Annotated in this window: 24 protein-coding genes, 1 pseudogene and 1 riboswitch (1 of these 26 only partly in view); of the genes and pseudogenes, 14 read left to right on the plus strand and 11 right to left on the minus strand. The window is 68.5% G+C overall.

The window, feature by feature from the left end; genetic code table 11:
* The 4 genes from hypF to hypE all read left to right on the plus strand — a co-directional run.
* On the plus strand, positions 1-1,292 hold the 3' portion of the coding sequence (gene hypF / locus ACH4EW_RS26170; protein ID WP_398260860.1) for a carbamoyltransferase HypF. Its footprint begins 1,147 nt before the window's first position; 1,292 of the gene's 2,439 nt are visible here — the last part of the coding sequence; its start codon lies off the left edge, out of view; the stop codon is at positions 1,290-1,292.
* Between the two features lie 53 nt (positions 1,293-1,345).
* Positions 1,346-1,666, plus strand: coding sequence for a HypC/HybG/HupF family hydrogenase formation chaperone (locus ACH4EW_RS26175; protein ID WP_398260862.1), 321 nt, complete (start codon positions 1,346-1,348; stop codon positions 1,664-1,666).
* Entirely contained in the window at positions 1,663-2,790 is a 1,128-nt protein-coding gene (gene hypD / locus ACH4EW_RS26180) for a hydrogenase formation protein HypD (protein WP_398260864.1), read from the plus strand. Before ACH4EW_RS26175 ends, hypD begins: the two co-directional genes overlap by 4 nt.
* A 100-nt stretch (positions 2,791-2,890) precedes the next feature.
* A complete protein-coding gene (gene hypE / locus ACH4EW_RS26185; protein WP_398260910.1) occupies positions 2,891-3,904 on the plus strand; it encodes a hydrogenase expression/formation protein HypE in 1,014 nt (337 codons plus the stop codon).
* A gap of 54 nt (positions 3,905-3,958) precedes the next feature.
* Here hypE and ACH4EW_RS26190 read toward each other — a convergent pair whose 3' ends face one another.
* The 3 genes and pseudogenes from ACH4EW_RS26190 to ACH4EW_RS26200 form a co-directional block, all read right to left on the minus strand.
* Positions 3,959-4,804, minus strand: a complete 846-nt coding sequence (locus ACH4EW_RS26190) for an MIP/aquaporin family protein (RefSeq protein WP_398260866.1) — start codon at positions 4,802-4,804, stop codon at positions 3,959-3,961.
* Positions 4,805-5,150: 346 nt separating this feature from the next.
* A pseudogene (locus ACH4EW_RS26195) lies at positions 5,151-5,312 on the minus strand (transcriptional regulator); the annotation flags it as partial.
* A 106-nt stretch (positions 5,313-5,418) separates the two neighbouring features.
* Positions 5,419-6,690, minus strand: coding sequence for an APC family permease (locus tag ACH4EW_RS26200; RefSeq protein ID WP_398260868.1), 1,272 nt, complete (start codon positions 6,688-6,690; stop codon positions 5,419-5,421).
* A 488-nt stretch (positions 6,691-7,178) separates the two neighbouring features.
* Positions 7,179-7,363: riboswitch (cyclic di-AMP (ydaO/yuaA leader) on the plus strand.
* A gap of 4 nt (positions 7,364-7,367) precedes the next feature.
* On the opposite strand from ACH4EW_RS26200, the gene ACH4EW_RS26205 reads away from it, so the two are divergent.
* Entirely contained in the window at positions 7,368-8,114 is a 747-nt protein-coding gene (locus ACH4EW_RS26205) for a transglycosylase SLT domain-containing protein (protein ID WP_398260870.1), read from the plus strand.
* Between the two features lie 181 nt (positions 8,115-8,295).
* Here ACH4EW_RS26205 and ACH4EW_RS26210 read toward each other — a convergent pair whose 3' ends face one another.
* Entirely contained in the window at positions 8,296-8,613 is a 318-nt protein-coding gene (locus ACH4EW_RS26210; protein ID WP_398260872.1) for a hypothetical protein, read from the minus strand.
* Between the two features lie 229 nt (positions 8,614-8,842).
* Between ACH4EW_RS26210 and ACH4EW_RS26215 the strand changes: the two genes are divergently transcribed.
* The 7 genes from ACH4EW_RS26215 (at position 8,843) to ACH4EW_RS26245 (ending at position 26,896) form a co-directional block, all read left to right on the plus strand.
* The gene (locus tag ACH4EW_RS26215; RefSeq protein ID WP_398260874.1) at positions 8,843-9,922 is read left to right on the plus strand and encodes an NAD(+)/NADH kinase; all 1,080 of its coding nucleotides are present in this window, start codon (positions 8,843-8,845) and stop codon (positions 9,920-9,922) included.
* 738 nt (positions 9,923-10,660) lie between these two features.
* A complete protein-coding gene (locus ACH4EW_RS26220; protein ID WP_398260912.1) occupies positions 10,661-11,602 on the plus strand; it encodes a sterol desaturase family protein in 942 nt (313 codons plus the stop codon).
* 132 nt (positions 11,603-11,734) lie between these two features.
* On the plus strand, positions 11,735-21,118 hold the full coding sequence (locus ACH4EW_RS26225) for an amino acid adenylation domain-containing protein (RefSeq protein WP_398260914.1): 9,384 nt from the start codon (positions 11,735-11,737) through the stop codon (positions 21,116-21,118).
* Complete coding sequence (locus tag ACH4EW_RS26230; protein WP_398260876.1) at positions 21,108-22,790, plus strand: phytoene desaturase family protein; 1,683 nt, start codon at positions 21,108-21,110, stop codon at positions 22,788-22,790. Before ACH4EW_RS26225 ends, ACH4EW_RS26230 begins: the two co-directional genes overlap by 11 nt.
* Before the next feature lie 20 nt (positions 22,791-22,810).
* Positions 22,811-24,535: a phytoene desaturase family protein gene (locus tag ACH4EW_RS26235; protein ID WP_398260878.1), complete on the plus strand. Its 1,725-nt coding sequence runs from the start codon at positions 22,811-22,813 to the stop codon at positions 24,533-24,535.
* Entirely contained in the window at positions 24,532-25,587 is a 1,056-nt protein-coding gene (locus ACH4EW_RS26240; RefSeq protein ID WP_398260880.1) for an MDR family NADP-dependent oxidoreductase, read from the plus strand. Before ACH4EW_RS26235 ends, ACH4EW_RS26240 begins: the two co-directional genes overlap by 4 nt.
* 106 nt (positions 25,588-25,693) lie before the next feature.
* A complete protein-coding gene (locus tag ACH4EW_RS26245) occupies positions 25,694-26,896 on the plus strand; it encodes a cytochrome P450 (RefSeq protein ID WP_398260882.1) in 1,203 nt (400 codons plus the stop codon).
* A gap of 215 nt (positions 26,897-27,111) precedes the next feature.
* Here ACH4EW_RS26245 and ACH4EW_RS26250 read toward each other — a convergent pair whose 3' ends face one another.
* Positions 27,112-28,401, minus strand: coding sequence for a cytochrome P450 (locus ACH4EW_RS26250; protein ID WP_398260884.1), 1,290 nt, complete (start codon positions 28,399-28,401; stop codon positions 27,112-27,114).
* A 623-nt stretch (positions 28,402-29,024) separates the two neighbouring features.
* On the opposite strand from ACH4EW_RS26250, the gene ACH4EW_RS26255 reads away from it, so the two are divergent.
* Positions 29,025-30,221, plus strand: coding sequence for a cytochrome P450 (locus ACH4EW_RS26255; protein ID WP_398260886.1), 1,197 nt, complete (start codon positions 29,025-29,027; stop codon positions 30,219-30,221).
* Between the two features lie 33 nt (positions 30,222-30,254).
* Positions 30,255-30,443: a ferredoxin gene (locus tag ACH4EW_RS26260; RefSeq protein ID WP_398260888.1), complete on the plus strand. Its 189-nt coding sequence runs from the start codon at positions 30,255-30,257 to the stop codon at positions 30,441-30,443.
* A 46-nt stretch (positions 30,444-30,489) separates the two neighbouring features.
* On the opposite strand, the gene ACH4EW_RS26265 is transcribed toward ACH4EW_RS26260, so the two are convergent.
* From ACH4EW_RS26265 to ACH4EW_RS26290, 6 genes are all read right to left on the minus strand, one after another.
* Entirely contained in the window at positions 30,490-31,776 is a 1,287-nt protein-coding gene (locus ACH4EW_RS26265; RefSeq protein WP_398260890.1) for an MFS transporter, read from the minus strand.
* 90 nt (positions 31,777-31,866) lie between these two features.
* Complete coding sequence (locus ACH4EW_RS26270; RefSeq protein WP_398260892.1) at positions 31,867-32,073, minus strand: MbtH family protein; 207 nt, start codon at positions 32,071-32,073, stop codon at positions 31,867-31,869.
* 87 nt (positions 32,074-32,160) lie between these two features.
* Positions 32,161-33,657 (minus strand): amino acid adenylation domain-containing protein, encoded by a 1,497-nt coding sequence (locus ACH4EW_RS26275; protein ID WP_398260894.1) that lies wholly within the window; start codon positions 33,655-33,657, stop codon positions 32,161-32,163.
* Positions 33,654-37,001 (minus strand): amino acid adenylation domain-containing protein, encoded by a 3,348-nt coding sequence (locus ACH4EW_RS26280; protein WP_398260896.1) that lies wholly within the window; start codon positions 36,999-37,001, stop codon positions 33,654-33,656. Before ACH4EW_RS26280 ends, ACH4EW_RS26275 begins: the two co-directional genes overlap by 4 nt.
* Positions 36,994-38,793, minus strand: a complete 1,800-nt coding sequence (locus ACH4EW_RS26285) for a carbamoyltransferase (protein WP_398260898.1) — start codon at positions 38,791-38,793, stop codon at positions 36,994-36,996. The genes ACH4EW_RS26280 and ACH4EW_RS26285 overlap by 8 nt, the downstream gene beginning before the upstream one ends.
* Before the next feature lie 50 nt (positions 38,794-38,843).
* The coding region (locus ACH4EW_RS26290) for an amino acid adenylation domain-containing protein (RefSeq protein ID WP_398260900.1) at positions 38,844-42,938 on the minus strand (4,095 nt) is incomplete at its 5' end.

A 42,938-nucleotide genomic window follows, 5' to 3' on the forward strand; every position in this document is an offset into this window, starting at 1 on the left:
CCTGGCTGACCCACGACCGGCCGATCCATGTACCGTGCGACGACTCCGTCGTACGCGTCTGTGACGGGGAACTGCTGACCGTACGCCGCTCACGCGGATACGCTCCCCGGCCCGTCGAACTGCCTCTCCCGGTACCGGCGATCCTTGCCGCGGGCGGCGACCTCAAGAACAGCCTGTGCCTGGCAAAGGGGCGCAGAGCATGGCTGTCCGCCCACATCGGTGACATGGACGACCTCGCCACACAGCGTGCTTTCGAGCACGCCGGAAAGCAGCTGGAGACCATCACAGGGGTGCGACCCGAGGTCCTGGCCATCGACAGACATCCCGGATACCGATCGGGACAGTTGACACGCCGTCTGGCCGGTGAACGGCAGGTCGTGCGCGTACAGCACCATCACGCACACATCGCCTCCGCCATGGCCGAACACGGCCTGGACGGCAGCCGGCGGGTGATCGGCGTCGCGTTCGACGGCACCGGCTACGGCGACGACGGAGCTGTGTGGGGCGGAGAGTTCCTCCTCGCGGACTACGACGGATACCACCGGTTCGGGCATCTCGCGTACGTTCCTCTGCCGGGCGGTGACGCCGCCGTACGGCGTCCCTACCGCATGGCCCTGGCACATCTGCACGCGGCAGGAATCGGCTGGGCGCCGGACCTGCCGTGCAGAGCGGCCTGTCCGGACGAAGAACTGGGCGTACTTCTACGGCAGTTGGAACAGAACCTCAACTGCGCGCCCACCTCCAGCATGGGCCGGCTGTTCGACGCCGTCGCCTCTCTCACCGGCATCTGTCACCGGGCCGGATACGAGGCCCAGGCCGCCGTCGAACTCGAAACCGCCGCGCTCCGGGCGGCCGAGGACGACTGCGCGGGATACGGCTTCGCGCTGCGCCCTGCCGCTCGGGTCAGTGGGAGCGCACTGATCGCCGACCCTGCGCCCGTGCTGTCGGCGGTGGTCGAGGACGTGTGCGCGGGTACTGCGCCGGGAGTCATCGCGGCGCGCTTCCATGAGTCGGTAGCCGCCCTGGTCCGCAGAACCTGCGTGCTGGCGCGTGAGCAGTACGGTCTGGACACCGTGGTCCTGACCGGCGGAGTGTTCGCCAACACCCGGCTCTCCTCGTCCTGTGTCCGGATGCTTCGCGGCCACGACTTCACCGTCCTGCGACACCACCAGGTCCCCCCGAACGACGGAGGGCTGGCGCTGGGGCAGGTGATGATCGCTGCCCGAACCCGCGGCATCCGCACACTCAACGGCCGCAGCGGCGCGGCGCGGGGGAGTGCAGCAACCCACTGATGGCGTGTCCCGGCAGGACCGGGCAGGCGGATCAATCACAGCAAGGAGAAGCCATGTGCCTGGCGGTGCCCGGCAGAGTACTGGAAATCGAGGAACGGGACGGCACACGCATGGCCACCGTCGATTTCGGCGGAGTGGTCAAGGAAGCGTGTCTGGAGTATCTGCCGGACCTTCAGGTCGGCGAGTACGCCATCGTGCACGTCGGGTTCGCCCTGCAGAAGCTGGACGAGGATTCGGCCCGGCAGACGTTGGAGCTGTTCGCCCAACTCGGCTTGCTTCAAGAAGAGTTCGGCGACCCGTGGGAAACGGCGGCAGAGGCGGGCGGACTGCCGCTGCCCGGCGTCGGTGAAGCACCGCAGGAGGCGCAGCAGTGAAGTACATCGACGAATTCCGAGACCCTCAACTGGCCCGGCGGCTGGTCGAAGAGATCCGCTCCACCGTGACCAGGCCGTGGGCGCTGATGGAGGTCTGTGGTGGCCAGACCCACACCATCATCCGGCACGGCATCGATCAACTGCTCCCGGAGCAGGTGGAACTGATCCATGGACCGGGCTGCCCGGTGTGCGTCACCCCTCTGGAAGTCATCGACAAGGCGCTGGAGATCGCTTCCCGCCCGGAGGTGATCTTCTGTTCCTTCGGCGACATGCTCCGCGTCCCCGGTTCCGGCCGGGACCTGTTCCGGGTCCGAAGCGAGGGCGGCGACGTACGGGTCGTCTACTCTCCGCTCGACGCGCTGAAGATCGCCCAGCAGAACCCGGAACGGGAGGTCGTTTTCTTCGGAATCGGATTCGAAACCACCGCGCCCCCCAATGCGATGACGGTCTATCAAGCACGTCGGCTCGGTATCCGCAACTTCAGTCTGCTGGTGTCCCACGTCCGGGTTCCGCCGGCAATCGAGGCGATCATGCAGTCGCCGGACTGTCGGGTGCAGGCATTCCTCGCCGCAGGACATGTGTGCAGCGTGATGGGCGTGGGTGAGTATCCCGAGCTGGCCGAACGGTTCGGCGTACCGATCGTGGTGACAGGATTCGAACCGCTGGACATCCTGGAAGGCGTGCGCCGGACCGTGGCCCAGCTGGAACGTGGTGAACACATGGTGGACAACGCCTACCCGCGCGCAGTGCGTCCCGAGGGAAACCCTGCCGCTCTGGCCATGCTGGAGGACGTCTTCGAGGTGGCCGACCGGACCTGGCGCGGTATCGGTGTCATCCCCGGCAGCGGCTGGCGGCTCTCCCCGCGCTATCGGGACTACGACGCCGAATACCGCTTCTCGGTGACCGGTATCGATACCCGTGAACCCGCTCAGTGCCGCAGTGGAGAGGTACTGCAGGGCTTGCTGAAGCCCCACGAATGCGAGGTATTCGGTACTACCTGCACTCCTCGCACCCCGCTCGGAGCCACCATGGTCTCCAGCGAGGGCGCCTGCGCCGCGTACTACCTCTACCGGCGGCTGGATATGAAGAAGAGCGCGCCTGTGGAGGTGAGTTCCGTTGGCTGAGACCGTCGAGCCCCCCGCACGCGGTGACGCAACCGCTTCGCCAACGCCTCCCTCCGGTGCCCCGCCGCTCGATCCCACGGCATGGACGTGCCCGTCCCCGCTGCGGGATCACCCGCGCATCGTGATGGGCCACGGCGGGGGCGGCGCGCTCTCCGCCGAACTGGTCCGGCACATCTTCGCCCCCGCTTTCGGAGGTGAGGCGCTCGCGCAGATGGGTGATTCGGCATCCGTGTCGCTGGGCGAAGCCCGTCTGGCCTTCTCCACCGACTCCTTCGTGGTGCGGCCGCTGTTCTTCCCTGGTGGCAGTATCGGCGACCTCGCGGTCAACGGCACTGTCAATGACCTGGCCATGAGCGGTGCGCGTGCCGCCTATCTGTCCTGCGGATTCATCCTGGAAGAGGGCGTCGAGCTCTCCGTCGTCGCGCGCGTGGCCGACGCCTTCGGCGCCGCCGCGCGCAACGCGGGCGTCGAGGTGGTGACGGGGGACACCAAGGTGGTCGAAGCCGGTCACGGAGACGGCATCTTCATCAACACCGCAGGCATCGGCCTCATCCAGGCCGGCATCGATCTGCGTCCGCAGCGTGTCGTCCCGGGTGACGTCGTGATCGTCAGCGGGGCGATCGGTGTCCACGGCGTGGCGATCATGAGCGTGCGTGAAGGCCTCGAGTTCGGGGTCGAGATCGAGAGCGACTGCGCGGCCCTGGGAGGCCTGGTGGAGACCATGCTCGCGGTCACCCCGGACCTGCACGTACTGCGCGACCCCACCCGTGGGGGGCTCGCCGCATCCCTCAACGAGATCGCAGCGGCGTCGGGCACCGGCGTCGTGATCCAGGAGCGGCACGTCCCTGTCCCTGCGCCGGTGGCCAATGCCTGCGCCATTCTGGGGCTCGACCCGATGTACGTTGCCAACGAGGGGAAGCTGGTGGCGTTTGTACCGCGTGAACACGCCGATGCGGTCATGGACGCGATGCGCTCACACCCTCTGGGCCGGGAGGCGGCAGTGATCGGTGAGGTGGTGAACTCCCACCCCGGCATGGTGGTGGCCCGCACCGGGCTCGGCGGTACACGGGTGGTCGACCTGCCGGTCGGGGAACAACTGCCGCGGATCTGCTGACGGCCCGCCGCCGTGCACCGTCCGGCGACTGAACCACCGGTGAAGAACCGGGCGTCACTTCTCCTGTGGCACGGGGATGCTGCCCTCCGGCTCCGCTTCCGCGGTGGGCAGGAAACGGTCGATGAGGGTTTTGTAGAGGAACGCACCGATCAGGCCACCCACGAGTGGGCCCACAATGGGCACCCAGTAGTAGAAGTTCCCGTACTGGTCCCGCCACGCTCCTTCGTACCCGGTGAGGAAACTCGCGAGCCGGGGCCCGAAGTCACGCGCCGGATTGATTGCGTATCCGGCATTGGTGCCCCACGCCATACCGATGGCCACGACGATGAGGCCCACGATGAACGGGCCGAGATTGGCGCCCGGTGGCTTATTGAGAAGATCCGTGACCGCGAAGATCAGCAGCACAAGAATGGCGGTTCCGATGACCTGGTCCCGCAGTGCTCCCCATTCGCTGACCGGAAGTGCTGGGTTCCCGTTGGCGGGCAGCGTCGAGAACACGATTTGCGTCTTGAGCGTGTGCCCCGGGTCCGCCCTCGCCAGGGCCTCGGCGTAATTCCATCGCACCACCAGTGCCGCGACGAAGGCTCCCGCGACTTGCGCGAGTGCGTAGGGTGCCACTTTCCGCCAGGGGAAATCCTTGAAAGCGGCGAGCGCAAGAGTCACGGCGGGATTGAGGTGCGCACCGCTCAGCCTGCCCGCCACATAGACTCCCAGAGTGACTCCGAGGCCCCATGCCCAAGCGATGCTGTCGTGATTGCCGAGGCCCCCTGCCGGGTCGGTGAGTGCTCCGCCGGCTACAACCTGGGCCACCACACCACAGCCGAAGAGAATGAGAACCAACGTGCCGAGGAACTCCGCCGAGAGTTCCTCGGCGATTCCCGACATCTTGAGCCGCTCCATAGGATCTCGCTTCCTGTCGAGTCACGACCGTTGGCGGCCTGAGAGCTGTCCCGTAATCCCTGGTGTGCGCCACGGATTACGGGACAGCCCTTGGATCCACGTATGAGCGTAGACGCAGAGAATTGGATCCGCATTTGGTGGCGGAACCCCTGCCGACGGCGCCGGGCTCACGTGGTGAAGGGGCGGGAAATCGTGCGTACGGCCGGGGCCGATTCAGTCCACGTCGACGTTGTCGAAGAGCTCAAGCATTCTGCTGAGCACCCGTACGCAGGCCCTCATGTCGGCGTCCGTCACGTTCCCGTCCACCTGACGCAGGGCGGGGTGATCGTAGCGGCCGCCTCCGGCTTCAGTGGACGGGGGCGGCCGCCACCGCGCCGCCGGCTTCCTCCGTGGGGGTGTCGTGCAGTCCGAGGCGCAGGTGCTCGACGTGGAAGAGGGCCTGGTCGAGAAGTTCGGCGACGTGGTTGTCGTACAGCGCGCAGATCACCGAGCGGCCCCGGCGCTCACCGTACGCGTCGGCCTCAACGGCCTGCACCTGCTGCGCGACGCCGCCTGGACACGAGCCCGGAGTGCCGAGTGAGCCGCTGAAAGCCCATGTTTCCGGCAAGAAGGCACTACGGCGTGTTTCGGCCGAGAACCCTGCGTACGCCATAGGCCACAGCCCCGGCCGCGATCACCACCGTGCCGGAGATGACCGAAGCCGACGGCAGGGCGAAGGCGAGGAGCAGACAGCCCGCGAGGCCGGCGACGGGCACGATGCGGGGCGCGCGGCCTTCGTCCGGGGTGAGGGTCCAGGCGGCGGCGTTGGCGATGGCGTAGTAGGCGAGGACACCGAAGGAGGAGAACCCGATCGCCCCTCGGACGTCGGTCGTGGCGGCAAGGACCGCGACCACTGCGCCGACGGCGACCTCCGCACGGTGAGGAACCTCGAAGCGCGGGTGCACCGCGGCCAGGACATGCGGCAGGTGGCGGTCGCGGGCCATGGCCAGGGTGGTGCGTGAGACACCGAGGATGAGCGCGAGCAGGGAGCCGAGCGCGGCGACGGCCGCACCTCCCTGCACCACCGGCGCGAGGCCGGGGACGCCCGCCGCGCGTGCGGCCTCGGCCAGCGGGGCCGTGGCATGGGCGAGGCGGTCGGGGCCCAGGACGGCCAGCACCGTGACGGCGACGGCCGCGTAGACGAGCAGCGTGATGCCCAGCGCGAGCGCGATCGCTCGGGGGATGGTGCGCTGCGGGTCGCGTACCTCTTCGCCGAGGGTGGCGATCCGCGCGTACCCGGCGAACGCGAAGAACAGCAGACCGGCCGCCTGCAGCACTCCGCCGGCAGTGGCGTCCGCGCCGATGGTCAGACGCCCTGCATCGGCAGTGCCGCCGGTGAGACAGGCGGTGATCACGGCTGCGAGGACCGCCAGGACGAATGCGACGATCACTCGGGTCAGCCAGGCGGACTTGTGCAGACCGGTGTAGTTGAGCGCGGTCAGCGCCACCACCGCCGCGACAGCCACCGTGTGCGTCTGGCCGGGCCACACATAGGAGCCCACGGTCAACGCCATGGCCGCGCAGGAAGCAGTCTTGCCGACGACGAATCCCCAGCCTGCGAGATAGCCCCAGAAGTCGCCCAGGCGTTCACGGCCGTACACATAGGTGCCACCCGACTGCGGGTAGCGACCTGCCAGCCGGGCTGAGGACGTCGCGTTGCAGTACGCGACCACCGCAGCCAGCCCCAGGCCGAGCAGCAGCCCCGACCCGGCGGCCGCGGCGGCAGGCGCCGGTGCGACGAAGATGCCGGCACCCAGCATTGAACCCAGGCCGATGACCACGGCGTCGAACACGCTCAGACGGCGCTTCAACTCGCCCGCTCCCGCCGACGCCGTCGACGTGTTCATCGCTCTCTCCCAGCTGGGCGCCCCGCACCGGCAGGTCCCCGCAGTCCGTACGTGTACAGAGTTTCGGGGGCACGGTAGCCGAGCAAGGTGTCCGGACGATGCGGGCTGTGAAGGCTCGGGGGCGACCGGCTGCTGCTGCTCATGGCGCTGGGCCGGCTTCACACGAGGCACCCGGATCGCCATGCAAATGTCCAAGTATGGGCGATTTGCTTAGAAATAGCCTCTTGGTTAATAAAAAGACATTTGAAGAGAATTGCAACCTTTGCTTGTTGACCGAATTGCCCCTTTTTGGAAATCTCGTGGTGTGAGTCACGTTCGCAGCTCAAGATGCCGCAGCGTTCAGCGCGGTTCCCTTCTGTGCAAGGAATTTTGACTTCGCGGTGTGAGGTGGATTACTGCCGATTCCGCGATTCGATCTTGCAAATGAAATGTGATCCAAAATGGGGGCTTGTTCCTTTCGGTGTTTCTCGCCTACGGTCACCGTCAATCCGGACGGAACGCCGAATCCTGCCGCCGTCCGGCAATCCGACCACTCACGTCCGGCAGGAGCGGGGGACCCAGGTAAGTTGCCGGTCCGGTATCCGGAACGGCTCGGGGTGAAGCCGCATTGCGTGCGGCCGGACATCTCCAGTCCGAACCCGACAGCTCACCTCGTAGGCGACGGAGAGGAATTCGCCATGTCCGCAATCGGTAACTACCGTCGTCGTAAGTCCACTTCGCTGACCCGCGGTCTCGTAGCCGCGACCACGGGCGGAGCCGCTCTCGTGCTTCCGCTGATCGGTGCCGGCTTCGCCTCGGCCGCGCCGGCGCAGTCCGTCACCGCCGAAAAGGCCGCGTCGACCGTCGCCGCCGTCGGGGAAGAGTCCGCACAGAAGGACGCGCCCGTCATCTATTCCGTGATCGCGGGCGACACCCTTTCCAAGATCGCGCAGGGGAATTCCCTCAGCGGCGGCTGGCAGAAGCTGTACGAGGACAATCGAGAGATCGTCGGTGAAAACCCCGCACTGCTTCTCCCGGGCATGAAGCTGACAATCGGCGCCCAGGCCGATTCCGAGACTTCCGCAACTGCCACCGCCGCACCGGCCGCGCCGCCCGCGACGTACACGAACGATCTGGACGGCTGGATCAAGGAGTCGCTGGCTGTCATGGCCCAGCACGGCATCCCCGGCAGCTATGAGGGAATCCACCGCAACATCCTGCGCGAATCCTCTGGCAACCCCCTGGCCATCAACAACTGGGACTCGAACGCCGCCGCCGGAACGCCCTCCAAGGGCCTCCTCCAGATCATCGACCCGACGTTCCGTGCCTACCATGTGCCCGGTACGTCGACGGACAGCTACGACCCGGTCGCCAACATCACCGCTGCGTGCAACTACGCCGCCGACAAGTACGGCTCCATCGACAACGTGTTCGGGGCCTACTGAGTCGCAGCAGCGCCGACGGCGGTTCAGGGCCGACGGGTGGCGAGGGGCCGGACAAGCCCCTCGGAAAGGACCACACCCGCCGGTCAGGGACCGCCTTTCGGCTGCTCACCCGGCGTGGAGACCGGAGAAGGCCCGCACGGGGACGACCGGCGTCATGACCCCGTGGCCTGCGACGTAACGCTCACTCCTGGGCGTTCTCGGCCGGCCGCTCCGGCTTCTGCGGCGGAGGCCTCGGAACCGTGGCCGCTCCTCCCTCCCGGACGGACTTCACCACCGCCTCGTGAAGGCGCCGGCTGTCATCCTCGGAGCAGCACGGCACGGGACTGCCCGACATGGTGAACCAGTCGATCGCACCCGTGTACTGCACAGTGACCTGGGCCGTTTCATCGGCCCAGGTCGTGTGAACGGTCAGGTCTCCGGTCAGGACGCCGACCTCGTCCGTGAGCACGCCACCGCGCCCGGAGAACACACCGCGAGTCGTCCACGACGCCCAAGCCATGTCTCCAGGCTGGCACCAAGACCGTGGATGCGCGACCCGCCGCCATCTCGTGCATGGGGGCACTCCTACCGGTCTGCCGCGCGGCGGGCGGACCACACTGCGCTCCTCAGAGGCCCGATCGCCTGACCGAGGAGGGTCTGTCGGCCCGGCGACGAAGCCGCACACCCGCGGACCATCAAGGTGGGATCAGGGCATCGTCACATCGTCGAAACACGGGAGTCGGAGCGAGATGAGTGTCGAGCGGGTGGGAGTCGTTGTCCACCAAGGCCGTCCCGAGGCCGTTGCCGCGGCGCGCGTCGTACGCGACTGGTGTGCGGGCGAAGTCGTTCCGTGCACGGACATCGACGTGTGGCGCAACGACGCGCGCCGGCGCGGCGGACGGGAGGAGGCCCATGTCGCGGGCAACCCCGATCTCATCGTGACACTCGGAGGAGACGGCACATTTCTGCGCGGCGCCAGGATCGCGGCCAAGAATCACGCCGCCGTCCTCGGGATCGACCTGGGCCGGGTCGGCTTCCTGACCGAGGTGCCGGCCGAGGACGTCGTCCGGGCGCTCGACGCCGTCCACCACGGGCGGGCTGACGTCGAGGAACGCATGACGCTGACCATGAGGGCCTCGCGCGTTCTGGAAGTGCCCAAGGACATCGACGCCCTGATGGGCTACGGACGACGCCCGATGCTGCCGCCTCCCCATGTCGACCTGGAGGCGGAGGCCGCGGCGGAGGGCTGGGGTGTGGCGCTCGACGTCACGGCCCTCAACGACGTAGTCGTGGAGAAGCTCGCGCGCGACCGGCAGGTGAGCCTCGGCGTCTATATCGGTGGCCGGCTCCTCGCCTCGTACTCGGCCGATGCCGTCATCATGGCCACCCCCACCGGGTCGACCGCCTACAGCTTCGCCGCAGGCGGTCCGGTGGTCTCACCACGCATGGACGCCGTCCTTTTCACACCCGTCGCAGCGCACATGACCTTCAACCGCACAGTGGTCGCCGCGCCGGACGAACCGGTCGCGGTGCGGGTCCTGCCCCACTCGGGGCAGGGCGCGGTCACGATCGACGGTCAACTGCGCGGCGTGCTCGACGCCGGAGACTGGCTCGGGGTGTACGCGGCCCCGCGGCGTCTGCGCGTCATCAGGCTCGGCCCGCACGACTTCTACGGGCGCCTGCGCACACGTCTTCGCCTCACGGACGCTCCGGCCACGGCAGCCGACGGGGAGAGCGCGCCCCTCTTCCGCCCCGACGGCCCGGTCCCGCACGACCTGGCCCATCTCCGTCTCTCCTCGGCGGACAGGGACGAGGCAGCCGGTCGTTGACCGGCCGCGCTCCGGCGCCGGACGCTCAACCATCAACACGCTGCCCGACCACCGAGACTTCCACGTAACGAATCTCCGACACGGTCGCCGTTCTCAGTCCGATGTTTATGAGCCACGACAGCCCCGATTGCTTCCCGCGAGTCCGGCCGACCGATTGTGCGGCTCGCAAAGCCCTGTGGGTCCCGCTGCATCGTCAGGACTTGGGCTGAAGCCACGCCGCTGTCCGGGCGGGGGAGAGCCTGATCCCGATGGGGAGGGGAAGGCCGTTCCGGCCCGGTCGGCCTCGCCCCGGTCTCGCTGGACCGCGCCGACCCATCCAAGGATTCCCGCCCGGGAAAAGGAAAGGCATAAATTAACAAGAGGTTACTAGTATTACTAGTAACCGGCTTAGCGAAAGGTCGAATTATTCGCATTCCGCCCAACTGGTCCGCCTGTTCATTGAAAATTGGACGGGGTGGTGAATGTTGCCCTGTCCGTCCGGTGCATCAGGACGAGGCTTGAATTCGACGGTTGGGGGCGCCCGAGGGGGAAAATCAAACAGGGCGGGATCGCACGGCGACCCAGCGCCGGTTCGACGGGTCCGTAAGGCGGTTCACATCAGTCTCCAGTTATGAATTCGTTTGATGCGTGACAACTGGCGTCCGGTGCGTCGGTTCAACGCACCCGCAGGAAGTCATCAGTTCCTCCTTCGCGGTCTGCGTATTCTTCTGTGCTGATTCCTTTGTAAAGGTGCTGCGGATGGAAAATTGCGAACCGCTGCCCGGCAGTGATCCGGAGAACGGTTCCGGTCCGGTGCAGCGGGAGAGCGCGCTCGTGCTTTCGGCACGTGCTGTTCTCCGCGTACTGGCGTACCCGTTTCTGTTGGTGGCTGCAGTTTCGGTGGCCGCGGCGGCGCTGCTTCTCGACTGGGATCCCGAGCGTGTGAGTCCGCTCTTTCTGGTCGGCACCATCGCCTACCTCACCGTTCTCGAACGTCTGATCCCATATCGGCGCGCCTGGCGCCCAAGCCCCAGTGAATGGCGGTGGTACGGCGTCTACTTCCTGCTGACGATGGCGGCCAGTGCCCTGGCGCAATACGTGGTAACTGCATCCGTCTCCGTGGTGACGCCCGGCGAACCGGCACTCAATCTCTGGGCAGAAATTCCCGCAGCCCTGCTGACCGGATCGCTGGCCAGTTATCTCGTGCACCGACTGGGCCACGCCAACCCGATATTGTGGCGACTGCACGGTGTGCACCATGTGCCGCAGAAGGTCAACGTCGGAAATAACGGTGTCAATCACGTTCTCGATATCGTCCTTGCGCAGGGCGCCGTTCAACTGGCCCTGGCATTGGTCGGGTTCTCCCGCGACTCCGTCTTCGTCGTGGGTCTTTTCGTGGCCGCCCAGGGCTATTTTGTCCACGCCAACATCGAAGTGGGCATCGGCCGGCTCAATCATGTGCTCGCCAGCCCCGAACAGCACCGCCTGCACCACAGCACCGATCTGTCCGAGGCGGGCCACTACGGCTCGGATCTGTCGATCTGGGACCACCTTTTCGACAGCTACACCTGGCGGTCCGGCCGTGAGCCGATCGCGGTCGGAATCGCCGACCCCGGGTCGTTCCCCCCTACCGGTGAGATCGCCACCACCCTTCTCCACCCCTGGCGCCGTGCGAAGAGGGCCGGGCCCGATTCCGAGTGACCGGCCTCTCTTCTTCGGGAAACCGCACCGCCCTCCCGCATCCATGCCGTGCCGCTGCGCCACGACTTGAGGAGTACAACCTTGCCCGACGTGAACAGTGCCTCTGTGAGCGACAAAGTAGCGATCATCGGCATGGGCTGCCGACTGCCCGGCGGTGCATCGGACCACCGCACGTACTGGCAAAACCTCATGGACGGCAAGGACTGCATTACACCGACACCGGAGGACCGCTACGACGTCACGACGCTCGGCAGCAGATACAAGGAGAAACCCGGACGCCTGATCGGTGGCCGAGGCGGATACATCGACGGCTTCGACGAGTTCGACCCCGGCTTCTTCGGCATCAGTCCGCGTGAGGCCGACCACATGGACCCTCAGCAGCGCAAGCTGCTGGAGGTGGCCTGGGAAACGCTGGAGGACGGCGGTCAGCGCCCCTCGGAGCTTGCCGGAAGCAATACCGCCGTATTCGTCGGCGCGTTCACGCTGGATTACAAGATCCTCCAGTTCTCCGACCTGAGCTTTGCCTCGCTGGCCGCGCACACCGCCACCGGCACCATGATGACGATGGTCTCGAACCGTCTTTCGCACTGTTTCGACTTCCGAGGTCCCAGCCTGTCGATCGATACCGCGTGCAGTTCCTCCCTGGTGGCTGTGCACCTTGCCTGCCAGAGCCTGAACAACCGGGAGACCGATCTCGCGCTGGCCGGTGGCGTTCTGCTGCATGCGGCACCGCAGTACACCATCGCCGAGACGAAGGGCGGCTTCCTTTCGCCCGACGGCCGCTCGTGTACGTTCGACGCCACGGCCAACGGCTATGTACGGGCCGAGGGCGTCGGAATGATTGCGCTCAAGCGGCTGGACGACGCCGTACGCGACGGCGATCCGATCCACGCAGTGATCCTCGGCACGGGGGTCAACCAGGACGGCCGCACGAATGGCATCACCGTGCCCAGCGCGGACGCCCAGGTCGCCCTCATCCAACGCGTCTGCGCCGGAGCCGGCATCACTCCCGGCGCCCTGCAGTATGTGGAAGCGCACGGCACCTCGACGCCTGTCGGCGACCCGATCGAGGCGAACGCGCTGAGCCGGGCGCTGGCCGTCGGCCGCAGACCCGGCGCCACGTGCTACGTCGGGTCCGTCAAGGCAAACATCGGGCACACCGAAGCGGCAGCGGGCATTGCCGGACTGATCAAGACCGTTCTCTGCCTCAAACACCGCCGTATTGCGCCCCACATCAACCTGGAGCGGATCAACACCGCCATCGACCGGGAGTCCTCCCCGTACCGCATCCCGACCGAGCCGACCGACTGGCCCGAGCACGAGGGCCCCGCACGGGCCGGAGTGAACGCGTTCGGCTTCGGCGGCACGAACGCGCATGTCGTGCTGGAGCAGGCACCCGAGCGCGAAGCACAGCCGAACACGCGCGGCGAACGGGCCTGGAACCTCCTTCCGTTGACCGCCCGGACCCCGGACGCCCTGCCGGAGCTGGCGGCGGGCATCCACCGTGAGCTGGCAGGGGTCCACGGGCCCGAGGTGTCGCTGCCCGACCTCGGATACACACTTGCACGCCGCCGCCAGCACCTTGAGTCGCGGCTCTCCGTCGTGTACTCCTCACGGGCCGATCTGGAGGAGGGACTCGCCGCCTTCCTGCGGGACGAACCGCACCCCCGGGTGATCCACGGCAGGCAGCTCGACGTCGAACAGCGCCGCCTGGTCTGGGTCTTTACCGGAATGGGGCCGCAGTGGTGGGGCATGGGCCGCCAACTGTTCGAGGGCGACGAGGTGTTCAGGGATGCGGTCACCCGCTGTGACGTGGCCGTCCGCAAGCTTGCGGGCTGGTCTCTGATCGAGGAGATGACGGCCGACGAAGCCGGATCGCGCATGGGCGAGACATGGCTTGCGCAGCCGGCCAACTTCGCCCTCCAGGTGGGACTCGCGGCGATGTGGCGTCAGTACGGTGTCCGGCCCGACGCCGTGGTCGGTCACAGCACCGGCGAGGTCGCCGCCTTCTACGAGGCGGGGGTCTACACCCTGGAGGAAGCGGTCAGGATCGTGGTACATCGCAGCCGGCTCCAGCAGAAGCTGACCGGGACCGGCACGATGCTCGCCGTGAGTCTGCCCGAGAAGGAGGCACAGCTCCGGGCGGCCGCGTACGGGGACCGGGTGTCCGTGGCCGCGGTCAACAGCCCCTCGGCGGTCACGCTGGCAGGGGACCGGGACGCGCTGGCCGAACTGGCGGACGGGCTTCGCTCCGAGCAGATCTTCGCCAAGTTCCTGACCGTGCAGGTCCCGTACCACAGCGCGGGCATGGAGGCGATCAAGGACGAACTGCTGGCCTCACTGGACGGGCTGGACCCCCGGGCAGCGACGATTCCGCTGTATCTGACGGGTCAGGAGGGCACGGCGCACGGCAGCGAGCTGGACGCGGGCTACTGGTGGAAGAACGTCCGCGACCGGGTCCGCTTCCGCTCGGCCATCGACCGCCTCGCCGACGACGGGTACGGGCTGTTCCTGGAGATCGGTCCGCATCCGGTGCTCGGCCACTCCATCCGTGAGTGCCTCGACGGCCGGGAGACGGCCGTACGCACCCTTCCGTCGATCCGCCGACAGGAGAACGAACCGGAACGCTTCGCCGCCTCGCTGGCAGAGCTGCACAACCTCGGTGTCCCCGTTGCATGGGACACCCTGCACCCGGTGGGCACTCCGGTGGCCCTTCCCCGCTACCCGTGGAAGCGCGACCGCTACTGGACGGAGCCCGGCCCCGTGGCTCAAGTCCGCCTCGGCCACGCCGACCATCCTCTGCTGGGCCGCCGCACGACACACACCGAACCGACCTGGCACACGACACTGGACACCGAGCGGCTGCCCTACCTCGACGGCCACCGCATCCAGTCCACCGTGGTCTTTCCGGCAGCGGGGTACCTGGAGATGGCCACGCAGGCGGTCCGCTCCCTGACCGGCGGCACCCATGTCGTGCTGGCGGACATCGAATTCCGCAAAGCGCTCTTCCTGCCCGAGGGCGAGGAACGGGCTGTGCGTCTGACGCTCTCGTCGCAGAACGCGGCGTTCACAATCGCTTCGGCAGGGGAGAGCGAGGCCGACCGGGCGGTGCACGCCAGCGGTGTCGTCCGCTCCGGACAACCACGCCCGGCCGGCCCCCCTGTCGATACCGCCGCCCTCCGGACACGTACCCGGCGCCGACTGGCCGGCAAGGAGTGCTATGAGGCGCTGGCCGCCCTGGGCTACGACTACGGCCCCGAGTTCCGGGCCATCGAAGAGGTGTGGATCGGTTCCGGTGAGGTGCTCGCCCGGCTCCGACCACCCGCGGTCATCGGTGACGAATCGGCCCGACACCACATCCATCCCGTGCTGCTCGACGCCTGCTTCCAGTCGTTGCTGACGACGCAACTCCTCGACGACTTCGCGGACCGGCAGACCTCCGGTATCCGCCTGCCCCTGTCGATCGACGAGATGTGCCTCGCCCCGGTGGGAGACCAGTCGATCTGGGTGCATGCCACGGTGACCCGCAGCGACGGGGACGAGCTCGTCGGGGACATCGACATCTACGGGGACTGCGGTCAACCTCTGGGCGGGATCGCTGGTTTCCGTGCAGCCGACGTGGACAAGGCGTCCACGGCGGTCGGACTCGGCACGATTGATTCCTGGCTCGCCGAGACCGTCTGGATCGACAGGCCCTTCGACGCCGCCGAGAACGAGACCGACTGCGACAGCGCCGTCTCCACCAGCAGCGACTGGCTGGTGTTCGCCGATCGGCAAGGCATCGGCGACGCCCTGAGCGCCCTGCTCGCCGCGCGTGGAGAGCGCTGCCACCTTGTGCGTCCGGGAGATTCGTACAAGAAGGGGGACGACGGAAGGGAATTCACTGTCGCCCCGGAGTCCGCCGCGGACCTGGAGCAGCTCTTCGGCGACCTGGGCACGGACAGCAACGACAGTGAGGCCGGGCGGCCGTCCTTCGGCACCATCGTGCATCTGTGGAATCTCGACGTGCCACACATCGGTGAGGCCTCGCGGCAGGACCTCGTACGGCACAGTGGCACCGGGGCCTACTCACTGATCGCGCTCGCCCGGACGCTGCTCCGCCACGAGGCCGGCGGTCGGCTGCACATCGTGACCCGCGGCGCGCAGCACGTCGAGCCCGGCGAGACCGTCGAACCTCTGGGGGCGCCCGCGTGGGGAGTCGGCCGGGTGCTCAGGCACCAGGAGCTGCTCTCCCACCGCGGCAAGCTCATCGATCTGGATCCCCGCCGGCAGGGAGACGAGGGATGTGAGGACGAGGCACAGACGCTGCTGCGCGAGGTACTGACCGATGACGAGGAGGAGATCGCGCTGCGGGGCGCCGGCCGCTTCACAAGCCGGGTGCGGCGGGCCGAAGGGCTGACACGACCCCTCCCGCTGCGTCTGCGCGCCGACGCGAACTACCTTGTCACCGGAGCTTTCGGGGCGCTCGGCCGGCTGCTCTGCCGGACACTCGTACGGCGTGGGGCGCGCAGCCTGATCCTGATCGGACGTACCGCGCTGCCGGAGCGCTCCGCCTGGCGCGGTCTCGATCCCGCCACTGCACAGGGGCGCGCCGCGGCCTTCGTCAAGGAGTTGGAGGCGCTCGGCACACGGGTCGTCCTGGCACCGCTCGACATCACCGATGAGGCCGCGTTCACGGCTTGGCTCGAAGCTCACCGGCTCACCGACCCGCTGCCGGTCCGTGGGGTGTTCCATCTGGCCGGGCAGGTCCGCGACACACTTGTCGCGGACATGGACCTCCGGACGTTCGCCGAGGCCCACGATCCCAAGGCCGTCGGCGCCTATCTGCTGCACCGGCATCTTCGGGACGAACCGCTCGACCACTTCGTGCTGTTCTCCTCGATCGCTTCGCTCATGACCACGGCGGGTCAGACGAACTACGCAGCCGGGAACGCGTTCCTGGACGCGCTGGCACAGTACCGTCGGGCGCTCGGCCTACCAGGGCTGAGTGTGGACTGGGGACCGTGGGCCACCGGAATGATCGAGGAGCTGGGGCTCGTCGACCACTACCTCCACAGCCGTGGGATGAGCTCGCTCCCACCGGACGTCGGCATGGCGGTCCTGGAACGCGTCATCGGCCAGGACCGGGCACAGTTGCTCGTCGCGACGGTCGTCGACTGGCCGGTGTTCCTGTCCTGGTACGCCTCGCCGCCCTCGCTGGTGGCCGAACTGGCGGCGACGGCGCCGGCCGCGACGGTCAACCGCACGAGTGACGACATCCTCGCCACTTTCCGCAACGCGGACGCGCCGGAACGCCTCGCCCTGGTGACCCGGCGGTTCACCGCAGTGGCCGCCTCGGTGCTGCGGACGAGCCCGGACCAGATCGATCCGCAGACCGGCCTCAACGCGCTGGGACTCGACTCGCTCCTGGCGATGGAGCTGCGCGCCCGGCTCAGCTCCGAGCTCGGCGTCGCTCCCCCCGTGGTGGCTCTGCTGAGCGGTACATCGGCCGGCGAACTGAGCGCACAGCTCCACGACGCCCTGGCCGAGTCGGTGGCGTTGGCAGCCCGCGGTGACGACACGGCGGCCGTGGAGGTCTTCGAGGACGAGCTGTGCCATCCGCTGACGCAGAACCAGAAGGCCCTGTGGTTCCTCAGGCAGCTCAACCCAGAGGGCTACGCGTACAACATCGGAGGTGCGGTCGAGGTACGCGTCGCACTCGACCCCGACCTGATGTTCGAGGCCGTCCGCTGCTTGGTCGCGCGCCACCCTGCGCTGCGGACCAACTTCGTCACGGTGGACGGTCTGCCGCTGCAGCTGGTGTCGTCGGACCGGAGCCCGGACATCGCGTTGTTCGACGTTCAGGACCAGGAGTGGGAGGAGATCCACCGTACGATCGTGGCCGAGTACCGCAGGCCGTACGACCTGGAGCGTGACCCGCTCTTCCGCTTCCGCCTCTTCAAGCGTGGTCACGACCGCTGGGTGATCATGAAAGCGGTTCATCACATCGTCTCCGACGCGATCTCGACGTTCACCTTCATCGAGGAGCTCCTTGCGGTGTACGAGGGGCTGCGCCAGGGCCATGCGCCCTCGCTGCCGCCGGTCACCGCGCGCTATCTGGACTTCCTCAACGCGCAGAACCGCTTCCTGGCCGGCCCCGCGGCGCAGAACATGCTCGACTACTGGCGCTCGCATCTGCCGGCCGAGGTGCCGGTCCTGGAACTGCCCGTCGACAAGCCCCGACCGGCCGTGCAGACACACAACGGGGCCTCGGAGTTCTTCGTACTGGACACGGCTCTCACCGCCCGCGTTCACGCCCTGGCCCGCGAGCACGACGTGACTCCGTTCATGGTGCTGCTCAGCGCCTACTACGTGCTGCTGCAGCGCTATTCCGGTCAGGACCACGTCATCGTGGGCAGCCCGGTCACCGGCCGGACCGAGCAGGAGTTCGCCTCCGTCTACGGCTACTTCGTCAACCCGCTCCCGCTGCACGCGGACTTGTCCGGCGCACCTTCGGTCGCCGAACTGCTGCAACAGGTCCGTACGACCGTGCTGGGAGGTCTCGACAACCAGGAGTACCCGTTCGTCCTGCTGGTCGACAAGCTGGGGCTCCAGCACGATCCCAGCCGCTCCGCGGTGTTCCAGGCCATGTTCATCCTGCTGACCCACAAGGTCGCCACCGAGCAGTACGGCTATCGGCTCGAGTACATCGAACTACCCGAGGAAGAGGGTCAGTTCGATGTCACTCTGTCCGTCTACGAGGACGAGTCGGAGCATCGGTTCCACTGCGTTCTCAAGTACAACACGGACCTGTTTCTGCCGGAGACCATGCGGCGGATGGCATCGCACTACACCACACTGCTCGACAGCATGACCCGGGCACCGGCCGATCACCTCACCACCCGGCTGGAGATGCTGGGCGCACAGGAGCGAGAGCGGCTGGTCAGTGAGTGGAGCGGCGCCGGGCGCGCCGCCCTGCCTCCTGGAGCAGAGGGGCGTGAGGCGGACGGTATCCGCCCGGTGCATCAGCTGATCAGCGCGGTCGCCGCCCGCTGCCCGGACGCCGTCGCCGTCACGGTCCCGGCACGTCACGGGACGGCACTTCGGCTGACGTATGCGGAACTGGACCGTCTCTCCGGGGAACTGGCCCGCCGACTGCGGGGGCTGGGGGCCGGAGCCGGCTCGGTGGTGGCGCTGTGCCTGGACAAGTCGTCCGACCTGGTCGTCGCGCTGCTCGCGGTGCTCAAGGCCGGCGGCGCCTATCTCCCGATCCCGCCCGACCACCCGGCCGACCGCGTCGCCCACACTGTACGGACGGCGGCCGCCACCCTCGTCGTCGTCGAGGACGAGGCCTGCCGGGACCGGATGGCAGGACTGCCGGCAGAGACGCTGACCCTGCGCGAGCTGTACGAGGCGGCGCCCGAGGCCGACGGACGGCGGGCGTCCGAGGCCGGAGCCGAGGACCTGGCAAACCTCGACTCACCTGCGTATGTCATCCACACTTCCGGTTCCACCGGGCAGCCCAAGGCCGTTTGGGTCAGCCATCGGAACCTCGCCTCGGCGTACGGAGCCTGGCTCCAGGAGTACCGGCTGGACCGTGACGTGCGGGTTCACCTCCAGATGGCGGCCCCGTCGTTCGACGTCTTCACCGGTGACCTGGTGCGTGCGCTGTGCTCGGGCGGCAATCTGGTCCTGGTCGACCGCGATCTGCTCTTCGACACCGAACGCCTGTACCGGACCATGCGCGAGGAGCACGTCGACTGTGCGGAGTTCGTCCCCGCTGTCGTACGCGGCCTCATGGACCACTGCGAACGCCAGGGCCTGCGGATGGATTTCATGCGTCTGCTGGTCGTCGGGTCCGACGCGTGGAAGACCGGGGAGTACCGACGGCTGCGCGACCTGTGCGGACCGCACACCCGTCTGATCAACTCCTACGGCGTCACCGAGGCGACCATCGACAGCGCCTGCTTCGAAGGGCCCGTCGACGACCTGGAACCCGGCCGGACGGTGCCGATCGGGCGCCCCTTGAGCAACAGCACGCTCCATGTGCTCGATCGGCACGGCGAGCCCGTGCCGCCCGGTGTGCCGGGCGAACTGTGGATCGGTGGCGACGGCGTCGCACTCGGCTACGCGGGCGACCCCGCACAGACGGCCCAGCGATTCGTGACCCGGACACTGAGCCGCAAGCCGGGGGCTGAACCCGTACGTCTCTACCGGAGCGGCGACGCGGCGCGCTGGGACGCGGACGGCCGGGTCCATCTGCTCGGGCGGGTCGACGACCAGGTCAAGCTCCGCGGCCATCGGATCGAGATCGGCGAAATCGAGGCACACCTCGCCCAGTGGCCGCAGCTGGCCCGGACGGTCGTCACCGTACGCCCCGATGCCAGGGGAGAGGATGCGCTCTGCGCCTACTGCGTACCGGAGGACGGAGCAGCGCTGGACAGGCGCGCGCTGCGTAGGCACCTCGCGGGTCTGCTGCCCGCGTACATGGTTCCTTCGCACTTCATCGTCCTACCGGAACTGCCGCTGACCGCCAACGGAAAAGTCGATGTTGCCGGCCTGCCGACACCCCGGTTCGATGCCGACGACAAGCCGGAGGAGATGCTCGGCACACCGTTCGAAGAGAGCATGGCCCGGCACTGGAAGGAGTTGCTCGGGCTGGAGAGGGTCGGCCTGACGCACGAGTTCTTCGAGTCAGGAGGCAGCTCCATCAAGCTGATCGAGCTGATCCACCGGCTGCGGCAGGAGTTCGGCGTAGGCATCCCCGTCAGCCTGCTGTACCGGGTCACGACCCTGCACGGGATGGCCGCGACAGTGGAGCGTCTCGCCACCGGCGGCAGCTGGGACGACCTGCCCTGCCTGAGCTTCAACAGCGACCGGGAGCCGACAGTTTTCTGTTTCCCACCGGCCGGCGGCCACGGACTCGTCTACCGGACATTCGCCGCCCAGCTGCCCGAGTACCGGCTGATCGCGTTCAATTACGTACCGGGCGAGAACAAGGTGGCCCGCTACGCCGACCTCGTCGAATCCCTCCGGCCAGAGGGCAGATGCCTGCTGCTCGGCTACTCCCTCGGCGGCAACCTCGCATTCGAGGTGGCCAAGGAGCTCGAAGGCCGGGGACGCGACGTCGCCCATGTGATCGTTCTGGACTCGCACCGCATCCTGGAGCCCTATGTCCCGGGCCGCGAACACTTCGAGTTCTTCGAAGCGGAACTGGCCGAACACCTGCTCAAACACACAGGGTCGGAGATCGTCGCCCGCGAAACCCTTGACCACGCCGCGGAGTACCTGGCGTTCTGCGGCCGTACACCGAACCTCGGCGTGGTGTCCGCGACAGTCAGCGTTGTCACCGACGAGGAGAAGACAGCGCTCTACGCCGCGGACGCACGCGGCACCTGGCACGGCAGCTCCACCACGGCCACGGGCGTGCTGCGCGGCTCCGGAATCCACGCCGAAATGCTCGACCCCAAGCATGTCGCCCGCAACGCCGAGCTGGTGCGCGGCATCCTCCAGGAGGGCCGCACCGATGGCTGGTGACGCGGGTGACGTGTGGAGTGCCGATGAGCGGGAGCAGGGCGGCAGCCCCCGTGTCATCGTGATCGGTGCCGGTGTCGCCGGAATGTCCACCGGGTGCTACGCGCAGATGAACGGGATGCGGTCCCGCATCTTCGAAAAGCATGTGCTGCCCGGGGGCTGCTGCACCGCCTGGTCGCGCGACGGCTACATCTTCGACTACTGCATCGAGTGGCTGATCGGCACGGCCGCCGGCAACGACGCCCATCAGGTGTGGCGCGAACTGGGGGCGCTCGACGGCAAGACCATCACCAACTTCGAGATGTTCAACCGCGTCGTCGACGAGACCGGCCGGTCGGTGGTCTTCTACAACGACCCGGACCGGCTGGAGCGGCACCTGCTGGATCTTTCCCCCGCCGATGCCCGGCTGATCCGCTCGTTCTGCCGCGATCTGCGGCGATTCATCGACATCGAGCTGTACCCGTTCCTGACCGCCCCCGCCCTGCGGACCGTACGCGAGCGAGTGGCGACGCTACGCACCGTCCTGCCCGCGTTCCGCCTGTTCTGGCGGACGGCGGCGACACCGATGCACCAATTCGCCGACCGGTTCCAGGACCCGTTGCTGCGCCGGGCATTACGCAACATCTTCTTCCAGGACCCGGAGGGCTTCCCGCTGCTCCCCTACCTGTTCAACATGGCCAGCGCCCATCACCACAACGCCGGTTTCCCGCAAGGAGGTTCGCTGGGACTGGCCCGGTCGATCGAGGAGCGGTACAAGACGCTGGGCGGTGAGATCAGCTACCGGGCACGGGTCGAACGGATCATCGTCGAGGACGGGCGTGCCATCGGCATCGAACTGCGCAACGGCAGACGGTACTACGCCGACCATGTCGTCTCGGCCTGTGACGGCCACACCACGATCCACGGTCTCCTTGAGGGCCGTTTCACCGGGCCGCGGATCGACAAGCTCTACAACGAACTGCTGCATCGTCCTGGCACCCTGTTCCCCGCGGTGGTCTCGGCCTTCGTCGGGGTCCGGGGCGACCTCGGCCCCGACCGGGCGCACAGCACCACGTACCTGCTCTCTCCCGAGGACGCCGCCCAACTGCCCGGCGCACTCCAGAGCAGTCTGGTGGTCCAGTTGCGCTCCCAGTACTCGGACGGGTTCGCCCCGCCGGGAAGATCGGTGGTCCACTGCACCTACTTCAGCGACTTCGCCTACTGGAAGGCACTGCGCGCCGTCGACCGCAAGGAGTACCGGGCGAAGAAGCGCCAAGTGGCCGACTTCGTGCGGAACTTCCTGGAACGCCGCCTGCCGGGAACGGCCGAGCGCATCGAGCTGGTCGATGTCGCCTCCCCGGCCACGACCCGGCGTTACACGGGCAACCACGACGGCTCCATTCTGGCCTGGAAGGCATTTTCCGAGGCCGACGACATCGCGGCCAAGCTGGTGGGCAAGGACCGCATGCGCCTGCCGGGCCTGCGTGGTTTCTCCATGGCGGGGCAGTGGGTCGGCATGGGCGGCTTGATCCGTGCCGCGTCGACCGGCCGCTTCGTCATCCAGTACCTCTGCGACGAGCTGGGACGCGGGTTCACGGCGACCGAGAGCCAGGGGGCCGAGCCATGGCATCCCGGGAAGCTGGGCCGGCTGCCGCAGCTCGACAGATGGTCCGCGCGCGAGGACACCCGCACGTGAACACCGAGGAGAGCAGCTTCATGTCGCGTTCCGAACGACAGTCGATGATCATCATCGGCGCAGGGCTCGGCGGTCTGTCCACCGGCTGTTACGCCCGGATGAACGGCTATCGCACCCATGTCCTGGAGATGCATGAACTGCCGGGCGGCTGCTGCACGGCCTGGGACCGCGGCGACTTCACCATGGATCCCTGTGTCAGCTGGCTCCTCGGCAGCGGACCCGGCAATGAGATGCACCAGATCTGGCTGGAGTTGGGCGCGTTGCAGGGCAAGGAGGTACGGCATTTCGATGTGTTCAACGTCGTGCGCGGCCGGTGCGGCCGGGCTGTGTACTTCTACTCCGACCCCGACCGGCTACAGGCCCATCTGACGGACATCTCGCCCGCCGACTCCGCTCTCATCCGGGACTTCTGCAAGCAACTGCGCGCCTTCCGTAAATGTCTCGCCGTCTATCCGTTCCTCAAGCCGGTCGGTCTGATGCCGACGCTGGAACGATGGCGGATGCTGGCCTCCTTCGTCCCGTACTTCAATGTCGTGCGCAAATCCATCAGTGTACTGATGACCGACTACTCGGCGAGGTTCAAGGAACCCCTGCTGCGTGAGGCGTTCAACTTCATTTTGTACGAGAAGCATCCGGCGTTCCCGGTGCTGCCGTTCCACTTCCAGCTCGCCTCGCACGCGAACCTCTCCGCGGGCGTCCCAGAGGGCGGATCGCTCGGACTGGCCGAGTCCATCGAGCAGCGCTACCGCAAGCTCGGCGGCGAAGTGACCTACAACGCCAAGGTCGAAAAGGTGCTGATCGAGGACGACCGTGCAGTCGGGGTACGGCTGAGCGACGGCAGCGAACTGCACGCCGACATCGTCGTCTCGGCCTGCGACGGCCGCACCACGATGATGGATCTGCTCGGTGGCCGCTACCTCAACGAGGCGTACCGCCGCCTCTACACCAGGACCATCCGTGAACCCGGCATGGTGTTCCCCGGATACTTCACACTCTTCCTCGGCCTCCGGCGGGACTTCTCCGACGCCGACCCCTGTACGACCTACCTGCTCGACGAAGCGGAAGCAGCCGGCCTGACCGGCATTCGGCACCCGAGCATCAACGTCCAGTTCCGCAGCAGGCATTACCCGGAACTCTCCCCACGCGGGACGAGCATCGCGTACGTCACCTACTTCTGCGACATCGCCCCCTGGCGAGCCCTGGACGAAGGCCCGGAGCAGGTGACCCGGACCCGAGGCGGCGAGGAACTCCACACGCTGCCGGTACGCCACGGCCGCGGGTACTACACGGCCAAGCGGCAGGCCCGCGACGTACTCGTGGCATTTCTGGAACGGCGCCACCCCGGCATCGCGGACGCGATCGCCGTGCGCGATGTGTCGACCCCTCTCACGCAGGTCCGCTACACGGGCAACTACGACGGCACGGTGCTCGGCTGGCAGCCCTTCGTGGAGAGCGGGGAAACGCTGGAGACGCTCATCAAGAAGCACGGCCCCGGTCTGCCGGGACTGCGCAACTTCTACCAGTCCGGTGTATGGGCGACGACGGGCGGCCTGATCCGCGCAGCCGCGGCAGGCCGGCACGTCATGCAGTTCATCTGCCGGGACGACGGCCGGACCTTCACCGCGTCCGTCGACGACAGCGGGCCGCCCCCCACCCATCTGGTCGTTCCGGTGGGGCCCCGACCAGACGCACAGTCCGTGATGGAGGGCCGCTTGTCTTCTGTGGAGAGGAAGGGAATGGGATGAGGGCCAGGAAATGGGTGGTACGTGAGCACATCGACGGCGTTCCCGACGTGGAGAGGGTCTATGGGCTGGTCGAGGAGGATCTCGACGTCGACCTCGCACCGGACGAGATGCTGCTGAAGACGCGATATGTATCGGTGGACCCCTATCTCCAGGGCATCGCGCTGGACACTCCTCTCGGCGCGCACATGGGCGCCGACTCGATCATGGAGGTGTTGGAAGCGGGTCCGCTGGCGGCCCACCGCCCTGGTGATCTGGTGCAGGGGTTCGGCGGCTGGCGCACCCATCTCATCAGTAACGGCGCGGCCACCCCCTGGCAGACCGGGACGTTTCCGATGGTCTTTCCCGCCTTCCGCCGCCTGGATCCCAGCTGGTTCGACGACGAGCTTCCGCTCCCCACCGCGTTGAGTGTCATGGGTGGTCCCGGTATGACGGCTTGGGGCACCCTGACCAAGTTCATGTCGGTCCGCTCGGGAGACACCGTCGTGATCAGTGGTGCCTCCGGCTCCGTCGGTTCGCTGGTCGGCCAGCTGGCCAAGCTTGCGGGCGCCCGCGTGGTGGGAACCACTTCGACGGCGGAGAAGGCGGATTACCTCGACGAGCTGGGATTCGACGCGGTCGTCGTCTACCGGCACGAGGACAGCGCCGAAGCGGTGCGGGAAGCCCTCACCTGGGTCGCACCGGACGGAGTCGACAAGTACTTCGACAATCTGGGTGGCACGGTGACCGATGCCGTCTTCTCCATGCTCAACGTCGGCAGTCAGGTGGCCGTGTGCTGGCAGTGGGCCACCCAGGTCGGCCGGGAGGCCACCGGTCCACGGCTGCTGCCGTACATCATGTTCCCGCGCACATCCGTGCGCGGCATCTTCTCGCTGGAATGGTTCACCGAGCAGAACTGGCGGGCGCTCCACGATGAGCTCGGCGGCAGGATCCGGCGGGGTGAGGTCCGCTGCGGGCACACCCTTCACCACGGCTTCGAGAACATTCCGGACGCCTACCGGAGTCTTTACAAGGACACGGGAGCGAGCCGGGGCAAGGTGCTGGTCGAGCTCTGACCGCTGTCCTCCCCGACTCCTCTTTCAGGCCTGTCCGCCTGCCCTCTGCCCATCCGCTCGTTCGCCCAGCCGCAGCCCCTTCCGTATCCGTGCGCCAGGAGGATCCTTGCCCCGCTCCGACGACACCGTCGCGACTACCGGCCCGCCGTCGCTCCCTCTGCACCGTCTGAGGTTCGATCCACCTGGACCGCCCAGGCCCGTTGCGTTACCCGATGGGACTCAGGCCTGGCTGGTGAGCCGGTACGCCGACGTACGTATGGTCCTGACCGACACCCGATTCGGACGTGCACAGCTCCACGCACCGGACGCCCCGGCCCTGTCGGGCGAATCCGGTCTGGTGAGCAGCCTCGACCTGATGTTCAACCAGGACGGCGAGGACCATCTGCGCCTGCGTCGCACCCTGCGCCGTGCGTTCACGCCGAGGGCCGTCGCCCGCTGGCGGCCCTGGATCGCATCGATCGTGGAGCAGCGCCTGGACGCACTCGCCGACAGCACACCTCCAGTGGATCTGGTGGCCCGCTTCACCCTTCCGCTCCCGGTAGAGGTGATCAGCAGACTGATGGGTCTCGACACCCCGGCGCGGGAACGGCTGCGCCACTGGACTCAGTACGCCTTCTCCGACGGCTCCCACCCCAAGGAGGAGATGGAGTCGGCGCTGGCGGAGTTCGCAGCTTTCGGAAGCGCGCTGCTGGCCGCCCGGCGCAGCGCGCCGGGCGACGATCTGACCAGCGTGCTCGTCCGGGCGGCCGATGACGAGGGTGGTATCCCGGAGGGGCAACTGGTCGACCTCGTATGCGGGCTGGTGGTGGGCGGACACGACAGCACGATGACGATGCTCGGCAACTCCCTGCTCTACCTGCTCGGCGAACGGCCGGAAAGCTGGCACCGTCTCGGCGCGGACGAACAGGCCGCCGCGGCGGTGGCCGAGCGGCTGCTGCACCTGGTTCCGCTCGGCGACGACCGGGGGACCGCGCGCCACGCCGCCGCCGATGCGGAGGTCGGCGGCGTGACCATCCCGGCGGGCTCGGTGGTTCTCGCGGACTGCGGCACGGCCAACCGTGACCCCGGTGTGTTCCCGCCCCGGCAGTTCGCCGACCTGTTCGCACCCTTGGAGGCCCCCACCCTGTCGTTCGGCGCCGGCCCGCACTACTGCCTGGGCGCCTGGCTGGCCCGCCTCGAACTCCAACTGTCCCTGCATCGGCTCGCCGCCCGCTTCCCCGGCCTCCGGCTGGCGCAACCCGCCGACAGAGTGGAGTGGCGACGGGGCACCACATCCCGTAGTCCTCAGCGGATCACAGTCACCTGGTAGTCGGGCGACTGCGCAGCGCCGACGACCGGGGGCCGACCCGTGTACGGCCCGCTGTCGTCATGCGAGGAGTGGGATGGACAACGCAATCCGGGCCGCGCTGTCGGCCGAGGTCACCGAGGCCGGACGCCTGAGGGCACGACACCGTGGTCGAGGGCGACTTGGGGGCCGGCTCTGGTGACGTGTGCCAGTGCTTCGGGGGTGGGGTGTGCCGCCCCTCAGCGCAGATGCACCGGCAGCGATTCCATGCCGTAGACGATCGACAGCTTGCGGAAGGCCAGTTCCTGGGGCGGGACGGCGAGGCGCATCCGGGGAAAGCGCCGCGTCAGGGCCGGGTAGGCGGAGCGCAGTTCCATACGCGCCAGTTCGGCGCCGATGCAGCGGTGGATTCCGTATCCGAAGGCGAGATGCCCTGAGGTGTTGCGGTGCGGGTCGAAGTGTCCGTCGTCCATGACGTACGCCGTGTCGCGGTTGGCACTGCTCAGTGAGCAGAGCACCATGTCGCCCCGGGGAATGACCACCCCCGCTATCTCTATGTCCTCGCGGGCGAACCGTGGGAAGGCGATCTGCACCGCGGAGAGGTAGCGCAGCACCTCCTCTATGAACGGCGCGGCCGTTGCGTCGTCCGTCCGTATCCGCTCGAAGACGTCCTTGTTCTGAAGCAACACGAGAGAGCCGAGGGCGATCGTGCTGGCGGTCGTCTCGAAGCCGCCGGTGAGTACGCCGTCGGCGAGGCCCGCGAGTTCCTCGTCGTCGACGCTGTCGCCGTGCTCCTTCACGATCACGCCGAGCAGGCCGTCGCCCGGTTGCTCGCGCTGCATCTTGACCACATTCCTGAAGTACGCCAGCGACTCCGACATGGCACCGAAGGGGGCGGTCGTCCCACCGAAGAGGTCGAAGCGGTCCATGGCCAACCGCTGGAAGTCCTGGCGGTCCCCGTAAGGAACACCGAGCAGCTCACAGATCGTGAGGGAGGGTATCGGCAGCGCGAACTCCTGCACCAGGTCCACCGGGCCCTGACGGGCTTCCATCGCGTCGAGGCGCTCCTCGACTATGGCATCAATCCTGGGGGCGAGGCGGCGCAGCCGGCGCATCGTGAATTCCGGGGTCAGGATACGGCGCAGCCGCGTATGTACGGGAGGATCGCTGAACCCGAGCCCGCCGGGGCTCTGCTCCGCTGCGACGCCCGCGTTCGTGGCGAGGTGGGCGAAGTCGGTGCTGAACCCGTCGGCCGATCCCAGGACGGCTTTCGACTCCTCGTAGCCGGTGACCACCCAGGCGTCCATACCGAACGGCAGCGAGACCTTGGACACCGGCGCCTCCGCCCGGAGCCCGGCCAGCCCGTCCACCGGGTCCAGGCCATCCCTGCGCAGCAGCATCAGCAGGTCTTCGGGCAGCAGCCTGATCGTGGAGGAACCGATCCCGTACTTCTGGATCCTTGACAGATAGGTGCGCCCGAGCCGGGCGGTGATACGAGAACGGAACGTCGTCCTCAACGTGCACTCCATTGGTCGTCGCGCGGTCCGCACACACGGTGCGGACATGAGAAAGGTTGCAGTAGGCGTGGACACGGACATTGGCCGGCGCCAACACGGCCTGAACCGAGAGACGTTGTGTCACAGGGCAGGAGCCGCAAGAGCGCTGGTAGCAAACGGTAGCTGAGCGAGCCGAGTGGGAGGCCGGTATGTCGTCGACGCCAGGACCGGCGCGCGGCGGCCGTGACCTCCCTTCGGATCGGATCGCGGGATCCGAAGGGATGCGCAGGGCGGTGCACGTCGCGCCAGGACGACTTCCGGCCGTGACGGTGCCCACCGGTGGCTCGCGGGGCGGGACGCATGTCGCGGAGTTACGCTTCCCGTAGAGCGCGCACCCGGGGCCGAGACAGTACGTGGATCAGTTAGGTGACTGGGGCATCTAAGGGCTGTCCCGCTAGTCCCTGGTGGGCGCGCGACGACAGCTGCGGCACCTCGCCGCGTTGTCGGAACACCCGAATACATCCAGTGTTCGGGTGTCCCTCCGCCTTGCGATGCACCACATCTGACGCCGCGCGCTGATCCACCACGGATTACGGGACAGCCCTTAGTCGGGCAGACCGGTTAGGATTCCCTCCGTCCTCTTAGCGAGGCCCGCCATGGCAGACACCAAGACCGTCTCCTTCCCGCAGGACCGCACCTGCCCGTACCACCCGCCGACGGAATACCGGCCACAGAACAACGGGCAACAGCCGCTGTCTCCCGCCAGACTCTTCGACGGCCGTCGGGTGTGGCTGGTGACCAGGCACGCCGAGGCGCGTGCGCTGCTCGTCGACCGGCGACTGTCGGCCGACCGGCAGAACCCCGCGTTCCCGGTGCTCACCGAGAGAGCGGCCCGCAGCACCAAACGGCGTATCGAACTGATCGGCGTCGACGACCCCGAGCACAACGCGCAGCGCCGGATGCTGATCCCGAGCTTCTCCGTGAAGCGGACCACCGCATTGCGGCCGAGGATCCAGGAAACCGTGGACCGGCTGCTGGACGCCATGATCGTGCAGGGCCCGCCCACCGATCTGGTGAGCGCCTTCGCGCTGCCCGTTCCCTCGATGGTGATCTGTGCGCTTCTCGGCGTTCCGTACGCCGACCACGACTTCTTCGAGGCCCAGTCGCGAAAGCTGCTGCGCGGTCCCGGGGCTGCGGATATCGAGGCCGCGCGGGTAGCGCTCGACGAGTACTTCCAGGCACTGATCGAGCGCAAGCGGTCCGACCGGGGCGAGGGGCTGCTCGACGAACTCATCACCGAGCAGCTCGAAACCGGGGCCATCAGCCGTGACGAATTGGTCCAGTTGGCCAAGATCCTGCTGATAGCGGGCCACGAGACGACCGCGAACATGATCTCGCTGGGTACGTTCACTCTCCTTCAGTATCCGGAGCAGCTGGACCGGTTGCGTACGTCCGAGGACCTGGTGCCCGCCGCGGTCGAGGAGTTGCTGCGATTCCTGTCCATTGCCGACGGCATCTCACGGGTGGCGACGGAGGACATCGAGGTGGGTGGGGTGACCATCCGGGCAGGTGAGGGCGTCGTGCTGTCCACGTCGGTGATCAACCGGGACGAAGCCGCGTACCCGTCGCCGGACGAACTGGACCTCGGCCGGCAGTCGCGCCACCATGTCGCCTTCGGCTTCGGGGTCCACCAGTGCCTCGGTCAGAACCTGGCACGGGCCGAGTTGGAGATCGCGCTGCGCACCCTCTTCGACCGGCTGCCGGGACTGCGGCTGGCGGCACCCGTCGACGAGATCCCGTTCAAGCCCGGCGACACGATCCAGGGCATGCTCGAACTGCCCGTGGCGTGGTGACCGGCCCCCCCTCCCAGGAAGGATGTTGTGGTGATGCGGATCAGTATCGACAGGGATGTATGCATCGGTGCCGGTCAGTGCGCGCTGACCGCGCCGAAGGTCTTCACCCAGGACGACGACGGCTTCAGCGAACTGCTGCCGGGTCACGAGGAGGACGTGGCTGACCCGATGATCAAGGAAGCCGCCCGCGCCTGCCCGGTACAGGCGATCACGGTGGAGTAGCGGCCCGTTGCGCCACAGCCGGCCCGAAGGGCCTGCGGGACAGCCCTTACCGCACCCGAGGCTCGCCCGCCCCCGCGCCGCTGTCCTGTTCGCGCGTGGGGGCCGCATGCGGTGCGGGTCCGTCGTCGGCCTGGGCGTCCGCCACCGACGGCACCACCTGCGGAGCGGGAATCGAGCGGACCAGCAGACTGACTGCGCACGCCACCGTGGTCACTGTCATCACCAGGTACATGACCCGGTAGTCCAGCACTCCGATCAGTGCCGCGCCCGCGGTGAGCGACAGGGCCTGCGCCCCGTCCTTGGCGGTGTTGACCGTGGCGTTGACGCGGCCCTGCATCCGGGCCGGTGCGTACAGGTGCACCGCCGCCCCCAGCACCACGGCCACGAACGGCAGACCCGCACCGATGAGCGTCGTCCCGACGAGAAAGAGCGCCACGTCGCGTGAGACGCACAGCAGCAGCCCCACCGCGACGAGTCCGTAGCCGACGCAGCTGGTACCGACGTCCCCCAGCCGCCGTATTGCGGTCCCGGAGATCAGCCCGCCGAGCGCGGAACCGGCGCCCTGGATCGAGGCCATGACCCCGACGAACGCTGCCGGGCGGCCCAGGCCGTGATCGACGGCGGCGAAGGCCGCGGTCTCCAACATGCCGATGCCGCCGAGGAAGACGACCATCGCCAGCGTCAACCGGAACAGCAGCGGGGTGCCGCGCAGATACCTCAGGCCGGCGGCGAGGGAGGTACCGAAGGACTCCTCGACGGGGTCCGGTTCGGACTCGACCACCTTGACCGAATTGATCAGCAGTGCGGCCGCACTCAGTGTGAGCGCTCCCAGCCCGGCCAGCGCGACGCCGCCGAAGGCCACGTACACCCCGGCGCCTGCCACCGGGGAGGCGATGCGCACGCCCTCCCTGGTGGCGATGAGGAGCGACCTCGCCCGGACGGCGTCGGACGACGGCAGCAGGTCCTTGAGCAGCGCCTGCCGGGCGGGAGTGGAAACCAGCACCCCGTAGGCGAGTGCGACCACATAGATGATCCACAACTGGCCGGAGCCCCGGACGGCCAGCAGTGACAGCACGAGGACCGCCATGCCGCCGTACATCCTGACCAGCAGCGGTTTGCGATGCACCCGGTCCACGAGGTGCCCCAGCAGCGGCGCGGACAGGCCCGGCACGGTGAGCGCGAGCATGACCAGACCGGCAGCGGCGTTCGAGCCGGTGAGGTCCTTCGCCCAGATGGCGAGTGACAGAAACATGGCACTGTCCCCGAAGCTGGAGACCGCCTCGCCTGCGAACATCCGACGGAACTGCGCATTGCGGCGAAGAAGCGCCCACACGGCTGACCTCCACTGCTGGCTGGGGGATACGGCCGGGGAAGGAGCCCGTACGACGACGGGTGCCTTCCCCGGCCCTCGGTCGGTGAGTTCTCAGTTCTCGCCCATGGCCACCCGCAGGCTCCTGGGGCGCATGTCCGTCCAGACCGCGTCGATGTGGGCCAGGCACTCCTCGCGCCCGCCGCTGAACTCCGTGCGGTGCCAGCCGGCCGGGAGCGGCCGTCCTTCGGCCCAGAGGCTGTACTGTTCCTCGTCGTTGTGGACCACGCTGTACCGGATGCCGGTCGTCTGCTCGCTCATGAGTCCGCTGCCTTTCCTGACTGACGGTTGAATCGGCTGGAGGATGTGTTCGTGCGCATGGCCGGTGGCGGTGCGCGTGTGGCTCGCTCAGGGAGGTCTCAGACGCTCCTCGACGATTTGCCGCACCCCATTGCGATCGGTCTTGCCCGAGGCATTGCACGGCAGTTCGTCGAAGAACAACAGGCGTCCCGGCCGCATGTGGACCGGCAGCTCCCGCCGCAGGCGTTCGCGCAGTGCGGCCTCGGTGGCACCTGGGCCGACGGCTTCGCCGTCCGCGGCCCCGCACACCACGGCGAGATGCAACTCGGCCCGCCCACGCAGTGCTTCGGTGAGCAGAGCGACCGCCTGAGAGACACCCGGGGTGCGCTCGGCGACCGACTCGATCTCACCCAGCTCGACCCGGTGTCCCCGGATCTTCACCTGGTCGTCGATCCGGCCGTGGAAGAAGAACTGCCCATCGGTACCGATCCGCACCATGTCGCCGGTCAGATAGGCGCGGGAGCCGTCGGGGCCGGTGGTGAAGGACCGGGCGGTGAGGCCGGGCTCACCGACGTAGCCGCGCGCCACGCCGTCCCCGTAGAGACAGAGTTCACCGACCTCACCTTCGGCTACGGGCCGCCGTGACCCGTCCAGCACCTGGGCGCGCAGACCGGTGATCGGTACGCCGATCGGCAGCGGGTCCCGGTAGGGCGGACGGATCTCGGTGCACAGACCGCAGACGGTCGTCTCGGTGGGGCCGTACCCGTTCCACAAGGTACCGACGACACCGGCCAACTCCTCGGCCAGCGCGGCGGGCAGCGCTTCCCCGGCGCTGACCAGCTGAGTGAAAGTCCGCTCACCGGCCAGGAAGGGAAGCAGCAGCCGCAGCTGACTGGGTGTGGCGTACGCGGCACCGGGCGGCTGGGTGAGCAGCCATTTCGCGAAGAACTCCGGGTTGCGCGCACACCGCGAAGGAGCGACCGCGATCGTGCCGCCGCTCGTCAGCGGCACCAGCATCTCCGGCACGGACATGTCGAAGACGATGCTGCTGTGCGCGAGCATCCGGTCGCCCGGCCCCAGCCCCATGGCGCCGGAGAAGTAGTCCAGCATGGTGAGCAGCCCAGTGTGCTCGATCTCCACCCCCTTGGGAAGCCCGGTCGAGCCCGAGGTGAACAGGATGTACGCGGCCGGCTCGGCCTCGGCCGGCGAGCCGGCGGCCTCGGCCGCCCGCCCGGAGACCACGTCGCCGACGGCGTCGCGGACGATGCCGTCGGCGTACGGAAAGGGAACGGCCGCCGCGCAGCGCGCCTGCCGGATCTGGTGGCGGCGGCGCTCGGCCGGCGCCGCCGGATCGAGCGGTACCGCCACCGCGTCCAGCAGCCAGATCGCCAGCAGGGCGACCACGTAGTCGGCGCCGTATCCGCACTCGACGGCGACCCGCGTACCGGGGCGCACCCCGTCCGCCGACAGCCCCGCCGCGCGGGAGCGGGCGGCGGACTCCAGTGCCGCGTAGCTCAGTTCGCCGCTCTCGTCGACGATGGCCGTGGCGTCCGGCTGGACCTGCGCCCAGTGCAGGAAACGGCCCAGGGAAGGAGCGGCGCTCACAGCTCGCCTCCCGCCAGCTCCTGCCGTACGAGGGCGGTGAGCCCGCGCAGGGTGGGGTTCTCGAAGAAGTCGACCAGATCGATCGTGACGTCCAACTCCTCGTCGAGGAGGGCCAGCAGCCGCATGGCCTTGATGGAATGTCCGCCCACGTTGAGGAAGTTGTCCTCCGGACGGGCGCTCCCGCTGTCCAGCACCTTCTGCCAGAGCGCGGTGACCGTGCCGCCGACCGGGTCGCCGTCCTGCGCCCCATCGGCGGACTGTGCCGGTGCGCAGCCACCGGCAGCGGCCTCGGCCGACGCCGACAGGAGTGCCTCGCGGTCCGCCTTTCCATTGGCGGTGACGGGGATACGGTCGACAATGATCACCGTCGGCAGCATGTACTGCGGCAGTTCCCTGCGCAATCCGTCCCCCAGCGCGGTGGTGTCCACGGCCGTGACCGGTTCGGCCATGGCGGTGTCCGGTGCCACGAAGGCGATGATCTCGATGCCGTCGTCCGTCGGACGTCCGAGCACGACGGCGTCGGCCACCCCGTTCTGCCTCCGTACAGCCGCCTCGATCTCGGCGAGTTCGACGCGGTGGCCGCGCACCTTCACCTGGTCGTCGAGCCGTCCGACGTACTCGTACCGCTCACCGGGCAGGACCCGTACCTGGTCGCCCGTACGGTAGAGCCGCTGCCCGGGAAGCTTGGCGAACGGGTCGGGGACGAACGCCGCGGCGGTCTGAGCGGGGGCGTCGAGGTAGCCGTGGGCGAGCCCCTCGCCGCCCACATACAGCTCTCCGGTCCCGCCGGCCCCGACCCGCTGCCCGGATGCGTCGAGGACGTACGCCGTGCTGCGCGGGAGCGGGCGACCGAGGGGGACCACGCCCTCGGCGAGATCCTCGGCGGTCACCTCGTGAGTGGTGCTGAACGTTGTGTTCTCGGTGGGGCCGTAGCCGTTCACCACTCTGGCGGGCGGGCCGGCCGCGAACAGCTTCCCCAGCCTCCGCGCGTCGTGCTTCTCACCGCCGAAGAGCAGCACCCGCAGATCCCGGAAGGCATCCGGTGCGAAGTCCACCATCTGGTTGAGGAGCGTCACGGTGAGGAACATGACGGAGATGCTCTCGTCGGTGAGGAAGGAACGCATGCGCCGCGGTGACAGCAGAACGTCCCGGTCCGCGACGACGAGAGTGCCGCCGCCGGCCAGCGCTCCCCAGACCTCCAGCGTCGCCGCGTCGAAGGCGGGATTGGATACATGCGCGACCCGGTCGGCGGGGCCGAACGTCACGAAGTCCGCATCCGGCACCAGCCGTGCGACGGCACGGTGCGGCACCACCACTGCCTTGGGACGGCCCGTCGAGCCCGAGGTGCAGATCACGTACGCCACATCGGCTCCGGTCACCGCCGCCGGGGCCACCGGAGCCCCGTCGGTGACGAGCAGCTTCTCCAGCTGATGGGCGGGCACCACCTCCGCGAGCAGTTCGGCAGCCGTGCCGTCCGTGACGACGGCCGCCGTCGCCGCGGTCCGCACGATGTGCCGAGTGCGCTCGGCCGGCTGAGCGATGTCCACCGGCAGGTAGGCGGCGCCGGCGTACAGAATGCCGAGGTACGTGGTGACCGACGCGATGCCGCGTTCCATCGGTACGGCCACCACCGAGCCGCGGCCGATCCCGGCGGTCCGGAGCCCGGCGGCCACCGCGCTCGCCCGCCGGTCCAGCTCCCCGTACGTCAGTGTCGTCCGCCCGTGCCGCACCGCCACCGCGCCCGGGCGCTCCACGGCGTGGCGGTGCACCCTTTCGTGGATCCCGGCGAACACGTCGAGCGCCTGCGTACCGCGCTCCGGCAGGGGGGCGTCCGGCCGTGCGAAGGCGTCGCCGACAGCCGCAACCATGCGCCGGTGCAGGGCGGCCGCCGCCTCGTCCGTGAACAGGTCCGTGGAGTACTCCAGTTCGCAAACCGTTCCGTGACCGGTCCGCGTGACCAGCCACAGCACCTCGTACTTCGCGGTGCCCGTGCCGATCTGCTCACGCTCGGCGCTGTGACCGTCCCACCGCAGCCCGCACCGCGTGGTGTCCATGTAGGTGAGGGCGGTCTGAGCCAGCGGGGCCCGCGAACGGTCCGTGGCAGGCCACACCTCGTCGACGAGCGTCTGGAACGGCACCTGTTGATGGGCGAGGGCACCGGTCACCACACGACGTACCGACCTCATCACGTCACGGGCCGTGGCCCCCGGCCGGACGGTGAACCGCAGCGGCAGCGTGTCGACGAACATGCCGACCTCGCCCGCCTCGGCGGGACCGCGCGAGGAGGCCGGCACGGCCAGCACCAGATCCCGGTCGCCCGTCACCGCGACCAGACCGGTCACATAGGCGGCCACCCACGCCATGAACGGACTGAGCCGCTCCTCCTCGGCCGACGACAGGATCGTCGACACCTGCGCCTCCTCGAGCACGATGCGATGGGCGGCGCCCGCGACACCCGGCCGCGCCGGACGGGCGAGATCGTGCGGCAGGGACAGTGCCTCGGGGCAGCCGGCGAGCATCGTCCGCCAGTGATCCAGCGCTGCCCCGGCGTCCCGGGGCCGTACGGACACGGCCTGCCGGGCGGCGGATTTTGGCTCCCACTCCGTGCCCTGAGAGCCGGAGCCGTCCCCGTAGAGCTGCTGGAGCTGTGCCTCGACGAGATCCAGCGAGACCCCGTCACACACCAAGTGGTGCACCGTCAGGACCAGTTCACTGCCCGCGTCGCCCCGGTCCACGACAAGGGCCCGCAACAGCGGAGGCCGGCCGAGGTCGAACGGTGTGCGGACCTCGGTGTCGACGAGTTCGCGCACACTGTCGTCCGATACATCCCGCGCGTCCACCCATCGGCAGGCCACGGAGACCTCCCGCACGGTGAGTGAGAGCGCGGGCTTCACGAAGCCGCGCCGCAGAGCCTCGTGCCGGTCCGTCAGCGTGTCGAGCGCGGCGCGCAGCCTGGTGACGTCGAGACCGCCGGGGAAGCGGTAGCGGACGGCGAGATGGTAGACGGCACTGGCCGGGTGGAGCTGTTCGACGGTCCACAGCCGTTCCTCGGCGGCGGTCAGCTCCCTCGTCTCCGGCGTTCCCTCATCGGCGCCGCCGCTCAACGCCGCCGACAACGCGCCGAACTCCGGGTACTCGTAGAGAATGTCCAGGTCGATTTCCCGGCCGGTCAGTTCGCGCAGCGAGATCGCCACCTCCACGGAGAGCACGGAGTCCCCGCCCTCGTCGAAGAAGTTGCAGTCGTCGCGGATGTCGTCCAGGCCGAGTGCGTTCCGCCAGATCACGGCGAAGGCCTCACGGAGCTCTGCCGCAGGACGAGCGGCGGGTACGGGCCGCTCACTCATGGGTCGCTCCTGCGGTCCCGGAGGCCGACGGCTGGTCACGGGTCACCAGCCAGTCGCCGATGGCCAGCGCGTCCAGTGTCGAACGGGCGTACGTGGTGACCGCGACGCCCGGCGTCCGCACGATCGGCTGGCCGCGCAGATTGAACGAGGTGTTGACCACCATCGGGATGCCACGGTCGTCACCGACCCGGCGGATCAGGCGCCAGAACCTCGGCGCGCTCTCCCGGTCGACGGTCTGTACCCGGGCCGAGCCGTCGACATGCGTGATCGACGGCAGCTTGTCGCGGTACTCGGGCCGCACCTGGGCCACGAAGAGCATATGACGGTACGTCGGCTCCTGACCGGGCTCGATCTCGAAGTAGGTGGTCGCTTCCTCCGCCAGGACGGCCGGCGCGAACGGCCGGAACTCCTCACGCTGCTTCACGACGGTGTTCAGATGGGCACGCATGCCGGGCGACGCCGGGTCCGCGAGGATGCTCCGGTTGCCCAGCGCACGCGGGCCGAACTCCATCCGCCCCTGGAACCAGGAGACGACTTTCCCCGCGCCGATCAGCGAAGACACCTCGGCCAGCAATTCGTCCTCGGCCAGCTTCCGCACGGTGAACCCGGCACCCAGTCCACGCAGCTCCGCCTCGATGTCCGTGTCGTCGAACTCCTCGCCCCAGTACGGCATCGTCATCGGGGCCGGCGACGCCGGTATCTGCTGCTGGAGCTGCCACAGCGCCGCGCCGAGGGCCGTACCGTCGTCCCCCGACGCCGGCTGCACGAAAACCCGGTCGAACAGACCGCTGCGGGCGATCACACCGTTGGCCGTGCAGTTCAGCGCGACACCACCCGCCATGCACAGATTGCGGGATCCGCCCGCGCTGTCGGCCGTCTCGCGCAGGACGTACAGCAGGCTCTCCTCCAGCTTGCGCTGCACGGTCGCCGCGACATCCATGTGTCTCTGGCCGAGCGACGCCTCCGGATGCCGGGCCGGACCGAACAGCTCCTCCAGCCGCCGGATGGCCCCCCGGTGCGTCTCCCGTTCCGTCGGCGACTTGTCGTGCGCCAGGACGGGGACCAGCAGCCGTCCGCCCGGAGCCCGGCGCACCAGCTCGTCCGCCACATTCGCGTACCGGCTCGCGTCCCCGTAGGGCGCCAGACCCATCACCTTGTACTCGTCCATCCCCGGCAGGAACCCCAGGTACTGGGTGACGACGCTGTAGAGGATGCCCAGCGACGCGGATATGGAGTAGCTGCGCACACCGTGCAACGCGTCACCGATGCCCCGCAGGACCGACGTGGACTCGGCCTCGCCCATGCCGTCGGCCACCAGAACCGTAGCGTCGGAAAACCCGCTCAGGTAGTAGCTGCTGGCGGCATGGGCGACATGGTGGCCCACCCGGACGAACTTGCGCTCCCAGTCCTGGTCCGGATAGTGCGCGCGCAGCACCTCGTACTGCACGTCCTCGCTGTACACCTCCCGGTACCAGCGCCGGGCGAACTCATCGCGTTCGAACGCGACGGACGGCTCGTAGCGGAAGCCGTGTGCGACGAAGTCGACATCGTCCAGGGTCACTCCTGCCATCCGCAGGCACGCCTCGACCGCGTCGACGGGGAACGCGCCTGTGCCCTTCACCCCGTCGTGCCGCTCCTGCGCCGAGGCGGCGATCACCCCCTGCTCCCCGACCAGGGCCGCGGCCGAGTCGAGGCCCTGCACCACACGCTGTTCCCGCCAGTCCAGACCGGGCAGCATGTTCTTCTTGACGGACAACGATCGGTCGAGTCCGCTGACACCGAGCACCAGCACGTCGAGTTCCTTTCGAAAGGGTCCAGCCGGATTCGGATGCGTACGGCGGATCAGGACCGGCCGGACACGCCGCCCCCGTCGGTCTGATCTGTCGGATCGTCAGGGCCGGCGAATACCCCGGCCACATCCCCGATCCAGGGCTCCCGCATGAGCTGGTAGTGGTCGCCGTCCGCATACGAGACGCGCAGAGCCCCGGCGAACCGCTCCCATCCGGCGATCGCGGCACGGACGGCCGCCTCCTCACCCCGGCGGGACATCACGAGGTGCACGGGGCCCGGGTAGGGGGAGGGCCGGTGCCCGGCCAGGCCGGACAGCATCCCCTGCCAGAACTCCATGAGTGACGCGGTGACGGGCCCGTTCAGCTCGGCCAGCGCCTCCGCGTCCACGCCGAGCAGCCGCAGCACATCGTCGACGGCATGCTCCGCGAGGAGCCGGCGCGACCCCAGCCGTGCCACATCGGTACGCAGCCGCTCCAGCGCCGCCACATCCGCCGCCGTGTCCGGCCCCTGCTGAGGAGCTGCGTCGATGATGACGACACGATCGGCCACGATGCCCCGGTCCGCCAGCCGTGAGGCGATTTCGTGCGCCAGCACTCCGCCCGCCGACCAGCCGGCGATCACGGGCCGCCGCCCACGGAGCAGGGGCGCCAGTTCGCGGGCGTATCCCGATGCCAGCGATGCGAAGTCCGCCGTCTCCGCCCCGCCCATCAGATCCCCCTGGACTCCCAGGACTTCGAAGGAGCCCGCGACCCGCGCCGTCAGTTCCCGGTAGCAGAAGAGCGTGCCGCCGAGCGGATGCACCAGCACCAGCGGCGGGAGACCGGGAGAGCCGCCGAGACCGATGACGCTGCGTGGGCCGCTGCTACGGCCCCTGTGCTCCCGCGCGTGCCGGGCGTCGTCGAGATACGCGGCCTGACCCGCCAGTGTGGGAGTGCTGTACAGCTGGGGCAGCGGAACCGTGGTACCGAATGCGGCACCCAGCTCACCCGCGAGCCGTACGGCCAGCAGACTGTGCCCGCCGATCGCGAAGAAGTCGTCCTGCCGGCCGGCGCGAAGGCCGAGGAGCTTGTGCCACACCTCGGCTACGCGACGCTCCGTCCGGGAGAGCGCCGACTCCGCCGCGCCACTGCCCGGTTCGCCCTGCCCGCCCGGGCCCTCGATCCCCCCAGAACCTCCGGTTCCGTCGTGACCTGAGCCGGGGCCGGCGGTCAGCAGGGCGCCACGGTCCAGCTTTCCGGCCGGCGTGAGCGGCAATGCGTCGACCACGACGAAGTGTGTCGGAACTGCTGCCGACGACAGTCGGGAGGCGGCATGCCGTCGTAGTTCCCGCTGGTCCGGGGCACCGCCCTGTGCCGGTACGACGTTCGCGAGCAGCCCCTCATGGTCCGGATGGCGGCCGACGATCGCGGCGGTCACGCCCGGATGGGCGCGCAGTACCGCCTCCACCTCCTCCGGCTCGACGCGCTCCCCGAGCACCTTCAGCTGGTGATCCACCCGCCCCAGGAACTCCAGCTCGCCGCGGTCCGTGAGACGGCCGAGGTCCCCCGTGCGGTAGAGGCGGCTGCCCGCCGGGCCCCAGGGGTCCGGCACGAACCGCTCGGCAGTGACCCCGGGGCGGCCGAGGTAGCCCCGGCCCACGCCGGCGCCGCCGACGCAGATCTCACCCGCGGTGCCGGGAGGCACCTCATGCCCTGCGGCGTCCAGGAGATGGATGCGGGTGTTGGCGCAGGGCCGGCCGATGACGGGCCCGCCGTCGTCGGTCACCCGTGCGACGGTCGCCTCGACCGTCGTCTCCGCCGGTCCGTAACTGTTGAACACCCGCACCCCGGACCGTTCGCCCAGTGCCGCCCATAGGTCGGGCGGGCACGCCTCGCCGCCGAAGACGATCAGTCGGGGCGGCCACGGCGCATCCAACAGTCCTTGTTCGACAAGGAGTTGAAGCTGGACTGTGGTCGTGTCGATGACGTCCACGGCCCGCTCACGGTCATGGGCGAGGGCGACGAGATGTCCGGGGTCACGCCGCTGCTCCTCGCTCATTACGCACAGTGTGTGACCGTCGAGCACCAGGAGGACCTGTGCCAGCAGGAAGTCGGAGATGTATGCCGATGTGCCGGTCACCACCCGCAGCGGCTTCTCGGCGCCCAGCGAACGGGTGCGAGCCAGCGGCGTCCCTACCGCGTAGGCGGCAAGGCTGCCGTGCTCGATCATGACGCCCTTGGGACCGCCGGTGGTGCCGGACGTGAACATCACATACGCCAGGTCGCGGGCGCTCACGGCCGGCAGCGCGGAACCGGCCGGGCCGTCTTCGGACCGTGTACCGGTCTCCTCCTGCCCTGCCCCGTGCGTGACGGCCGACAGATCGAACAACCGGTGACCGCTCGGGGCGGCCTTCGGGTCGTCGGTGATCAGCACAACGGGCCGGGCCTGATCCAGCATCGAGCGCAGGCGGTGTTCCGGCAGCCCGGGATCGAGCGGCACGAATGCGGCCCCCGCCTTCCACACCGCCCAGAAGGTGGTCAGCGCGGCCGATCCGGGCCGCAGGAAGATTCCGACGAGATCGCCGTGACGCACCCCGTCCCGGCGCAGCTGCCGGGCGAGGCGGTCGCTGTCCTTGTCCAGCCGGGCCAGGCTGATCCGTGTCTCGCCGTCCTCGATCGCGAGCGCGTCCGGGGTACGGGCGGCCTGCCGCCGCAGCAACTCGTGCACCGGAACCCTGCCGGCTGCCCGGGCGTCCGTCGTGTAGTTCAGCATGTCGAGCAGCGCCTGCTCGGCCTCGCTCAGCAACGGCGCCCCGTATGCGTCTGCTCCGATGTCCGCCGCCACCGCTTCCAGTGCCCGCAGGTGGTAGTCGCGCAGCCGGGCGACCTGGCCGTCCGACAGCTCCGCAGTGTCGTACTCCAGCTCCATCCACATCCCGCCGAGCACCGATTCCCGGCTGAGCGTGACGCTGAACGGGAAGCTCGTGGGGGCCACACCTGGAACGTCGCTGCCCGGTCCCTCCTTGGCCAGCGCACCCGCCTCGGCGAGCGCACCGAACTGCGGAAAGCTGTTGTAGGTGAAGTTGACCTCGAAGAGCGGCGCACCGCCGAGCTCGCGCCGGAGCGCGGCCATCGGGTACCTGCGGTGCGGCAGCATCTCGCGCTCGGCGTCGAATACGGCCCGCGCCAGATCGGCCCAACTTCCCTCTGTCAGACGCAGTCTGAACGGTACGGTGTTCAGGAAAAGCCCCCGGACCTCGGCCCCGTCGGTCTCCTCCAGCCGCCCGTTGGCCGTCAGCCCGGTGATGACATCCGGGTTCCCCGTCGCCAGGCTCAACGCACGCAGATGAGCGGCCAGCAGCACTGCCTTGAGCGGAACACCGGCCTGCGCGGCACCGTGCTCCAGCGCGGTGAGGAGCTTTGGCGGCAGATGCGTGGTGACGCTGCGGCAGCCCGGCTCATCGGTCAGCTCGGCAGAATCGCGCGGGAGGCGGGTATCGGGGCGGTCGGTGAGGAGGTCCAGCCAGTAGATGGTGTGTGCGGGGGTGGTGAGTGCGGTTTGTTCGGCTGCGATGTAGTCGCGGTAGGTGGAGCGGAGGGGTGGGAGTGATGGGGTGTTGCCGTTGAGGAGGGTGTGGTAGGTGTCGATGATTTCGGCGAGGGTGGAGGCGAGGCTCCAGCCGTCGAGGATGGCGTGATGGTCGGTGACGGTCCACTGGAAAGCATCGTCGGACAGCACATGGACGGTCATCCGGAACAACGGCGCGGCGCCGATGTCGAACACTGTCGCCCGCTCGGTACGGACGCACTCCCGCAGAGCGGTGCGCTGCGCGTCGTCCCCGAGACCTCGCAGATCCAACACCGTCAGCTGCACATCGGCGTCCGTGTGCACCAGTTGGAGCGGCTTGCTGTACCCGGTCAGCGCCAACGACGTACGCAGAATGGGATGCCGCTTCACCACCAGCGCGAGAGCCCGCCGGAAGACCGGAGCGTCGAACGGGCCGGCGACCGAAAGGTTCTCGACGTTCAGATAGGGGTTGCGGTCGGGGTCGCGTTGCATTTCGTAGACCATACCGATTTGGAGTTCGGCCATGGGGTAGGCGTCGTCGAGGTGGTGGGGGAGGTGGTTGCGGTCGTGGGGTGTGAGGAGGGAGAAGGGTTGGGTGGT

Origin of the sequence: Streptomyces sp. NPDC018000, from assembly GCF_044328025.1 — a bacterium.
Taxonomy (GTDB): domain Bacteria; phylum Actinomycetota; class Actinomycetes; order Streptomycetales; family Streptomycetaceae; genus Streptomyces.

Bases quoted from the DNA above. Each gene is read 5' to 3' on its own strand.
- ACH4EW_RS26175 (WP_398260862.1), top strand. From the start codon at position 1,346: ATGTGCCTGGCGGTGCCCGGCAGAGTACTGGAAATCGAGGAACGGGAC.
- ACH4EW_RS26190 (WP_398260866.1), bottom strand. From the start codon at position 4,804: ATGGAGCGGCTCAAGATGTCGGGAATCGCCGAGGAACTCTCGGCGGAG.
- ACH4EW_RS26200 (WP_398260868.1), bottom strand. From the start codon at position 6,690: ATGAACACGTCGACGGCGTCGGCGGGAGCGGGCGAGTTGAAGCGCCGT.
- ACH4EW_RS26205 (WP_398260870.1), top strand. From the start codon at position 7,368: ATGTCCGCAATCGGTAACTACCGTCGTCGTAAGTCCACTTCGCTGACC.
- ACH4EW_RS26210 (WP_398260872.1), bottom strand. From the start codon at position 8,613: ATGGCTTGGGCGTCGTGGACGACTCGCGGTGTGTTCTCCGGGCGCGGT.
- ACH4EW_RS26215 (WP_398260874.1), top strand. From the start codon at position 8,843: ATGAGTGTCGAGCGGGTGGGAGTCGTTGTCCACCAAGGCCGTCCCGAG.
- ACH4EW_RS26220 (WP_398260912.1), top strand. From the start codon at position 10,661: ATGGAAAATTGCGAACCGCTGCCCGGCAGTGATCCGGAGAACGGTTCC.
- ACH4EW_RS26225 (WP_398260914.1), top strand. From the start codon at position 11,735: ATGGGCTGCCGACTGCCCGGCGGTGCATCGGACCACCGCACGTACTGG.
- ACH4EW_RS26230 (WP_398260876.1), top strand. From the start codon at position 21,108: ATGGCTGGTGACGCGGGTGACGTGTGGAGTGCCGATGAGCGGGAGCAG.
- ACH4EW_RS26235 (WP_398260878.1), top strand. From the start codon at position 22,811: ATGTCGCGTTCCGAACGACAGTCGATGATCATCATCGGCGCAGGGCTC.
- ACH4EW_RS26240 (WP_398260880.1), top strand. From the start codon at position 24,532: ATGAGGGCCAGGAAATGGGTGGTACGTGAGCACATCGACGGCGTTCCC.
- ACH4EW_RS26250 (WP_398260884.1), bottom strand. From the start codon at position 28,401: ATGGAGTGCACGTTGAGGACGACGTTCCGTTCTCGTATCACCGCCCGG.
- ACH4EW_RS26255 (WP_398260886.1), top strand. From the start codon at position 29,025: ATGGCAGACACCAAGACCGTCTCCTTCCCGCAGGACCGCACCTGCCCG.
- ACH4EW_RS26260 (WP_398260888.1), top strand. From the start codon at position 30,255: ATGCGGATCAGTATCGACAGGGATGTATGCATCGGTGCCGGTCAGTGC.
- ACH4EW_RS26270 (WP_398260892.1), bottom strand. From the start codon at position 32,073: ATGAGCGAGCAGACGACCGGCATCCGGTACAGCGTGGTCCACAACGAC.
- ACH4EW_RS26280 (WP_398260896.1), bottom strand. From the start codon at position 37,001: ATGAGTGAGCGGCCCGTACCCGCCGCTCGTCCTGCGGCAGAGCTCCGT.